This window comes from Nannocystis sp. (genome assembly GCF_016714285.1).
GTDB lineage: Bacteria > Myxococcota_A > Polyangia > Nannocystales > Nannocystaceae > Nannocystis.
Genome location: NZ_JADJNN010000003.1, coordinates 114,521 through 170,958 on the forward strand (window position 1 = coordinate 114,521; position 56,438 = coordinate 170,958).

The following is a 56,438-nucleotide window of genomic DNA, read 5'->3' on the forward strand; positions in this document are numbered from 1 at the left end:
TGTGGCGGATCGGCGCGCCGAGGACGTTCTGGCGGACGATGAGGTGGATCCGTCGCCAGGCGGCGATGCGCGTGAGGGCGGGGAGCTCGCTGGCCAGCAGCTGCGGGTCGGCGTCGGTCTCGACGGCGAGGATGAAGCTGGTGCAGCGTTGCAGGCGATCGTCGCGGAGCTCGCCGATCCACAGGCCGTCGGGGCGGGGCTCGAGCGGGACGCGGAGACAGCGGTCGGGCAGGGTGTCGAGGACTCGCTGGCGCAGCTCGGTGAGCAGCGGGCCGAGGCTGGCGCGGAGGTCGGTGAAGCAGTAGGGCGGAGGAGGTGGCGGGTCGGCGGCGGCGAAGCTGCGCAGCTCGCCGAGCAGGCGCAGGAGGTCGCGGTAGAGCGGGTGGGGGGCGCACTCGGGGGCGTCGGCGAGGTGGCGCAGGAGCGGGAGGGCGCCGCAGAGGCTGTGGAAGAGCAGGGCGCGGGGGAGCTCGTGCTGGCGGCGGCGGTCGTCGGCGAGGCTGCGTTGGCGGGTCGCGACGAGGGCGCAGAGGGCCTGGAGTTCGCCGCGCAGGTTGGGGGCGGCGGCGAGGCAGGCGATCGGTGGGATGTAGCTCTCGTCGAGGCTGAAGCCGCCGCTGCTGTCGCGAACCAGCTCGGCGAGCTGGAGCGAGACCTGGTCGTCGCGGGGCTCGTCGCCGAGCTTGAGGGTGATGTGGAGCTCGTCGAGGTCGATGTCGCGGGCGCTGCGGGTGAGGGTGAGATCGAAGATGGCGCGGGTGACGGTGCGGAAGCGGTGCTGGTCGGGTTCGCGGGCGCTGTTGGCGGCGCCGGGGCGCAGGCTGGCGGCGGCGACGTAGACCGGGACGCGGGTGATGCCGGCGGGGAAGTGCGGGGCGACCGGGCGGTTCGCGGGGCGCTGCGGGCTGGTGTCGTCGAGGTCGAGGGCGGCGCCGTCGGGCAGCACGGCGCGCAGGTGCGTGAGCGCGAGCTGGCCGGCTTGCAGGGCGGCGAGGTCGAAGCGCAGGGCCAGCACGCCCCACGCGTGCGGGGTGACGACGGCGAGGCGCGCTGCCAGCTGCTGCTCGTGGTAGCGGTCCTGCTGCTGCATGTGCTGGGGGCAGAGCAGGGTGCCCTCGGTCCACACGGGGCGGCTCATGGTTGGCTCCGCGGGAGGGCGGCGGGGACCGGAGCGGTGGTGGGGCTGGCCTTGGGGACAGGTGGCTTGGGAGCGGTGGTGGGGCTGGCCTTGGGGACAGGTGCGGAGTGAGCGGTGGTGGGGCTGGTCTTGGGGACAGATGGTCTTGGGCTGGCCTCGGGGACAGGTGGGGTGAGGGCGGCGGGTGGCGGGCAGGTGGTGGCGAAGGCGGCGGGGTCGAAGCCGGGGGGCGGGAATTCGCCGCCGTCGAGCTCGCTGCGTTCGAGGCCAAGGTAGAGGCAGGCGTCCGGGGTGCTCGGGACGGGGTAGCGGAGGAGGGCGGCGTCGCCGAGTGGTTCGCGGAAGTGGGCGACGGCGACGAGGTGGGTCGTCTCGGGGCCGAGGGGGAGGACGACGCGGGCGCGTGTGTCGGGGAAGGCGGTGAACTCGCGCTTGTCGAGGAGGAGGTCGCCGAAGGCAGCGTCGCCGCGGGTGAGCACGGCGAGGGCGTCGATGGGCTCGCGCTCGCTGGCGTCGGGGTCGCCGCGCAGCTGGTAGAGCGTGAGCGTGGTGGGCCAGGGCTGGCCGTCGTCACCAGGGTTGGTGGTGGGGCCGGCCTGGATGAGCAGCTGCACCGCGCTGCGCTTCGCGGATGTCGCCAGGGGCGGCGCGTGGCGGCAGGCGGCGAACAAAAAGCCTACCCCGCTCACCAGCCACACCATCATGGCGAGGGCTGCGTGAGCGGGGGAGGTGCGTCCGACCCCGAAGGGTATTGGGGGAGATCGTCGCCGCACGTCCCTGTGCGCCGTTACCTCATCGTGAGGCTGCGATCGATTCGCAACATAGCGAAGGAGAGCCGGCGCTGGCAATGGGGCTTGCGAATGTAGTTTTGGTGATGTGAATCGCGTTAATTTCATTGCCTGGTCCTGCCTACAATCAGGGCGTTGTTTGCTGGGCGAGGAGCTGTTGCCAGGGGTCCTCGGCGGTGACGAAGGTGAGGCCGGAGAGCTCGAGCGGGCGGGCGTCGACGAGGGTGAGGTGGTCGTCGCAGGCGGCGGCGGGGGAGCAATCGCGGATGCGGATCGCGGCGTGCAAGGCGGGTGCGGCGCGGAGGTCGATGCGGCGGCGGACCTCGATGCGGCGGACGCCGCCGCCGGGGCGCGGGAGCTCGCGGCGATCGTCGAGGCGCAGGCGGGCGGGGCGGGGCGGCTCGCGACCCTCGATGATGTCGGCGGCGAGGAAGCGCTGGTCGACGAGCGGGAGCAGGACGGCCTCGCGGGCGCAGGAGGTGGCCTGTCCTGAAGGCCAGGTGGTTGATGACGGACAGGACTCGCCCTCGGCGATGAGGAGGGGGTGGCCGTCGGCGAGGCGCTCGAGGTGGAGGCGGACGCGGCGGGCGGGGGCGCGGAGGCTGCCGACGCCGCGGATCTCGAGGCCCTGGGCGACCCAGCGGGCGAGGACGACGGGGCCGCGGGCGCTGCCGTCGGGGTAGTCGACGAGGCGGGCCCAGACGAGCAGGGCGCCGTCGCTGGATGTCCCGAAGGACAGGTCGTCGGGGGTGCGGGAGCGGGCCGGGAGGGTGGGCTCGTCGGCTGCGAGGAGCGGGCGCTGGCTGCAGTCGCGGGGGTCGCTGGCGGGGGTGCCGGTGCTGCGCTCGAAGCCGGGGGCGAGCAGGGCGAACCACAGGTCAGGCGGGAGGACCCGGCTGTCGGCCTCGGTCGCGCGGGCGGCGGTCACGAGCACCGGGCAGATCGGCAGGTCGTGCGCGGGGGCCGGGTGACAGGCGGCGAGGGCGAGGAGGAGGGGGGCGGGGCGGTGCATGGTGGGGCGTGTTGAGGTCGGCCAGAGCTCGCCGGGTGTTGCAGGGGCGGGTCAGGCGGGTGGGATGTGGGTGTCGAGCTCGGCGAGGTAGGCGGCGCGGAAGCTGGTGCGCAGGCTGCCGGGGCTGTGCTGGTCGCCGAGGCAGGCGGCGTGGCGGTCGAGGTAGCTGCGCCAGCGGGCGCGGGTGCGGAGCAGGCCGGGCGCGGCGTGGCGGATGACGACGGGCGGGGCGAGCTCGGCGGCGAGGTGGCGGGCGGCGGCGAGGGCCGCGGTGGTGTGGGCGCGGGCGTGGGCGGTGAGGACGGCGAAGCAGTCGAGGAGCTCGGCGTGGCGCTCGGGGTGGAGTTCGGCGCGGCGTTCGGGGTGGAGTTCGGCGTGGCGCTCGGGGTGGGCGAGGAGTTCGGCGAGGAGCTCGTCGGCGCTGGTGATGCCGAGCAGCGGGTTGATGTCGGCGGTGGCGCTGAGGCCGAGCTCCGAGATCTGCAGGCGGCGCAGGTGCTGGAGGGCGGTGAGGCCGGTGGCGAGGTCGCGGGTGGTGTCGACCAGGCGAGCGAGGAAGCGGCGGGCCTCGTCGAGGCTGGCGGGCGGGCGGGCGAGCGGGAGCAGGTCGCGGGCGGCGGCGGCGATCAGCTGGAGGCCGGGGGGCGTGGAGGCTGGTCTTTGGGACAGGTTTTGAGGCAGGGCAGGGGCTTGCGCCGGGCTTGTGTCGGCTGGTCTTTGGTACAGGTTTGGAGGCTCGGGGTCGGGCGGCCGGGGCGTGTAAGCTGGTCCTTGGGCCAGGTTGTTGGTGGCTGGTCCTTGGGACAGGTTCTGTGGTGGGGCGTGGGGCGTGGGGCGCGGGGTGCTGAGGTCGGGGAGGACCAGGTGGGCGTGGTCCTCGGGCGGGAATTCGCTGAGCAGGCGGCGAGCGCTGGCGGGGTCGTCGGTGGTGTGGAGGGCGTCGGCGAGGGCGGCCTCGAAGGCCTGGCGGGCGGCGACGAAGGGGGTGTGGAGGGCGCGGAGCTGGCGGAGTCGGGCGTGGAGCTGGTCGAGCTTGTCGGGGCCGATGTCGTCGAGGGCGCCGTGGGCGACGCGACGGTCGCGGCCTTGGGTGTGGACGATGTCGAGGTCGAAGGGGCCGAGGCTGACGCGCAGGCGGGCGTCGAAGGGGACGGCGGTGTGCGGGCTGAGGCGGCGACCGGCGACGCGCAGGCCGTTGGTGCCGCCGAGGTCGCGCAGGCGGACTCCCTGTTCATCGGCCTCGAGCAGGGCGTGCTGGGCCGAGACGAAGGGGTCGGCGAGCTGGAGCTCGCAGGCGGGGTCGCGGCCGATGCGGACGCAGGTGGCGGTGAAGCGGTGCTCGCTGGTCACGCCGCTGCGGCGGTCGTGGACGCGGATCTGGTGGCAGGGTTGGGGCATGGGGTCCTCGCGGGGGTGAGCGGGAGCTGGACGCGGACGGGGGCGGTGGCGTGGGCGGAGCGGCGCAGCCAGAGGTCGCGGCCGAGCGCGCGCTGGCCGAGTCGGGCTGGCGGAAGGGACATGTCCTCGAGTTCGAGGTGGAGCTCGAGCGCGAGGGGCTCGGGGATGAAGGCAGTGAGGAGCTCGCAGAGGCGGGCGTGTGTCGGGCTGGCGGGGTCGAGGGTTGTTCGCGCGGCGGCGGGCACGGGGCCGAGGACGAGGCGGGCGGCTGTGCCGGGGAGGAGGACGCCGAGGCCGAGAGCGGCGGTGTCGCCGAGGCGCGCCGTGGCGGCGCCGAGTCGTGTGTGTTGATCGTTGGTGAGCGGGGTGGGGCGCTCGGGGAGGGGTTCGACGCGGAGGTGAAGGTTGGGGCCGAGCTCGGGGAGGAGGCGGCGGAGGGCGACGGTCAGGGCCCGCGGGGAGCGGGCGGTGGCGGCGAAGATCGGGGCGAGGCGCAGCGCGCTCGCTGGCTCGTGTCTGCCGAGGCCGATCAGCGCGACGATCCGCCGCGACCATGGGTCGTGACCGTCGAGGTTGGCGGCGAGGTCGGCGGCGAGCAGGCCGTGGCAGAGGAGCAAGGTGCGGCGGTGGTGGAAGCGGTCCAGTAGGGCGTGCGGGAGCGGGCGGTCGAGCGCGTCGGCGAGGGCGAGCGGGAGCGGGGTGTCGTGGCCGAGCGGGCCGGCGATCGCGGTGGTGACGAGCTGGCGGGCGGGGCCCGTGGGGTCGCTGGCGACGGCCTGCAGCTCGCCGAGGGGGAGGCCGAGCGAGGCGCTGTGGGTGAAGCGGATCGGGGGGTCTGGGGGTGGTCGAAGGGACAGGTGGTCGGTGGTTGGTCGAAGGGACAGGTTGTTTGTGGCTGTACTTTGGGACAGGTGGTTCAGGCGGGTGAGGAGGTCGAAGGCGGCGAGGAGGCTGTGGCGGGTGGGGTGGGCTTGCAGCTCGGCGAGCCAGCGGGCGGGGGTGGGCATGCGGGGGTTCTAGGCGGCGAGGTGGGGCGGCCAGCGGAGCTCGGCGGCGGAGGGGTGGAGGACGGCGTGGAGCTCGCTGGCGGTGAGGAAGGGGGCGGCGCCGGCGAGGAGCTGGTCGAGGAGGGCGGTGAACAGGAAGGCGTGGCCGCTGCTGGCGAAGCCGGCCTCGTCGAGGGCGACCTTGCTGCGGATCGTTCGCACGGGGGCGCCGCGGTGGACGCGGGTGACGAGGTCGCGCTCGATGCCGCGGACGGCGTCGATCTGGCGGGCGTTGCTGCGGCCGAGGGGGGTGTGCAGGCGGGCCGGGGCGTTGTGCAGGGCGAGCAGGTCGCGCAGGGCGGCGGGCTCGTGCAGGCCGCGGGCGGCGAGGCCGAGGTGGGCGAGCAGGTGCCACTGGGCGTCGTCGCCGAGCGGGGCGCGGATCGGCGGCGTGATCGGGGTGAGGTTCTGGTAGCCGCGGAACAGGGCGCCGGGCGGGGCGCCGTGGAGGTCGCCGACGCCGAGCTGCAGCGGGAGGTCGCGGTTGCTGCACACGAGGTCGACGCTGAGCAGCTCGTCGGGGAGGGTGGGGTGGTTCGGGGCGTCGCGCGGGAGCAGGTAGGTGTCGACGCCGCCGTCGACGGCGGCGACGCGGCGCAGGGCGTAGCGCGGCGCACCTGGCTCGAAGGACAGGTCGTGGAGGGGGCTGTAGACGCGACGCTGACCGCGGGCGCGGTCGTTGCCGACGACGCGGGTGACGGCGTGGACCTCGGCGTGGCGCGGGTCGTGGTCGTCGGGGCGCAGGAGGTGCTCGCGGGTGAGGGGGGTGTGCGCGAGCGGGGCGGCGGTGGTGTCGAAGAGGTTGACGGCAGGGGGTGCAGTGGAGGCGAAAGCTGCTGGCGTCGATCGCCGCGGGGAGGGGCGGCGGGCGGTCGAAGGAGAAGACGAGGGTGAGCTCCGTGGTGGCCGGGGCGACGGTGTGGAGGCCGAGGATGTCGAGGAAGTGGGCGCGCTCGGGGAGGGTGAAGCGCTCGAGCAGGAGGCGGTGGGCGGGCGGCGCGGTGTCGGGCCAGGGGTAGACGGGCGGGTCGCCGCGCAGGCCGACGGGGTCGATCGCGGTGGCGGGGAGGCGGGCGAGCTCGCGGTCGTCGACGACGAGGGCGAGGCCGTCGCAGTGGCGGCAGAACCACTGCATGAGGGTGGCGGGCTGGGCGGGGAGGCTGTGGTGGAGGTAGAGGCGGAGGCGCTCGAGCTCGGCGAAGACGCCGCGACAGGCGTCGCGGGTGCGCAGGGTGAGGCGGATCTGCGGGCGGGCGGCGAGGCGGTCGTCGAGGGTCGCGTCGATGAGCTCGAGCGGGTAGAGGTCGAGCTCGAAGCAGGTGCGGAAGCGGCAGACGGCGCCGTCGACGGGGCGGGCGAGCAGCGGGCGATGACGGGCGATCCGCTGGCGTGTGCGCAGAGCGCTGAGGTTGGGCGTGAACTCGACGATCGTGGCGGCCGGGATGGCGCGGAGGATCTGCGGGAGGAGCAGGTCGCCGAGGGCGTCGATGAAGGCCGGGGCGGCGGCGTCGAGGCGGGCGTGCACGCCGGCGGTGAGGAAGGCGTGGGCCTCGATCAGGCGCTCAAGGTCGGGGTCGTCGGTCGCGAGCGTGCCGGCGAGGCCGGGGTGGAGGTCGGCGAAGCTGCGGGCGGCGCCGCGGAAGTGCTGGAGCTCGCGCTTGTAGAGGTCGAGGTGGTTCATATTTTTTTGCTAGCCGAGGTCGATGCGGCCGCTGGGGGTGAGGAGGGCGCGCAGGCGCAGGGGGACGCCGGCGAGCTGGGCGTCGATCTCGAGGCTGTGCGGGCCGCCGGAGCGGACCTGGACGCCGCGCAGGCGCGGCTCGTGGCGGGCGATCGCGGCGCGCAGGCCGTGCTGCAGGGCGGTGCTGGCGGCGGGGAATTGGTGCAGCAGATCGGCGAGGTCGGGGACGCCGAAGTCGGGGGCGGCCGGGCTGTCACCGGGGCGGGTGTTGAAGAGGAGGCGCAGGTTGGCGAGCACCGAGCTGAGCTCGTCGTCGCCGGGGAGGCCCTGCAGGCGGGTGAGGAGGCCGCGCGGTGCGGTGCGATCGGTGATCGGCATGACAGCGGCGATGGCCTGTCACGCGATGCGAGTGGTCGCCAGCGGTTTGGCTGCGGATTTTTGTGGGCTCGCAGATCGTGCGAGCGGGGTCACCGAGATTGCTGGGCGTGGGGAGGAGTGTCGGATCGCGAACGCGGGTGGTGAGCCTCACCGATCACAGGGTCGGTGAAGTGGCGCATGCGATCTGGCGAGGGTTCGTCGCGGTCGAGCGCGGGCTGTTTGTCGCGCAGGACGCGCTCAGGACCTCGGCGGAGCCGCGACTGGCTTCGCGGCGGTGGGAGCCCGGGGGGCGATGCGGGCGCGGGCGACGATGCCGCTGAGCCACGCGTCCTGGGCGGGGTCCGGCATGGCGTTCTGGCGGGCGCGGGCGATGAGGCTGTCGAGGTCGGGCGGGCGCGCGGGGTCGTCGGTGTCGTTGTGCTGGATCGTCTGCAGGACGCTGAGCAGCATGTGCTCGCTGCGGGCGCGCTCCTTCTCGAGGCTGCGACGGTCGTAGATCGTTCGCCCGAGCCAGATCAGGAGGATGGCGACGACGAGGCTGAGGATGATGGTCAACCAGTTGAACAGGCTGAGGCCGTCCTTGGGGGCGAGCGAGATGCCGAGCTCGCTCATGCCGTCGTTGGCGCCGAGGACGGCGTCCTTGGTGATCTGGCGGACGAGGCCGCCGATCGCCTGGTTGGTCTGGGCGCCGAGGAGGTCGTGCACGGCGGGCTTGATGTCGTCGCGGATCGCGTGGCCGAGGGCGGGGCCGAGGTCCTCGGCGATCATCTTCTTGAGCGCGGGGCTCAGGTCCTCGGCGATCACCTTGTGGAGGGCCGGGCCGAGGTCGTCGCGCAGGCCGCGGGCGGTCGACTGGGTGAGCGCCGTCATGCCGGTGCGGATGACGCCGTCGACGAAGCTGCTGGTGAGGCGCTTGTTCTCGGGGCTGACGGCCGAGGCGATCGCGCCGCCGACGATCGCCTCGACCGCGCGCGTGGCGGCTGGCGATATCTCCTCGCCCAGGGCCCGCGAGAGGGCGGTGGAGACGGTGCGGATGTAGGCCTCGCTGAGCTCGCGGATCTTCTGGTGGCGGGCCTCCTCGGTGAGGCCGTCGAGGGCGCCGCCGGTGATCGCGGCCGTGAAGTCGTGGGCGGCCTGGCGCAGCTCCGGGTCGTTGACCAGGCGCCGCATGAGCTCCTGGTTCTCGGGGTCGTTGAGGGCGCGCAGGGTCTCCTCGATGCCGGCCGGGACCGCGGTGCGGACGATGCGGTTGGTGCCCGGACCGAGACAGGCGGCCTGCGTGGCGACCAGGCCGAGAGCGAGGCCGAACGCGAGGCGGCTGGCGCGGCGCCGGGGTCGAGGGCGAGGCATTCGCGGCCAGCATAACCGATGGCGGCGGGGCCGCGATTTTCACGGGTTTGGGCGGGTCGACTGGCCCGGCGGAGCGCGTCAGGGCCAGGTGCCGGCGACGATCCGCTCGATGCCGGCGAGGTCGCGGCGGGTGGCGATGTCGATGAAGCCGCGCTGTGCGAGGGCTGCGCGGGTGGCCTCGGCCTGACCGACGCCGATCTCGAGGTAGAGGTGAGCGCCGGGGGCGAGGAGGGGCGGCGCGTCGTGGATCAGGCGGCGGACGAGGTCGAGGCCGTCGGGGCCGCCGTCGAGGGCGAGGTGAGGCTCGAAGCGGACGACCTCGGGCTGCAAGCCGGCGATGTCGGCGGTGGGGATGTAGGGGAGGTTGGCGGCGATGGCGTCGAAGCCGGCCTCGGGGCGCGGGACGCTGGCGAGCAGATCCGAGCGGAGCAGCTCGAGCTCGAGGCCGAGGCGGGTGGCGTTGTCGCGGGCGACGGCGAGGGCATCGTCGGAGTGGTCGCAGGCGACGACGTGGACGTCGCGGCGGTTGTGCTTGACGGCGAGGGCGATGGCGCCGGAGCCGGTGCCGACGTCGAGGACGTGCACGGGGCTCTGGGCGAAGGGGAGGCCGCTGAGGAGCCAGTCGACGAGGTGTTCGGTCTCGGGGCGGGGGATGAGGACGCGGGGGTCGACGTGGAGGTCGAGGCCGAGGGCGTGGAAGCCCCGCTTGCCGGCGATGTAGGCGACGGGTTCGCGGGCGAGGCGACGGCGGATGAGGTCGCGGAGGGTGGCGCGGGCGGGCTCGTCGACCTGCTGATCGAAGCGGAGGTAGATCTGCATGCGCTCGCAGCCGAGGGCCTGGGAGAGCAGGTGGAGGGCGTCGGTGCGGGGCTCGTCGAGGCCCTCGCGGGTGAAGCGGTCGCAGGTCCACTGCAGCAGCTCGGCGACGGTCCAGAGCTTCTCGCGCGCGGGCCGGGTGTTGGCGTCGGCGGGCATGGGCGCGGGAGGATAGCGGTTGTCAGCCGGGGGTGTTGGCGCCGTAGCGGCGGGGCGGGCCGATCAGGGAGGGGCCGGTCTGGGCGAGGACGTGGGCGACCTGGGTGGCGGCGGCTTGGGGGGTGGTGCTCGCGGGCGACGGGCCGAGGTGCGGGGTCGTGGCGGCGGGCTGCGCGTCGCTGAGGGTTGCGAGCAGCTGGGCGGGCATGTCCTTGATGTACAGGTCGTGCTTGGAGAAGGGGATCTCGATGTTGGCGGATGCGAAGGCCTTGTAGATGCGGGTGTTGAGGTTGTCGATGACATCCTCCTTGTGGGCGGGCTGCTGGATCCACACGCAGAGGGAGAACTCGAGGCCGGAGCCGCCGAACAGGCGGAACAGGACGTGCGGGCGCGGCTCCTCGCAGACCCAGCGTTGACCCTTGGGGCACTCGAGGAGGACGTTGCGGACGACGTCGACGTCGGAGCCGTAGGCGACGGAGACGTTGATGAGGACGCGCTCCTTCTCGTGCGGGCCGGCGGACTCGTTGACGACGCGCGAGTTGCCGATGATCTGGTTGGGGATGTTGATCTCGATGTCGTCGCGGGTGAGGATCCGGGTGGCGCGCAGGCCGATCTCGGTGACCCGGCCGCGCAGGCCGTCCTCGAACATGATGAAGTCGCCGAGCTTGTAGGGGGCGTCGGCGATGATGAAGATGCCGGCGAAGAGGTTGGCGAGCGAGTCCTTGGCGGCGAAGCCGACGGCGATGCCGACGATGCCGGCGGAGGCGAGCCAGCCGGTGAGGTCGAGCTGCCAGGCGACCATGATCATGTAGATGCCGGCGCTGGCCAGCAGGATCTTGGCCAGCATGTCGAACAGCGGGAGGGTGCGCGCCTGGAGGACGCCTCTGGCGTCGGGGCGCTCGCAGAGGTGGTGCAGGACGGCCCCGGAGATGCGGATCAGGGCGCCGATCCACAGGAGGATGGCGACGCTGACGAGGCATGCGGTGACGACGAAGTCGAGCCAGCTGCCGGGCCCGAGCAGGTCGACGGCGATGTCGAGGCCGGTGAAGACGACGCTCAGGAAGATCGGTCGCCGCAGGTTGGCGACGATGACGTCGTCGAGGTGGGTCTTCGTGTTCTGGACGAAGATCTGGAGGACGCCGCGGAACAGGACCTCGACGAGGAAGGCGACGAAGAAGGAGACCAGCAGGACGATCAAGGCCTGCAAGGTCGGGTCAGCGGTGAGCGCAGCGAGGCGTTCGACGAGCATGGGGTGGCGCGGGGTCCCGAGGATGCTCCCGGCGTCGGCAGCCGACAAGGGCTGGGCTTCGGGGCCTGGTTTCAGGGGGCGGCGAGGGCCTGGCGGATGCCGTCCTCGATCGCTTGGGTGGCGCCGGGGGGTGAGCCGCCCTGGACGAAGACGATGTGGCCAGCGCGGTCGAGGACGACGACTGTCGGGAGCGCGGCGACCTGCAGGCGGGCCGCGAGCGCGCCCTGCGGGTCCCATCCGAGGTCGAAGCCGCGGGTGCGCAGGCCGGGTTCGGGGCTCAGGGTCGCGCGCTCGCTGTCCATGGCGATGACGACGACGGCGAGGCGCTCGGGGGTGTGGAGCTGGACGAGGCGGTTGTAGAAGGCGAAGGACTCGGACCAGCGGTCGGCCCAGGTGGCGCTGAGCTCGAGGACGACGACGCGGCCGCGGAGTTCGTCGAGCGGGAGGCCGGCGCCGTCGACGAGCGGGACGGTGGCCTCGAGGAGCTCGCCGGGTTCGCGGTTGACGGGGGCGTGGACGGGGTCCGGGAGGGGCGCGGGTGGCTCGGGGGCTTGCGTGGGGCCGGGCTTGTGCGGGGTGGTTTGGCAGGCGCCGGCGACGATCGTCGCGAGCGCGACGAGGGCGAGGAGGCGGGCGCGCGAGGTGGCGGGCGTCATGCGCTGTGGACGACCTCGACGAGGTGGCGGGCGAGGGCGGGGTCGGTGTGGCGGGAGATGCCGTGGCCGAGGTTGAAGATGTGGGCCTTGGCGTGGCGGGCGGCGGCGACGACCTCGCGGGCCTTGCGTTCGACGAGGGCGGCGGGGCCGAGGAGGAGCATGGGGTCGAGGTTGCCCTGGACCACGCGGTTGGGGCCGGTGATGGCGACGGCCTGGTCCATGTCGATCGACCAGTCGACGCCGATGACCTCGGCGGGGAGCTCGGCGGCGAGGGCGAGGAGGTTGGCGTTGCCGCGGACGAACAGGATGAGGGGGACGCCGAGGTTGCGGGTGAAGTCGACGAGGCGGGCGAGGTGGGGGAGGACGTGTTCGCGGTAGTCGGCGGGGGCGAGGGCGCCGGCCCAGCTGTCGAACACCTGGAGGGCGTCGACGCCGGCGAGGACCTGACCGCGGAGGTACTCGCAGAGGAGGGTGGTCATGTTCTCCATGAGTCCGGCGAACACGGCGGGGGCGGAGAAGATCATGCCCTTGATGTGTTCGAACTCGCGGCTGGTCTGGCCCTCGACGAGGTAGCTGAGGGTGGTGAAGGGGGCGCCGCAGAAGCCGATGAGGGGGACGCGGTCGGCGAGGGCGCGCTTGCAGGCGCGCACGGCGTTGTAGACGTAGCTGAGCTCGGTGTGGGGGTCGCCCCACTGCAGGGCGTTGACGTCGGCGGCGGTGCGCACCGGGGTAGCGATCACGGGCGAGGGCTCGAAGCGGACGTCGATGCCGAGGGCGTCGAAGACGACGAGGATGTCGGAGAAGAGGATGGCCGCGTCGACGCCGAGGTAGTCGACCGGCTGGAGGGTGACCTCGGCGCAGAGGTCGGGGCTGCGGCACAGCTCGGTGAAGCTGACCTTGGCCCGGATGGCCCGGTACTCCGGCATGTAGCGGCCGGCCTGGCGCATGAGCCAGATCGGTGTGCGCGCGGGTCGTTCGCCGCGGCACGCTTGCAGGAAGGTCTGGTTTCGCGGGGGCATCGGCGCGGGACTATACCTGCGCGCAGTAACTGGTGAAACCGGGGGCCCGGGCTGTGCAGCCGTTTGAGATCATCAAGGCGGGCACAACCGACAACGGCCACAGTGGCCAATGAACCGGGGGTCCGGGGCTGTGCTGGGTCGCGCTGGGGGGCTGGTGGAGGGGCGTGCTGCGTGCGATGGTGGGGTCGCAGTGTCCTGGATCTTCACGGCATGTTTGCTCGGGTATCTGGGTCTTCGCGTGGCGCTGTGGCTGCGTGGGCAGGTCCGGCTGGCGGCGGCGAAGGATCGTCTGCCGGTGGCGCCGCGGACGTGGTCGCGGCCGGCGGATGTGAGCCCGGGGCTGGCGCTGCTGCTCGAGCGGAACTTTGTCGGTCGGGTCGCGCTGGTCGAGAGCGTGCGGGCGATCGCCGTCGTGTTGATCACCGACCCGGACGCGCCGCTGGGCTTTGTCCGCGACTTTCGTTACCGGGTGGCGGTAGCCAGGGCGTGGTCGGCGGCGTGCGTGTGGCTGGAGCAGCTGGCGGGGGTCGTGGAAGATGACCGGGTCCGGCTGGAGGGGGTGGGTTACACGGACGGTGGGTTTCGTGACCTGCACGCGGGGCTGCATCGCGTGGTGCGGACGACGGTCCGGGCGCGGGCGCTCGAGGCCTTCCCGGTGGACGAGGTGGCGGCGACCCAGGCGCGGCTGACGGCGATGGTGGAGGAGCTAGAGCGGCTGGAGCTGGCCCTGGGTCGCGGGGCGGAAGATCCGTATCGTTGAGAGAGCGTCGCGAGGTGGTCGGCGAGCGGTAACGTGACTGTCACCCTGCGCCGGTAGGGTTGCGAGGTGTTTCGCGCGGCGTCACTGGTCAGCCTGGCTCTCGGGGGCCTGCTCGCGGCCTGTGATGCCCCGCCTGACGCGCGGGCGGCGTGGCTGCAGACCACGCTGGTGCTCGACAATCAGGTGTTCCTCGACACCGATATGGCGCAGGCGCAGGCGAAGTTCGCCCGGATGAGCATGAGCTTGTACCCGTTCTTTCGCGGGACGATGCCGCAGTTCGCCCGCGACCTGGCGGAGGGCGGCGGTGCGGGCCGTGGCGCGAGCCGCTACGCGACGGCGGAGACGGCCGACGTGGCGCTGGTGGGTGACCCGCACCCGGAGAACATCGGCAGCTTTCGCGGGGCGGACGGGACGCTCGTGATCGACTTCAACGACTTCGACGCGGCGACCTACGGGCCCTACCACTTCGACGTGCGGCGGCTGGCGCTCGGGTTTTATGTGGCGGCGGTGGAGCTGGATGCGGGCGAGCCGCTGGCGATGGCCGAGGCGGCGGCGCGGGGCTACGTGGCCGAGGTCGGGGCGATGGCGCAGGGGCGGGCGGCGGACACGGCGATGGCCGCGGGCGAGGACCACGGCGAGATCTTGAACTACACGCTGCGCAAGGCGGCGGAGGACGGGGCGGCGCGCGAGGAGTTGGACGACTACACGCGGGTGCTGGGCGAGCGGCGCGAGATGTTCTTCGGGGATGTCGAGCCGCCGGTGGCGTGGGAGGTCGGCGAGTACGCGATGCCGGTGGCGCGCGACGCGGTGGCGGTGGCGAGCGCGGCGGAGCTGCAAGATGTTGCGCGGCTGATCTCGGCGTGGCCGGCGACGTTGCACGACGCGGACGTGATGTCGGCGCCGGCGATGACGATCAAGGGGACCTCGCGGCGGCTGGGGGCGGGGGTGGCGAGCTTCGCGGCGCCGCGCTTCTACGTGCTGCTCGAGGGGCCGACGCCGGCGCTGGACGACGACGTGCTGCTGGAGATCAAGCGGGTCTACGATCCGCCGCCGCTGCCGGGGCTGCAGCGCTTGCCGAGCCGGCCCTTCGCGGACAACGGGGCGCGGGTGGTGGCGATGCAGCGGGCGCTGCAGACGACGGCCACCGACGACCCGCTGCTGGGGTACGCGAACCTCGGCGGGGCGAGCTATCGGGTGCGCGACCGCAGCAAGTTCCAGCGCGGGGTGGACCTGGCGAAGCTCGCGGAGAAGCTGGACGAGGGCGACTTCACGGCCGCGGACCTCGAGGTGCTGGCGGAGCGCTCGGGTCATCTGCTGGCCCGCAGTCACGCGCGGGCGGCCCGGCAGAGCGGCGAGCCCGGGCTGCCGGCGATCGCGGCGGCGCTGGCGAGCGAGCCCGAGGGGTTCGTGGCGGAGACGGTGGCGTTCGTCGGCGACTACGCGCCGGTGCTCGCGGCGGACTACGAGCGCTTCGTCGCCGCGATCGCGGCGGACGGGCCCGCGCTCGGGTACTCGCCGCGAGGCTGACGCGGGGCGTGAGGCATGACGATCGCGCTGGCCCTCGCTGTGACCCTCCAGGCCCCGGGCGTGCCCGTGGGTATCCCGGGGTCGGGGTCGGCGGTGACGGAGACCGTGGCGGCTCCGAGCTCGCCAGCGGTGGCGACGACGGCGGCGACGACGACGCGCCAAGTCGGCTCCGGCGGCGACGACGACGGGGGCGGCGGCCCCGGGGCGACGACGACGACGCGGAGGCCCGGTGGCGGCGACGACGACGACGACGGGCCCGGGGCGACGACAGCGAGGCCGGTTGGCGCGGGCGACGGTGACGACGGCGAGTGAGCCGGGGTTGACGGTGGGCGAGCGGGCGGCGCTGCGGCGGGCGGCCCGGCGCGAGCTGCTGCTCGACCCGGGCGAGGTGCTGCAGAACCAGTGGCCGTCGGCGCCGTACTGCAACCTCGACCCGAAGGGGAAGGACGTGTGCATGACGCTCGACAGCGAGGTGTTCACGGGCTTTCGCCACAGCGCGCTGGCGGGTGGGCGCAAGCTCTCGGAGTTCGCGCTGGACCGTGGCGAGTTGGGGACGCAGCTGTGGTGGCGGCCGCACTGGCGGGTCGACACGGGGGTGGCGCTGCGGGTGGAGGCGGTGCGCTCGGCGGGTCCGCAGAGCCTGATCGGTGTCGACGGCAACTCGCTGATCTTGCGCCTGGCGCAGGCGTACGGGCACGCGGCGGTGCACCTCGGGCCGATCGACATCGGCGCCCGCTTCGGTCAGGTGCCGGAGCGGTGGATCGAGCAGCTCGAGAAGGGCTACGACACCCGCGGCGCGGACCCGCTGGCCTCAGACCGCGTGGTGATGTTCGACCGCGCCGACCTCGGGGCGACGCTGACGCTGAGCGGGTGGAAGGGTCGCTTCGACGTCGACGCGAGCTTCACGAACGGTGAGGGTCGGGCCCAGCTCGAGCTGAACCAGGGCAAGAACACGACGCTCATCGCCACCGTGCGACCGTGGCGGACCCGGCACGCGCGCGGGCCGATCGCGCTGGCGGTGCACGGGATGTACCGCGACGGGTCGTACGGGGTGCCGGTCGCCGGGTCGCCGGGTCGCAATCACCGGGCCGGCGCGGCGCTGACCTTCCAGAGTCCGTGGGCCTTCGCGGGGATCGAGTATGTGCGGGCCTTCGGCTTCAACGTGCGGCCCGATCTGGTCAGCGATGTCATCGGCGCGTGGGCCAGCGCGTACGCGTATCAGCCGTGGGTCGGGCTCATGGCGAAGTACGATCACGTGCGCCAGGACGTGGCGACGGCGGGCACGCAGGTGCACGTGGTCAGCGCGGCGCTGTTCTCGGACGTGTTCGGCTACAGCTTTCGCAACCGTCGTCGGGTCCGCCTGTACGCCGGTTATCAGTACGAGGGCTACGGCCCCGACGCCGGGCCGGTGCCCGGCGCGCCCGAGGCGGCGAACACCCACCGCTTCATGCTGCAGCTGACGGCGCAGGGGCTGTTCCGGGTGCTGTGAGGTCGACCATGCGTATCACCACTGGTTCGTTGCTGTCCTTGTTGTTGCTGGCCGCGTGCAGCGGGGCTGCGGGTCCGGGTGCGGACGACGGCGGGAGCGGGGGCTCTGGCGGGGGAGAGGCGTCGACGGGGGACTCGCCGACGACGGCGGCGCCGACGAGCGGAGGGCCGTCGGGGACGGGGACGGGGACGGCGGAGGGCGGACAGGGCAGCTGTGGCGACGGCAAGGTCGACGACGGGGAGCTGTGCGACGGGGCCGATCTGGACGGCAAGCAGTGCGGCGACCTGGACCCGGGCTACATCGGCGGGACGCTGGCCTGCGCGGCCAACTGCGGCTCCTTCGACGCGTCGGGCTGCGAGCTGGACCCGCAGGCGGCCGTGGTGGCGCTCAACGAGCTGACGGCGAAGGGGGCGAGCGAGGGGCCCTACGCCGACAAGGGGGACGCGATCGAGCTGTACAACGCGGGCGGGGCGGCGGCGGAGCTCGGCGGGTGGAAGCTGTCGGACGACCCGCGCTTCCCGGTCGACAAGACCTACGTGTTCCCGGCCGGGACCATGCTGGCGCCGGGGGAGTTCATGGTGCTGGTGGCCTTCGACGAGCTGGCGATGACGGGCGAGCTGCCGTTCGGGATCGCCGATGACAAGGAGGAGACGATCACGCTGGTGGACGCGGGGGACGGGGCGGTCGACCAGGTGATCGTGAACGGGGCCGACGCGGTCGGTTCGTACTGCCGGCTGCCCGATGGGACCGGCGGGTGGTCGGTGTGTGCGCAGACCTTCGGGGCCGCCAACGCGGCCGTGAGCGAGCTGTGCGGCGACGGGGTCGTCGGCGCGGGCGAGGACTGCGACGGGGTCGAGCTCGCCGGGCAGACCTGCGAGGGGCTCGGTCTCGGCTTCACCGGGGGCACGCTGGCGTGCGCTCCGACCTGCATGTTCGACGCGTCGATGTGCGAGTCGGAGAGCATGGCGATCAACGAGCTCGAGGCGACCGACGATCAGATCGAGCTGTACAACGCGGGCAACCAGGCGATCGACGTCTCGGGGTGGATCTTGACCGACGATGTCGTCGACCAGGACTACGACCCCGCCGCGGATCCCGAGAAGCTGGTGTTCCCGCCGCAGAGCTCGCTCGCGGCCAAGCAGTTCCTCGTGGTCGCCAAGGGCATGAAGGTCGGTGAGCACCCGTTCGGCCTCGGCGCTGCCGGGGACACGGTGACGCTGCTGCGCCCGAACCTCGCGGTGGTCGACCAGGTGTCGTACGGCCCGGACGAGGCGGCGCTGTCGTACTGCCGCCTGCCCGACGGGCCCGGCGGGGCCTGGACGGTCGACTGCAAGCCGAGCTTCGGGGCGGCCAACAAGGGGCCGTGAATTGCGGCGAGCCGCCCGATGGGGATCGGGCGGCTCGAGCGTGGCCGCGAGGGCGGGGATGCCGGGCTACTTGATGCAGCCGGAGCAGACCGTGATGTGGCCGCGGGTCTCGGTGGTGGGCTTGCTGTCGGCCTCGACCTCGCTCCAGTCGTCGGCGCTCTTGAAGTAGGTGACGGGGTTGCAGCCGGCGGACTTGACGGTGAGGTTGAAGCCGGCGCCGGAGGCCGCGGCCTTGCTCGGGTAGTTGAATTCGCCGGAGATGGTGTAGTCGTCGGCGGAGACGGGGGAGCAGATCTTGCCGGCGCAGGCGGGGAGCTCGGGCTTGCACTCGTGGGGCTTGTCGGTCTCTTCGTTGGCGAGGTTGGCGTTGAGCCAGGTGGTCGTGGGGATGTCGACGGTGATGTTGCCGGCCCACGGCTTGAGCGCCTCGATCTTGAGCTGGCCGAAGTTCTCGGCCGGGCAGGGGCAGAGGTTGGACCAGGCGGCGGGCATCATGGTGTCCGGGTCGACGAAGTCCTCGCAGCCCTTGATCTGCTCGGCGCTGCAGGCGGGCGCGGGGGTGAGCTCGCGGCACATCTTGATGTTGGCGTTGCCCTGGGCGAGGTAGATGCTGCCGCTGCCGCAGATACCGTCGACGGTGATGTTGCCGACGCGCGGGAAGGTGGACTCGGCGACGTTGTCCTCGGTGGTGATGTTGAGCTCGCCGCGGTAGGCCTTGGGCAGATGGACGCGGATGTGGGCGCCGGCGCGGGCTGGCTGGCTCTGGCCGTCGTAGTACACGTAGATGGTGCAGCCGCTCTTCCAGGTGTCGACGGTGCAGTTGTCCTCGGGCGGCATCGAGTCGGGCTTGGCGGGGTTGCCGGAGTTGACGAAGGCCCACAGCGACATGCGATCGAAGGTGCCGACGACGCCCTGAGCCTCGTCGCCGAGGGTGGTGATGTCGTCCGAGAAGTCGTAGTACTGCATCTCGACGCTGATGACCTCGGCGTCCTGGTCGAGGAAGACCTCGACGTCGCCGCGGTTGGCGAAGTTGTTGTTGTAGTCGAGGCGGCCGACCGAGATCGAGTAGATCTGGCCGTCACCGGAGAGCGGGAAGGGCAGGTTGTCGACGACCTTCTTCCACTTGGTCTCCTGCGGGTGCTTTTCTACCGAGCTGTCGTCGCTGCTGCCGTTGTCGCCGCAGCCGGCAGTGAACAGGGACAGACCGAGCGTCAAACCGAGGGAGAGTGCCAGGGAAGGGTTTTTCATCGCGAATTCCGGGGAGAATCTGGAGTGCCGTGCTGGACCCTGCGGGTCGATCGGTTCGGACAGGATATCCGGGGCCGGTCCCGGCGACAATGTCGGCGAGCTCGCCGCGAGCGACGGGTCTGATCGGCGTCGGGTTTCGTGGCGGCGGGTGGCGCGGAGGATTGGCCTTGACCCCAGGGCTGCGGGCGGGCCATGCACGTCGGGCCCCATGCCACGCTCCACCTTCGCCGCGCCCCCGGCTCAGCTCGACTTGCCTGCCCTGGAGATGGCGACCCTCGACCTCTGGCGGGCCAGGGACATCGAGGGTCGCAGCCTGCGGACCACCACCCGGGCGGACGGGTCGGCGCGGCCGGCGTTCGTGTTTTACGACGGCCCGCCCTTCGCCACCGGTCTGCCGCACTACGGGCACCTGCTGGCCGGGACGATCAAGGACATCGTGCCGCGCTACTGGTTCATGCGCGGCTACCAGGTGGAGCGGCGCTTCGGCTGGGACTGCCACGGGCTGCCGATCGAGAGCCTGGTGGAGGCCGAGCTGGGGCTGCACGGCAAGGCCGACATCGAGGCCCACGGGGTGCCTCGCTTCAACGCGGCCTGTCGCGCCGGGGTGCTGCGCTTCACGGCGGAGTGGGAGCGGGTCGTGCAGCGAATGGGCCGCTGGGTAGATTTTCGCAACGACTACAAGACCATGGACTTCTCGTTCATGGAGAGCGTGTGGTGGGTGTTCGGGCGGCTGTGGGACGGGGGACGCATCTACGAGGGGTACCGGGTGCAGCCGGTGTCGCCGGCGCTGGGGACCCCGCTGTCCAACTTTGAGGTCGCCCAGGGGCCGCAGGAGCGCGACCCGGTGACGCGCAAGGAGGGGCACAAGCGGCGTCAGGACCCGAGTTTGACGGTGCGCTTCAAGCTCGAGGACGAGGACGCCTGGCTGTGGGCGTGGACCACCACGCCGTGGACCTTGCCGAGCAACCTGGCGCTGGCGGTGCATCCGGAGGTCGAGTACGTGAAGATCCGCGTGCTCGCGACCGGGGAGATCGCCTACCTCGAGCCCGGGCGCCTCGCGGATTACCAGGCGCGTGAGCGGGTGGGGGCGACGGAGGAGCTGGCGCGGCTGAAGGGGCGGGAGCTGGTGGGGCGGCCCTACGCGCCGCTGCTGCCGTTCTTCGCCCAGTACCGGCTGCGTCCGGACGGCAGCCGCTGGGCGTTCCGGGTGGTCGCGGCGAGCTACGTGTCGACCGACAGCGGCACCGGCATCGTCCACCAGGCGCCGGCCTTCGGCGAGGACGACTTCCAGGTCGGTCAGGCCGAGGGGCTGCCGCTGGTGTGCCCGATCAACCTCAGCGGGATCTTCGACGCGCGGGTCGGCGAGTTCGCGGGGATGTTCGTCAAGGACGCCGACAAGGCGATCGTGGAGCGGCTCAAGCGGGAGCACGCGCTGGTCGACCAGGACACGATCGTGCACGCCTACCCGCACTGCTACCGCACCGAGCAGCCGCTGATCTACATGGCGCTGGCGACGTGGTTCATGCGCGTCGAGGCGATCCGCGACGAGCTGGTGGCCAACAACCACAAGATCCGCTGGGTCCCGGAGCACGTCGGCAGCGGGCGCTTCGGCAACTGGCTGGAGAGCGCGCGCGACTGGAACCTGAGCCGCAACCGCTACTGGGGCACGCCGCTGCCGATCTGGCGCTGTGACAGGGACCCGGGCGACATGGTCTGCGTGCGCTCGGTGGCCGAGCTCGAGGGTCTCGCGGGGCTGCCCGCGGGCAGCTTGACGGACCTGCACCGCGAGAGCATCGACGGGCTGACCTGGCCCTCGAAGGCGGGCGGGACGATGCGGCGGATCGCCGAGGTGTTCGACTGCTGGTTCGAGTCGGGCAGCATGCCCTACGCGCAGAACCACTACCCCTTCGACGCGGCGCGCAAGCAGTACGTGGAGGACAACCTGCCGGCGGACTTCATCGCCGAGGGGCTCGACCAGACGCGCGGCTGGTTCTACACGCTGCACGTGCTGTCGACGGCGCTGTTCGGGCGGCCGGCGTTCAAGAACGTGATCGTCAACGGGCTGATCCTGGCGGCCGACGGCAAGAAGATGTCGAAGCGGCTGAAGAACTACCCCGACCCGGCGAAGGTGATCGACAGCTACGGGGCCGACGCGCTGCGGGCCTATCTGATCAACAGCGCGGTGGTCCGCGGCGAGCCGATGAAGTTCGGCAAGAACGCGCAGGACCTGACCGGCGAGTGCGTGAAGGAGACGGTTCGCGTGGCGATCCTGCCGCTGTGGAACGCGTTCAACTTCCTCGTCACCTACGCGCGGGCGGACGGGTGGTCGCCGACCCGGGCCGACCTGTCGGCGCAGGCGCTGGACAACCCGCAGGACCGCTGGATCTCGTCGCGGGTCGGCGGCTTCGTGGCGGAGCTCGCGAGCGAGTACGAGACCTACGAGCTGTCGAACCTGGTGCCGGCGTTCCTGCGGGTCTGCGACGACCTGAACAACTGGTACATCCGCCGCGGGCGTCGCCGCTACTGGCGGGCCAAGGGGGCCGGCAGCGACCTCGACAAGCAGCAGGCCTACGCGACGCTGCTGCGGGCGATCGTCACGATCTCGCGGGCGATGGCGCCGGTGCTGCCGTTCCTCGCGGAGGTGCTGCATCAGCGGCTGGTCGTCGAGGCGGGGCTGGCGGGGCCGGGCGAGGACAGCGTGCACCTCTGCGAGTTCCCCCGCGCCGAGGACTTCGCCCGCGACCTGGCGCTCGAGACGGAGGTGGAGCTGGCGCGGGCGGTGGTCGCCCTCGGGTTGACGCTGCGCGAGCGGGAGCACATCGGCGCCCGTCGCCCGCTGGCCGCGGTCGCGGTGGTGAGCCATGACCCGGCGGTGGTCCTGCGCCTGCAGGGGCGCGACCACGCGGACATCCTCGGCGAGCTGAACGTGCGCCGGATCGAGGTCTCGAGCGACGACACGGCGCTGGTCGACCTCGCGGCCAAGCCGAACCTGAAGCTGCTCGGCAAGCGCCTGGGGGCCAAATTGAAGGAGGTCGCTGCGGGCCTGCAGGGGCTCGCGCAGGTGGAGCTGCGGGCCTTCGCCGCGGGCGGGCCGCTGACGATCGCGGGCGAGGCGCTGCGGGCCGAGGAGGTGCTGCTGGTGCGGGCGCCGAAGCCGGGCCTGGTGGTGGCCAGCGAGGGGGCGCTGACGGTGGCGCTCGACACGGTGGTGAGCGAGGACCTGCGCCTCGAGGGGCTGGCGCGGGAGATCGTCAATCGCGTGCAGAGCCTGCGCAAGGCCGCCGACCTCGACGTGAGCCAGCGGATCGGCCTGACCCTGCGCTGCGGCGGGGCGCTGGCGGCGGCGGCGAGTCAGTGGGAGGAGCTGATCCGCGGCGAGACGCTGGCGACGACGCTCGAGCTGCTGCCGGGCGAGGCGCCCCGGGGGGCCAGCGAGGATCATCCAGACCCGGTGCATCGCGCGGCGGAGCAGCTCGGCGGCTCGGTACGCGACCCCACGTCGGGGGCGTGGTCGTTCACCGATACGGTCGATGACGAGGCGCTGAGCATCACGATCAGGGCGAGGGAGGCAGCGTGAACAGTCCGAAGATCTCCACCAAGCCGCCGAGCGGCATGCGCGACTTCTTGCCGGCCGAGCTGGCGCGGCGCAACCACGTGATCGCGATCGTGCGCGAGGTCTACGGGCGCCACGGCTTCCTGCCGCTCGAGACGCCGACGATCGAGAACCTGTCGACGCTGCTCGGCAAGTACGGCGAGGAGGGCGACCAGCTGCTGTATCGCCTGCTCGAGCGGCGCGACGCGCTGAAGACGGCGCTCGAGAAGATCGGGCCGCCGTCGGACGCGTGGCGCACGCCGCAGCTGGCCCAGGCCGCGCTGGCGGAGGAGGGCCTGCGCTACGACCTGACGGTGCCGCTGGCCCGCGTGGTCGCGCAGTACGAGCTGCCCAAGTTCTTCAAGCGCTACCAGATCCAGCCGGTGTGGCGGGCCGATCGCCCGGGCAAGGGGAGGTTTCGCGAGTTCTATCAGTGCGACGTCGACATCACGGGCACGCGCTCGCTGATCGCGGAGGCGGAGGTGTGCGCGGCGGTCTGCGAGGTGCTGCACGCGCTCGGCTTCCAAGGGTTCAAGCTGCGGATCAACCACCGCCAGCTGCTGCGCAGCATGATGCACGCGGCGGGCATCGACCTCGCGCACGAGGCGGCGGCGCTGATCGCCGTCGACAAGCTCGACAAGATCGGCGACGGCGGCGTGCGCGAGGAGCTGGCGGCGCGCGGGATCCCTGGCGACTCGGCGAATCGCTTGATGGAGCTGATCCTGTTCGCCGAGGCGGACGCGATCTTCGGCATCCCGCTGACGCGCGGGCCGCAGGGGCCGCGCGCGGGGCTGGCGGCGATCCGCAAGCACATCGCGGACCCGGCGGGGCTGCAGGCGTTGACCGAGCTGGAGCAGCTGGTCGGGCTGCTGGAGGCGAGCCCCGCGGGGCCGCACGTGCAGCTCAGCCTCGATCTGGCGCGCGGGCTCGGCTACTACACCGGCGCGATCTTCGAGATCGCGGTGCCGGACCTGGCGGGCAGCCTCGGCGGCGGCGGCCGCTATGACGACCTGGTCGGGATGTTCGGCAAGAAGCAGGTGCCGGCGGTCGGCTTCTCGATCGGGCTCGAGCGCATCCTCGTGGTGATGGAGGAGCGCGGGATGTTCCCGGCGTTGTCCGTGGGGCCGGAGCTGCTGCTGTGTTGGATGGGCGTGGCGCCGGAGAAGGTGATCGCGGTGGCGCATCAGCTGCGCGCGCAGGGGCTGCGGGTCGAGGTGTTCCCGGAAGAGGCGAAGCTCGGCAAGCAGCTGCAGTACGCCGACGCGCCGGGCGTGAAGGCCCCGCTGGCGGCGATCCTCGGCGAGACGGAGCTGGCGGCGGGGGAGATCACGCTCAAGCACCTCGGCAGCGGTGAGCAGACGCGGGTCGCGATCGCGGACGCGGGCGGCGCGGCGCGGGTGCTACTCAAGGGCGGCCACGTGTAGCTGCAACGGCGAGGGCCGCGGTGGCGACCTCGCGGCGTGCCGTCGTCGCTGCACCAGACCCTGGTCGACTTGCTCCGCCACTCGCCTGGGCTGGTGCCGGAGCTGCTGAGGGCTGCGGGCGCTGCGGCGGCGGTGGAGTCGGTGCGTCCGCTCGACGCGGTGCTCGACCAGCTCGAGCGCCGCGTCGACCTGGCGATGGAGGTGCAGGTGCCCGGGCTGGGTCCGGTGGCGATCGGCTTCGAGGTGCAGCTGGCGATCGACGCCGACAAGCTGCGCAGCTGGCCGGTCTACCTGACCTCGCTGCGCCGGGGCGCGTGTCAGCGGGCGCTGCTCGTGGTCCTGACGCCGGACTCGCGGGTGGCCCGCTGGGCGGCCCGTCCGATCGACCTCGGGCCCGGGAACGAGGGCTTTCGCGTGCACGTCCTCGGGCCCGCGCAGATCCCTCGCGTCACCGAGGCGAAGGCGGCTCGCCGCCAGCCCGAGCTGGCCGTGCTCTCGGCGCTCACCCACGCGGCCGCCGACGGTGACCCCGCGCTCGTGTACGTCGCGCTCGCCGGCCTCGAGGGCTTGGACAGCGCGCGGGCGCGGAGTTATGGTTCCGTGCTCATCAGGTCCCTCGATATGGCGCTGCAGGCCACACTCAAGGTCAACATGCTGGATACCGAAGCCCCAATTGCCGAAGCTGACGATCCCGAGATTACCCCCGAGTTCGTCGAGCGCGCCCTGCGGTTCGGGCGAAGGATTTGGGAGGAGGAGCTGCGCCGCGAGGCGGTGCGGGAGCAGGCGCGTGCGCAGGGGCTTGAGCAGGGGCTTGAGCAGGGGCTTGAGCAGGGGCTAGCTCAGGGGCGGCGTGAGGCGTTGCTCCGTTTTCTCGCGCGTGCGGGGCTGCGGCCCACGCCCGAGGAGGCGCAGCGGATCGCTACCTGCACGGAGCTCGGAATGCTCGATCGCTGGATCGATCAATCCGTCGGCGCTACCACGGTGGCCGCAGCGCTCGCCGAGTGGTGATTGCGTGAGGGACAGTCTGCGGGGAGCCGGCTAGGATGCGGGCTTCATGGTGGACGACGCGAACACGGGGCTCGCAGGGACGATCCTCGTCATCGACGACGAGCGCAACATCCGGCGGACCCTGCGGATGGTGCTGGAGGGCGAGGGGGCGACGGTGCTTGACGCGGAGACGGCCGAGGCCGGGCTCAAGCTGATCGAGCAGTCGCTGGCCGACAGCGCCGCCGGGTTGCCGGGGATCGAGGTGGTGATGGCCGACGTGCTGCTGCCAGGCATGTCGGGCCTGCAGCTGCTCGAGAAGCTCAGCGCGATCGGTGAGGGGGTGCCGCCCTTGCCGGTGATCCTCATCAGCGGTCACGCGACCGTCTCCGACGCGGTGCGGGCGACGCGGCTCGGCGCGTTCGACTTCTTCGAGAAGCCGCTGGCGCGCGACCGGGTGGTCGTCAGCGTGCGCAACGCGCTGCGGCACCATGCGTCGGAGGCGGAGCTGCGCAGCCTGCGGGCGCGGGCGCGGCGTGAGCTGATCGGCGAGTCGAAGCCGATGCTCGAGCTGCAGCGACAGATTACGAAGGTGGGCGCGACGCGGGCGCGGGTGCTGATCGAGGGCGAGAGCGGGACCGGCAAGGAGCTGGTGGCGCGGGCGATCCATGAGGCGAGCGAGCGGCGGGCAAACGCGTTCATCAAGGTCAACTGCGCGGCGATCCCCCGCGAGCTCATCGAGAGCGAGCTGTTCGGCCACGAGCGCGGGGCCTTCACCGGCGCGACCGGGCAGAAGCGCGGCCTGTTCGAGCTGGCCCACGACGGCACCCTGTTCCTCGACGAGATCGGCGACATGGATCTGAACGCTCAGGCCAAGGTGCTGCGGGTGCTGCAGAGCGGCGAGCTGATGCGGGTCGGCGGCGAGAAGCCGATCAAGGTCGACGTGCGCGTGCTGGCGGCGACCCACCGCAACCTCAAGGAGCAGGTGCAGGCCGGCGAGTTTCGCGAGGACCTGTACTTTCGCCTGGCGGTGGTGCCGATCGTGGTGCCGGCGCTGCGCGAGCGCGAGGGGGACGTCGCGCTGCTGTGCCGCCACTACCTCGACATCGGCTGCCGCGAGAACGGCATCAGCCCCAAGCGCATCGCCCCGGCGGCCCAGGCGGCGCTCGACGCCCACGCCTGGCCGGGCAACGTCCGCGAGCTGCGCAACGTGATGGAGCGGATGGCGATCCTCTCGGACGGTGACATCGAGCTCGACGACGTCCCGCAAGACATCCGCGGCGACGCGGGCGAGGAGTCGGGCACGGGCGACGCGCTGGTCCAGTTCGGGGAGGGCGCGGTGCCGCCGGGGATGTCGCTCAAGGCCTTCCGCGACTCGGTCGAGCGGGCGTTCATCCTGCAGCGCCTGGGCGAGCACGGCTGGAACGTGTCGAAGACGTCGGAGGCGCTCGACGTGGAGCGCACGCACTTGCACAAGAAGATGAAGCTCCTCGGTATCGCTCGCGGCGGCGGGTGATCGACGCGTTGATGCGCTTGTTGCTCACGAGGCGATGGCAACGGGTGATCGACGCGTGCATCTCTTCGCTCGCGGCGGCGGTTGATCGACGCGTGCTTACTTTGCGATGGCGACGCGGAGGGTGCGGCCGGCGAGCTGGAGACCGTCGATCTGGCGGCGGGCGCGGTCGGCGTCGGTGTCGCGTTCGAAGGTGACGTAGGCGACGCTGGCATCGCCGCGCTCGACGAGGCGAAGTTGGTCGATGGTGCCGTGACGGGAGAACAGGGCGCGGAGCTCGTGGGCATCGAGGGCGGAGCCGAAGCCGCCGACGTAGAGGGTGCGAGAGGTGGAGCTCATGACCCGGCGTGGCGCTTGCGTTCAGCGGCGATGCGGGCGATCTCCCGCAGGTTGCCGCGGTGGCGGATCCAGATGATCACGGCCATCGCCAGCGCGAGCAGGCGGTAGGCGACGGGTGCACCGGAGATCCACAGGTGGAGGGTGAGCGCGTTGATGGCGGTGAGCGAGCCGATCGCCGAGACGCGGGTGAGGGCCAGAGTTTGCACGTACACGAGGGCCGTGAACAGGCCGCCGACGGGCATCAGCGCCGCGAACACGCCGAGGGCGCAGGCGACCCCCTTGCCGCCGCGAAACCGGAGGTACACCGGGAAGATGTGCCCGAGGGTGGCGGCGAGGCCGACGATCGCCAGGCCGGCCTCGGGTGCCGGGAGGCCGCCGAGCGCGGCGTCGGCCATGGCCAGGCGCATGGGCAGATAGGCCTTGAGCAGGTCGAGGAGGAACACGACGACGCCCCACTTCGCCCCGAGCACGCGCACTGCGTTGGTGGCTCCGATGTTGCCGGAGCCGAGCTGGCGGATGTCGACGCCGCGGGCCAGGCCGACGAGCACGCCCATGGGGATCGCCGCGACGAGGTAGGCGAGGAGGCTCCAGGCGAGGACGCTTTGGCCGAGCAGTGCCACGCTCGGAGGATAACCGCTCGCTGCGCTGGCTGACCAGATCTCAGGTGGGGCCGGGCGACGGGGCTCGGCTCGCCTTCTCGTCGACGCCGCTGCGACCCAGGCGACGCGCGAGGACCTCGAGGACTGCGGTCCATTCGACGTCGCGATGGGCGAGGCCGACGAGGGTGTGGAAGAGGAGGTCGGCGGCCTCGCGTGCGATGTGCTCGCGGTCGTCGCTGGCGAGGGCCTCGGCGAGCTCGGCGGCCTCCTCGTGCAGCTTGGCGGCGATCGCCGGGACGCCGCCGTCCATGAGGCCGCGGACGTAGCTCTTGCCGGTGGCGCTGGTGATCCCGCGGCCGGCCTTGCGGGCGAGGATCTCGGCCGACAGGCGCGCGAGCACCGGGGCCGCGGAGGCGTCGTCGGTGCCGGGCACCGGCGTGGAGAAGCAGCTCACGGCGCCGGTGTGGCAGGTCGGGCCGCGCGGCTCGGCGTGGACCAGCAGCGCGTCGGCGTCGCAGTCGACCCACACGCCGCGCAGCTCCAGGGTGTGGCCTGAACTCTCGCCCTTCTGCCACAGGCGGGCGCGGCTGCGGCTCCAGAAGGTGACGCGGCCGCTGGTGAGGGTGGCTGCGAGGGCGTCGGCGTTCATGTGGCCGACCATGAGCACCTGACCGCCGAGGGCGTGTTGGACGACGGCGGCGACGAGGCCAGCGGCGTCGGGCTTGAGGGTGGCCCACAGGGCCCGTGCGTCGCTGTGGGGCGCGGCGGTCAGGGGGACCTCGCGGGGCTCAGCCGAAGCTGTTGGAGGAGATCGTGACGCCGCGGGGGGACTCTTGCTGGCGGACGGGGATGCCGTGCTCGTGCAGGTATTGTTTGGCCTGGGAGATGGTGTAGAGGCCGAAGTGGAAGATGGAGGCGGCGAGCGCCGCATCGGCGCCGCCCTGGTCGACGGCGAGGCCCTCGCGGAGGTGCTCGAGCTGGCCGACGCCGCCGGAGGCGATCACCGGGATCGGCACGCGGTGGGAGACTTCGCGGGTGATCCACAGGTCGTAGCCGTCGCGGGTGCCGTCCTTGTCCATGCTGGTCAGGAGGATCTCGCCGGCGCCGAGTTTGGCGACGTGGTCGCACCAGGCGAGCGCGTCGAGGCCGGTGGAGCGGGTGCCGCCGTGGATGACGACCTCGTAGAGCGGGGTGGTGTCGCCGGGCATCGGCTTCATCTGCTTCACGTCGATGGCGACGACGATGCACTGGCTGCCGTACTTGTCGGCGAGCTGGCGGATGAGCAGCGGGTTGGCGACGGCGGCCGAGTTGATCGCGACCTTGTCGGCGCCGGCGGTGAGCAGGCGGCGGACGTCGGCCTCGCGGCGGACACCGCCGCCGACGGTGAGCGGGGTGAAGATCTGGTCGGCGACGCGGTGGACCACGTCGATGAAGGTCTCTCGGCCCTCGACCGTGGCGGTGATGTCGAGCAGGCAGATCTCGTCGGCGCCCTGGAGGTCGTAGGCGCGGGCGGCCTCGACGGGGTCGCCGGTGTCGCGCAGGCCGGCGAAGTGGACGCCTTTGACGACCCGGCCGTTCTTGATATCGAGGCAGGGGATGATGCGGCGCTTTAACATCGGGCGATGGCCTCCTGCAGGGTGAAGCTGCCCTCGTAGAGCGCACGGCCCAGGATCACGGCCTGGATGTGCTGCTTGCGGAGGGCATCGAGGTCGGCGAGGCTGCCGACCCCGCCGCTGGCGATCACGGGGATCTCGAGGCCGCGTTGCAGCGCGGCGGTCGACTCGACGGCGACGCCGACCTGCAGGCCGTCGCGGGCGATGTCGGTGTAGAGCAGGGCCACGGCGCCCCAGCTGGCGGCGGCGCGGGCGAGCGCGGCCGCGGGCACGCGCGAGGTCTCCTGCCAGCCGGAGATCGCCACCCAGCCGTCGCGGGCGTCGATCGCCACGATGACGCGGCCGGGGTGGGCGCGGCACAGGGCGTGGGCGATGTCTGGTTCGCGGACCGCGAGCGTGCCGATCACGACGTAGTCGGCGCCGGTAGCCAGGGCCACCTCGACGGCGGCGCGGTCGCGCAGGCCGCCGCCGACCTCGACCTCGACGCCGAGGCTGTGGGCTGCTTCGACCAGGGTCTGGATCAGCGCGGTCTGGACGGGGTGGCCAGCGAAGGCGCCGTCGAGGTCGACGACGTGGATGCGGGTGGCGCCGGCGCGGATGAACTCGCGGAGCTTGGCGAGTGGGTCGGCGGCGTAGACGGTGGCGCGCGCGGGGTCGCCCTCGGCGAGGCGGACAGCCTGACCGCCGAGCAGGTCGATCGCGGGGATCGCCAGCAGGGCGGGGAGGGGCGGGGTGTCTCGCATGTCCCGCAGCCCCTGGGCGACCGACCCGGTCCGGGTGGCGCTCATCCCCGGCCCCCGAGGATGAAGCTGCGGAGGAAGCGGAGCCCCGACCACTGCGACTTCTCCGGGTGGAACTGGCAGCCGAACACGTTGCCGCGGCACACGGTTGCCGGAAATTCGATGCGGCCGTAGCGGCACGACCACATCACGTCCTCGGCCTGGCCGGGGATCACATAGTAGCTGTGGGTGAAGTAGAAGTGCTCGTTGGTTGGCTGGACATCGTTCCAGCCGACATGCGGGATCTTCAGCATGCGTGCGCCGGGCATCTCGCCGGCCGGCATGTCGGCGGGGAAGCGCCGGACATAGCCGGGGAGCACGCCGAGGCCCGCGTGACCGCCGTTCTCCTCGGAGCTGTCGAACAGCATTTGCATGCCGAGGCAGATGCCGAGGAAGGGGTCGCCGCGCTCGACGACCATGCGCAGGGCCGCCCCCATCGCGCCGTCGACGATCGCCTGGGTGGTGGGGCCGAACGAGCCCTGGCCGGGAAATACCACCATTCGGGCCGTAGCGACCCGATCTGGGTCGTTCGTGATATGCACCGAGGCGCCGACCTGGATGAGCGCGTGTTCGACGCTGTCCAGGTTCCCGAGCTGACTGTCCACGAGGATGACTTCGCGCGGCATCGGAACGAGGGCCGTTTTACCACAGGTCCGCGGCCGGACGGCGGCCGATTTTTCGCCATTGGCCTCGTCGTGGCTTGCGGGGCCGGTTCGCTCGCAGAGGGCCACGGAGCGGGCATTCTGGCGGTTTTGGGTGTCTGGGGCCGAGGCTTGGGGCGGGCGTGTTGCCGCAAGGGGGCCTGGCGTCGTGGTAAACCTTCAAGCCGCCGCGGGAGTTTCTGAGGGGGTCATGATGCGTGTTTCATCGATGTTGGCGGTGTGGGCTCTGGCGATGGGCTTGGCGGGGACCGGGTGCGACGCGGCGGCGACGGCCCCGAGCGAGCCCGCGGCGGGCCGTCCTGCGGGGGCCTCGGAGGGGCTGCGAGCCGCGGTCGTGGTGGCGGTCAACGGTCGCGCCACGATCACGCCGAGTCAGGGGACGCCGTTCGCGGCGGATCCCGACCAGGAGCTGCTCGCCGACGACACGATCACCACCGAGGCCGACGGCTTCATCATGCTCGAGCTGCACAACGGCCACGTCATTCGCGTGCGCTCGGGTGACGGGCTGCGGGTCGACCGGACGGCGGCGTTTGCCGAGCCCGCGGCCGCGGGGGAGCTCGCGGACCGCCTCGCCGTCGCGCTGAGCCCGGATGAGAGCCGCGACCCGCGGCTGCAGGTCGCGGCGCGGGTCGCCGGCTGGAACATGCGCATGAGCTCGGCGCAGACCTTCGGCGTGCAGCCGGTGTCCGCGCCCGTCTCGATCGAGGAGTCCAAGTCGCGGGGCAACGAGGGGCAACTCGAGCGGGATGACGAGCCGGTTGCAGAGTCGCCGCCGCCGCTCCAGCCCGCCAGCGATCCGATCAGCGAGGCGAAGAAGTCCGACCAGCTGGGCTCGGCGAAGAACAAGAGCAGCGGAAAGCACGGTCATCTCGAGAACACCAGGCTCCCTGGTGGCGGTGGTGAGCCGGAGCCGCAGCCGGCGCCCAAGCCCCCGCCCAGGCCCGACACCAAGTCCGAGCCGAGCAAGCCCCCCAAGGACCCCGGCCCACCCGAGTCGGAGGATCCCTCTGCGGGCGATCCGGGCGGCGCACCGGTGCCGCTGCCGAAAGATCTGGCGCTCGATCTGCCGGACAGCGTCGATTTCGTGGCGGAGGGCGGCGCGAAGCGGCGTGTCGGTCTGCCCGGGCCGCTGATCGCCGAGCGCAAGGCCCTGGCGACCTGCGCTGGCGCGGGCGCCAAGATCCGGGCGCAGGTCAAGGCTGGCAAGCTGAGCAAGCTCGAGGTCGGCGGCGCGGCCAGCAAGTGTGTGCCGGCGCTGGTCGGCAAGACGGTCGCGCTCGAGGACGGCTGGCTCGAGTTGCGCGTGAAGTCGTGAACCAGCTGCTGCGCCGGATCTTCCGCTCGCCGGCGCTGGTCGGGGCGCTGCTCGCGTGTCTGTGCGCCGGGTTGTGCGCGCTGCACCGCGTCGGTCATGAGCTGCGCTTCCTTGAGCGTCTCGAGCGGGACACCCTCGATCTCCGCTTCCAGTGGCGTGGCCCGCTGCCGACTCGCGACGCGACCGTGATCGTCGCGCTCGACGACAAGACGCTGGCGGAGATGCCGGCGCTGGCCGAGCGGCGCGAGGGCACCGCCCGGCTGATCCGCGCGGTGGCCGGCTATGGGCCGGTGGCGATCGGCATCGACGGCTTCTACACCAGCCCGGAGCAGCTGCTCTCGGAGGCGCTCGTCGCCGATGTGTCCACTTACCTGTCCGAAAGGCCAGATGCGACCGACCCGGCGAGCGCGCTGCTGCGGCGAGTCGAGGCCGAGACCGCTGGCGACGCCGCGCTGGTCGCCGCGATCGCCGACGCCGGCAACGTGGTGCTGTCGATGCACCTCGCGGACGACCGCGATCCGCTGCCGAACGACCCCGCGCTGGCCCGCGGTCGCTACGGTCAGGAATTGCTCGGGCGGCATCAGCCGAGCGCGACCCAGCGCGGCGCCCTGTCGCTGCCGCAGTTCAACGCGGCCGCGCGGGCGCTCGGGGTGGTCACGATCTACGAGGATGACGACCACACCGTGCGCGAGATGTTGTTCGCGCGGCGGGTCGGCGACGCGGTCTACGGGCCGCTCGTGGTCCCGCTGCTGGCGCTGCAGCAAGGCGTCAGCCAGGCCGAGACCGCGTACCTCCCGGACGCGCGGCGGGTCCAGATCGGGCCGCTGCGGGTGCCGCTGACCCGCTGGGACGGCCTCCTGCTCAACTTCCGCGGGCCGGTGCGCAGCTTCCCGCAGGTCTCGGCGGTCGACGTGGTCAACGGGCGCATCGACCCCGCGGCGCTGCGCGGCAAGATCGTCCTCGTCGGCGTCACGTACTTCGGTCACGACACCGTCCGCACGCCCTTCGGCGGCGATGTGTCGGGCGTCGAGCTGCACGCCACCGCGATCGACACGATCCTCGCCGGCGACGCGCTCGTGCGCTCGTCGCCGCCGCTCGACGCGCTCACCTGTCTGCTCTCCGGGCTGCTGGTCGCGCTGCTGTTCGCCGGTCGCCTGCGCCTCGGGCCCGGCCTGCGCGTCGGCGGCGTGCTCGTCGTCGCCGCCGCTGACCTCGCCCTCGCGTGGGGCCTCTTCCTCGGCTTCCAGCGCTGGCACGGCCTGGTCTGGCCGCTGCTCACGGTGGCCCTCGTCGGCGGCGTCGGGCTCGCGCTGGCCTACGTCGGCGAGGCGGTACAGCGCGTCCGCCTGCGCCGCACCTTCGCCCACTACCTCGGCGCCGAGGTGCTCGAGGAGTTGCTCGCCGACCCCCGCCTGCTCGACCTCGGCGGGGCGCGGCGCGAGCTCACCGTGCTGTTCTCCGACATCCGCGACTTCACCGGCCTGGCCGAGCGCCTCACGCCGGAGGAACTGGTCGCGCTGCTCAACGTGTACCTCACGCCGATGACCGAGGAGGTGCTGGTGCGCGGCGGCTACCTCGACAAGTACATCGGCGACGCGGTGATGGCGGTCTACGGCGCGCCGGTGCCGAAGCCTGACCACGCCGCGCGGGCGCTGGCCACGGCGGCGGCGATGCGGGTCGCGCTGACGCGTCTGGAGCCGAGCCTGCGGGCGCGGGGCATCGCGCTGAAGATCGGTGTCGGGGTGAACACCGGCGAGATGGTCGTCGGCAACATGGGCTCGCGCGAGCGCTTCGACTATACGGTGGTCGGTGACGCGGTGAACCTCGCGTCGCGGCTCGAGGGCCTGACCAAGGTGTACGGCGTGTTCTGCGTGCTCGGCCCGCAGACCCGCGACGCCGCGCCAGCGGGCTACCAGTTTCGCGAGCTTGACCTCGTGCGCGTCAAGGGCAAGGCGCAGCCGGTTGCGATCCACGAGCTGCTCGCCGGGCCGGATGTCGTGGTCGCCGAGTACCGCGAGCTCGGGCTGTGGCAACCGGCGCTCGCGGCCTACCGCGCCGGCGACTTCGCGGCGGCGCGGGCCGGCTTCGCGGCCTTCGCCGCCGCCAACCCGCACGACCTCGTCGTCGGTCTCTATCACGAGCGCCTCGCAGACCTCGGCGAGGTCGCGCCGCCCGAGTGGGACGGCGTGATCACCTACCAGCGCAAGTGAGGCCCGCAGCACCCGGCAGCGGCGCGCGGACATGACACGCGTGGCTTCACCGACGCGCAGCGCCGCGATCTGTGCGACAACAAGGTTCGCACCGGCAACCCGGAGGACAGCGATGACGCAGCGGACTCGGAGATCGCAGTGGAGGGCGGCCGCCCTGGTGGCTGCTCTGTGCGCGTACGGCGAGGTCCAGGCAGCACCGGCGAGGCCGCCGGTCCCCGCTGCCAGGCTCGCCGCGCGCGATCCGGTGGGCGCGGCCAAGTCGCTGGCCGCCCTCGCGCGCTTCGCCAACGGGACCTTGGGAGATTCCAGCTACGACCGCCGCGTCGCCGCGGCGCTGGCGAGGTTTGGCCACGGCAAGGCGATCGCCCGCCGCATCGTCGCCCCTTACGAGGCCATGAGCGTGGCCGATCGCGCCGTCCTGTTCACCGAGGTCGCGGGCCTCAACGTGGGGCTCGACGCGCTCACGACTCGCCCCTTCGATCGCCCCGCCTTCGACCGCTGGCGCAGCGGCCTCGCCGAGGCAGCGGCCGCGCGCTCGTTGCTCGTCACCAAGACCGTGCTCGCGCCCGACCCCGTCGACCCGCGGGAGAAGAGCCAGTACGAGCTCATCTACCGCGGCATGAAGGTCAGCAAGGGCGCCGACGCCGACGGCACCGACGAGCCGGTCGTGTTCACCGCCGTGTTCTGGCCGGGTGGTCCCGCCGACCCCTACCGCTCGACGACGCGGAGCCTGCCGGAGACCGGCACCCTCGGCGTGGCCAACGGCGCCAGCTCGGGTGCCAGCGCCGGCGAGCTGTGGTCGAGCGGCTACTGGCCGGGCGCGTGGAACAGCGGGATCGTGTTCGTCTCGGCCGTGATCGAGGACAACGGCGACCTCGAGGCCCGCAAGGAGGAGCTCGCCCTGTTGCTCGCGCTCGCCGAGTCCGAGGCCAGCGAGGACAACAACCCCGACCGCATGGCGGTGCTGCGGCGCGAGCTCGACGACGCCCTTGACCTGCTGCACCTCGCCGACCCCCAGCACTGGGACGCACGGGCGATCCAGGTGCGAACGATCAGCGCCGCCGAGTACGACGCGCTGTACGTCGCGCCGACCCAGCCGAGCCCCTTCCCGCACAAGCTGGCGCTCAGCCACAGCCCGCGCGGCGGCGACTACACGCTGTACTTCGACGTCCCCTCGCCGCGCGTCCCGCTCAAGACCGTCGTCGTCACGATCAAGCAGATCGAGGCGCTGGGGGCCGAGCGCGACCGGGCCGAGAATCGCCAGGCCGACTTCGGCATCGACGTCAGCATCGACGCCACCACCCCCGCCAGCAGCTCGCGCCTGTTCCCCCGCAACAAGAACCTCTACAAACCCGGCTGGACGGTCGAGCGCCAGGTCCAGGCCGGCAGCAACGTGGCCATCTCGGTGCGCCTGTGGGACCGCGACCCGCCGGCCGAGTACGCCTGCACCGCGCTCGCGGCCTGGAACTCGCCGCTGTGCACCACCTACTGCGCCGCCGCCCCGGTGAGCTGCACGCCCGGCCTGCAGAACGGCAACCACTGCCCGACCTTCGGCGGCGCCTGCCCCGACATCCAGTTCGACTACGACATCAACGTGCTACCCGAGAGCGGCCCGGCCTGGACCAGCTACCTGCAGCGCAGCGTCGGCGCCGTGTTCGACCTCGGCAGCAACACCCTCAGCGGCGACATCAACGGCCCGGCTGGCACTTACACCCTGACCGGCACGCCCGGCGGCGGGCAGGCGCGCATCGTCCTTGAGGTCTCGCAGAAGTGATCTCGCCGAAGCGATGCAGCGAGTGAGTCAGGGGACCACGGGGGCCAGCTCGGGCGCCAGCTCGGCGGTCTTCTTCGCGGCCGGGTCGCGCTCGAGCTTCACGCTCGGGTCGTGCTCGAGGTGCAGCAGCATGTACGTCACCGCGACGACGAGGATCATCACGACGCTCAGCACCTGGAACGGCAGCGCCAGCATCCACAGCACCTCGCCGCGGCCACGGCGACGTCGCAGCTTCTTGGCCACCTTCTCGTAGAAGTCCGGCGGCGCCTCGACCTCCGGCAGCCCCTTCACCAGCTTCAACATGTTCTGCAGGCCGTCGAGCTCCTCGCGCGCCTCCGGCGACGCCGCGAGCAGCTGCTCGACCTTCGCCGCCTCCTCGGGCGCGAGCTGCTTGTCGAGGTAGGCGCTCATCAGCGCGTCGGCATCGGTGGTGCTTGGCTCGGCCATGGCGCTCGTTCGAGGGTAAAGGGTGGACGGGTGGTTCGCACGCTGCCCTAGCGCAGGTACGGCTGGAGGCGCTCTTTGAGCGCGAGGCGGGCCCGGTGCAGGCGCGACTTGAGCGTGCCCTCCTGCAGTCCGGTGATGCGGATGATGTCCTGGTAGCTGAGGCCCTGGATGTCGCGGAGGACGATCAGCAGGCGGTGCTCCGGGTCGAGCGCCGCCAGCTCGCGCTGGATCACCTGCTCCATCCGCGAGCCCTCGACCGTCGCCTCGGGCCCCGGCACCTGGCTCTGGAAGGTGACCACCGCGCCGCCCTCGGAGGCCGGCAGCTGCGCCTGCGGCGAGTCCTCGATCTCCACGCTGCGGTGGAAGTTGCGGCCCTTGAGGTACTTGATGCGGTTCTTACAGGTGTTGCTGGCGATGCGATACAGCCACGTGTAGAAGCGCCCCTCGCCGCGGTAGCTGCCGATCGCCCGATACACGATGATGAAGACCTCCTGCGCGAGGTCCTCGGCCTCCTGACGGTTGCCGATCATCCGCAGCATCAGGCCGAAGATGCGGTTCTGGTAGGTGGTAACCAGCTCCTGGAAGGCCCGCTCGTCGCCCTCCTTCAGCTTGCGTACGAGCCGGCGATCGCGGCGATCCTGCTCCGCCCGACGGGCCGCCTCCTCGCGGGCCTGCGGGCTGAGACTCGCGTCGTCCGGCGGCGGCGGCTCCGGCTCGTCGGGCTCGACCACCGTGCCGAGGTCGACGACGCGGGGCGTCGCGGCGCTGGGGTCAGGGTCGGTCACGCGACTCACTTTCGACCAGACCACCCCGCGCGCACAAGGTTCCAGGGCAGACAAAGCGCGTCCGGGATCGCGCCAGCACGCCGGCCCGGCCTCAGCGGTTTGGGTTCAGCAGGACCCCAAGCGTCAGCGCGAGCACAGTATCCGGGCTCGGACCGGTGATCTGGCGCGAGAAGCCGAGCCCGAAGTTGAGGCCGACCTGACCCTTGCCCGGGCTAGCGAAGTAACCCCCGCCGAACGCGATGTAGCCGCGGTCGTCGTCCGTGCCCCGCCCGTGGCTGTCCCAGTAGCCGCCGATCCGCAGCGGCACCGCGTCGCGAATCGTGTACTCCGCCCCGCCCGAGAACACCATGCGCGTGTACTTGTTGTCGGCGCGGTACGACGTGAAGTCGTACATGCCGTCGAAGTTGATCGAGAAGCCGGGCTTGCGGGTCGGGAACACGGCCAGGCCGTGGGCCACGCTGCGCGGGTAGTCGGAGAGCGCACTGACCCGCGCACGATTCAGGCTGCCGTCCGCGATCACGTAGGGCGCAAGGTTCAGGTCGGTCGCCGGGATGGCCGGTCCGACCAGGTTCTGACCGACGACCGAGAGCGTCACATAACGGCGAGCGCTGAAGCTGAGCGCCAGGTCGAGCCCGAACGCGAGCTGCTCCTTGCGGGCGTCCTGCCGCTGCCCGTCGGTGTCGCGGAAGCGCAGCACCGAGGACTGAAACTTGGGCCGGACACCGAAGGCCAGCCACCCGCGGACCACGTTGATCGCCAGCGCCAGGCCGACCTCGTGGCCGCCGTGGGCCATCGTCAGCTTCTGCGCGTCACCCTTGCCGTCGACGTACGCGACCTTGGGCGCGCCGATCGTCGAGATGTAGCCGAGGCCGAGCGCGACCCGCTCGTTGAGCAGCGAGTCCATCGCCAGCAGGCCGATCCCGTGGGTGTTGCTCTCGATGTTCACCTGGTACGCCGGCTGGATCTCCAGCTGGCGGGTGAAGCCCATGTTCGCCGGATTGAGGAGCATCGCCTCGGCGCCGCTCGTCGAGGCCCGCGAGGCCCCACCCATCCCGAGGTTGCGCGTGCCACCGAGTCCCGGGCTCGCGTCCGCCGCTGACGGAATGGCAAGCCCGAGCCCCGCCAGCAGACAGGCGAGGCGGGCAGGGCGGGCGCGTGGACAAAGAGCGGGCATGAGAGGGCGGCCCGAGCAAGTTCCGGACCAGCGCGCCCGAGGAGTTATCACGAGCCCCGCGAAGGAGCCAGCGCCCGGCCGCCCCCGCGGGCAGCAGCGAGGCCCGCGAGCGCGAGCAGCAGCACGCCCATGCCGAGCAACAGCCACTCCTGATGCTGCGTCCAGCGCTGGGCCTCGGCGAGGGTGTCGACCGGGCGCCCGGCGATCAGATCGACGCGGGCCCACAGGCGCCCGAGGTGTGGCAGCAGCAACAGGCGATGGGCCAGCGCGGCGCCGGTCAGCAGCAAGGCGATGCAGCTCGCCGCCCGCGACGCGAGCCAGCCCGGCACGGTCATCACCAGCACGACCCCCGCACCGACCAGGATCTCCGCCAGCCGCAGGCCCAGCGGGCCGGCGAGCGCCTTGCCGAGGTTGGCGTCGATCAGCGGCGAACTCGCCAGCCCCGGCAGCGCCACCCAGTAGCCGATCACCAGCGCGCCGAGGAAGGTCGCAAAGGCGAGGAGTCCGAGGCACGCAGCGATCCGCACCCCCCGAGTGTATGTCAGCTGCGCGTCGCCAGCAAAATTGCGGCGAACTTGCCGGGTCCCCTGGACTGTGCCGAGCGCCCCGCCAGACTCGTCAGGGTTCGGCGGCACGTGCCAACAGCTCGCCATCATGAAGCCCTCGCCGGGCCTTCCGACCTTCGCTAGATTCTCCCGGTGCACCAGCCAGGCCCGACCCGCCGGACCCTGCTGCGCGCGGCCGGTGCCGGCCTGCTCGCCTACCTGTCCCCGGGGACAGCTCTCAGCGACCCCGGCGAGCGCGTGCTCGGCGAGGGCCGCTCGCGCTACAACCACGTGCGAGTGACCGAGCGCGGGAGCGTCCGCACGATGTACTTCGTCGGCGACGACGGCACCCAGTACATCGAGACCCGGGTCGACCGCGCCTACCCGGCCAGCCTCGACCTCGACGTATTCCGCACGATGATGGCCGGCTTCCTGCTCGCCCCGCGGCCGACCAGCGCCCTGATCCTCGGCCTCGGCGGCGGGGCGATCGCCAACTACCTGCACGCGCGGGTCGCCGGCCTCGAGCTCGACGCCGTCGACATCGACCCCGAGGTCGTGCGTCTGGCCAAGGCCCACTTCGACGTCCCGCGCGAGCACCCGCGCTACCGCTGCCACATCGCCGACGCCCGCCTCTTCCTCGAGCGCGCCCCCGCCGACCGCCGCTGGGACATGATCTTCCTCGACGCCTTCCGCGGCGTCACCGTGCCCTACCACCTCAAGACCGCCGAGTTCCACGCCGCCGTGCTCGCCCGCCTGAGCCCGCAGGGGGTGGTCGTCGCCAACCTGCACAACGCCACCCGCATGTACCCGCACGACCGCGCCACCTTCGCGGCCGTCTACCCCGCCCGCTACGCCTTCCTCAGCGAGGCCGGCAACCAGACCACCCTCGTCGCCGCCGCCGACCCGCAGCGCCTCGGCCCCTACGCCGTCCGCGACAACGCCCGCGCTGCCCAGCCGAGCTTCGACTTCGACCTCCTCGGCCTCGCCGCCCGCCTCTACCTCCGCCGCGACTGGCCCGCCGACACCCCCGTCCTGCGCGACGACTTCCGCCCCGACGCCCTCGACACCGCCGTCCTCCGCCACAACGAGACCTGCATCCACGGCTGCCGCTACCAGCGCTGAGTCTCTACATGCTAAGCAGGGCCATGCCCGCAGCCGACAACCAGTGGTCACGCCGCGGCCTGCTTCGCTCCGGATTGGGCTGCGGATTGGGGGCCGGATTGGGCCTCGGATTGGGCGCCAGCGTCGGCCTCGCCTGCGGGCGCTCGGCCGCCGCCGCCGCGCCCGAGCAGGTGCTCGCCGAGGCCCGCTCGCAGTACAACCACGTGCGGGTCGCCGAGCGCGGCAGCGTGCGGACGATGTACTTCGTCGGCGACAACGGCATGCAGTACATCGAGTCGCGGGTCGACCGCGCCTACCCGGCCAGCCTCGACCTCGACTACACGCGCACGATGATGGCCGGCTTCCTGCTGCAGCCGAAGCCGAGGCGCCTGCTGATGCTCGGCCTCGGCGGCGGCGGTATGAGCAACTACCTCAGCGGTCGCATGCCCGGGCTCGAGATCGACGCCGTCGACATCGACCCCGAGGTCGTGCGCCTGGCCCAGACCTACTTCGACGTCCCCGCCGCCGACCCGCGCTACCGCTGCCACGTCGATGACGCCCGCCTGTTCGTCGAGCGCTCCACCGCGCAGTGGGACATGATCATGCTCGACGCCTTCCGCGGCGTGTTCGTCCCCTACCACCTCAAGACCGTCGAGTTCTACCGCGCCGTGCTCGCCCGCCTCGCCCCCCAGGGCGTCGTCGTCGCCAACCTGCACAACGCCACTCGCATGTACCCGCACGACCGCGAGACCCTCGCCGCCGCGTTCCCCGCCCGCTACAGCTTCGTCAGCGAGGGCGGCAACCAGACCACCCTCGTCGCCTCCGCCGAGCCGCAGCGCCGCGGCGTCTATCACGTCCGCGACAACGCCCGCGCCGCCCAGCCCAGCTTCGACTTCGACCTCATGGGCCTCGCCGCCCGCCTCTACCTCCGCCGCGACTGGGACGCCGCCGACATCCTGCGCGACGACTTCAAGCCCGACGAGCTGCGCGCCGCCAGCGAGCGCCACAACGAAACCTGCGTGAAGGGCTGTCGCTACGGCCTCTAGTCAGGGACCAGTCAGGGCTCAGTCGTCAGGGCTCCCCCGGCGACGAGTAGCGCAGCTCGATCGCGTGGATCTGCCGCTTCGCGTCCAGCATCTCCGGCTCGACCGCCAGCGCGCTGGTGAACGACGCCAGCGCCGTCTCGTCGTCGCGCGCCTGCACGTACAACAGACCGAGGTAGTAGTGGGCCCGGGCGCAGCGCGGCTGGCGGGCCAACACGCCGCGCAGCGTCGCCTCCGTGGCCCCGCGCAGCGCCGTCTTGTCGGGGCTGCGCTGATACTCGCACCAGGCGATCGCCGCCTGCAGCTCGACCTCGTCGGGGCTCCGCGCGGCCGCCTGACGGTAGCGCTCGAGCGCCCGATCGAAGTGCCCGGCCCGCAGCGAACGATCGCCCTCCCGCGCCAGCATCTCGCTCTCGAGGATCTCCTTGGTGGTGGGCGCCGGCGTGCTCGGCCCGCCCCCGCCGCCCGGGCGGCCCCCGGCCCGCAGCAGCGAGGACAGCTCCTCGCGCTGCCGCGTGTCGTTGAGGATCTGATAGGCCTCGTTCAGGCTGGCGAACACCGCCGCCGACCGCTCGCGCAGGTGGCCGAGCTCCTGGTGCGCCAGCGCGTCCGGGTGGAAGCGCCGACTGAGCCCGTGCCACGCCGCCTTCACCTCGGCTCGCCCCGCTGACAGCGGCACCCCCATCAGCTCGAAGGCGTGCGCCCCGGCCCGCACCCCCGCCTCGAGGCGCTCGAGCTCCGCCGTGAAGCTGGCCAGGCGCGCCGGATCCGTGGTGCCCGCGCCGATGCTGGCCTTGCGGACAGGTGGCTCCGCGCCGACCACCGCGTGCCCGCCCGTGGTGGTGTCGCGCGCCGAGTCGGCGCCCTTGAGCATCTGACAGGCCCACAGCGTGTACGCGATCTGGGCCACACGCAGGCGGCTCTGCCCGCAGCGCAGCGCGGCCTCGGCGATCGTCGCGCTCGGTTCGAACGCAGCGAGCACCGCCTCGTCCGCCGGCGAGAAGTGGAAGTGGGCCCGGTAGCGCAGCAGCGACGAGCGCACCCGCAGCGGCGCCTCGAACAGCCGGCCCATCTCCGCGGCCACGCGGGCCAGGTCGTAGTGGGCCGAGACCCCGGCGAAGATCAGCTCGAGCGCGTTGACCTGCGCCCCGAGCGTGTGCTCGTCGACCGGCGCCGACGACTCGCCGCCCGTCACGTGCGCCTCGCCGCTGCGGACCGCGAAGCTGTGGACCAGCTTGCGTGCGCACTGGATCCGCAGCGCCTTGCGCAGCTGCGCGGTGGTCAGCAGACGCCGCCGGACCAGGTAGTGCCCGAGCCGCTCGCGGGTCGCCGGAACGTCCGCCAGCTCGGTCTGCGGCGACTGCAGGGCGAGCGTGGCGCGATCTCGCTCATCGGGCGTGAGTTGCCCGGTCTCGACCAGGATCTGCCCGAGCGAGTCGGTCGCGCTGACCCAGTCGGTGAAGATCGGCATCCCACCCTGAAACCACACCGACCGCTCCCCCGCGTCGGGCCCCGGTTGTTGCAGCGCGACCAGCCCGCTGAAGCGCTGGCGCAGCAGCGCGAACACGAGCCGGGGCAGGCCGATCGCCTGCAGATCGACGACCTCCGCGGTCGCTGCGCCTGGCGTCCCCATCCGTCCGAGATGCTAGCACTCGGGGACGCGGGCCTGCTACGGTCGCTGCGCATGAGCATCAGCTTCATGGTCGGCCCGCATCGCGTCCGCTTCGCCGGCAAGACAGACATCGGCCGCGTCCGGGCTCAAAACGAAGACAACGTGCTGGTCCCGAAGGAGATGGCCCTGGCGGTCGTTTCGGACGGCATGGGCGGCCACGCGAGCGGCGAGGTGGCCAGCCGCATCACCGTCGAGACCATCGACCAGTACTACCGCGACACCGCCCGCAGCGGCCCCAACACCTGGCCGATGAAGCTGCCCAACCTCGAGGTCGAGCGCCAGCGCATGGCCGTGGCCATCCAGCTCGCCAACTCCAACATCTTCGAGACGGCCGCCGCCGACGGCTCCAAGAAGGGCATGGGCTGCACCGTCGACGCCATGTACTTCAGCCAGGGCCGCTTCTACATCGGCCACGTCGGCGACAGCCGCGTCTACCGCATCCGCGGCAGCCAGATCCAGGCGCTCACCGAGGACCACTCCTTCCTCAACGACTTCCTGCGCATGAAGGAGATGTCGAGCGACGAGGGCATCAACCTCCCGCACAAGAACGTGGTCGTCCGCGCCCTCGGCCTCAACGAGCAGGTCCACGTCGACGTCATCCACGACGAGTTCAAGGTCGGCGACCTCTTCCTCATCTGCTCCGACGGCCTCTCCGGCATGCTCACGGACCCACAGATGCGCGAGATCTCGACCGCCACCAACAGCCTCGACAACGCCTGCAACGAGCTCATCAAGTCGGCCAACGACGCCGGCGGCAACGACAACATCTCTGCGATCCTGATCCGCGTCGAGAAGCCCTGAGCCTCACAGCAACCCGACGACCCGCTCTGCCAGCGCCAGCGCGGCGGTCAGGCCCGGCGACTCGACGCCGATCAGGTGCACGCAGCCGGGCGGGCCCTCGCACAGCATGAAGTCCCGCTCCTCCCGCTCGTCGGGGGCCCGCAGCTTCGGGCGGATCCCGCAGCCGTCGTAGCGCAGCAGCAGCGGCGCGATCGGCCCGAGCAGGGCCTGCGCCGCCGCCAGGAAGTCCGCGTGCTTGTGCTCGGCCGGCCCGAAGTCGTCGCGCGAGGCGACGTACTCCGCGTCGGGCCCGAGCCGCACCCCGCCGTCCAGCTCGAGCGTGAGGTGCACGCCGAGCCCCGCAGCGTCGCGGCGGCGCACCGGGTACACGAGGTGTTGGTAGCGCCCTGGCGCGTGCAGACGAAAGTAGTCGCCGCGGCACGGGTAGATCTTCGCCGGGTCAACGAGGCCCATCAGCGCCGCGACCCGGTCCGACTCCAGCCCCGCCGCGTTGACCAGCGACCCGGCCTCGAGCTCGCCGCGCGTGGTCTCGACGCGAAACCCCGTCGCCGTCGCATTCACCGCCAGCAGCTCGGCCTGCAACACGAAGCTCGCGCCGTGCCGCTCCGCGTCGGCGCGCAGTGAGGCGGTCAGCGCCATCGCGTCGATGATCCCCGTGCGCTCGCACCACAGCGCCGCGCGCATCGGCGGCAGACTCGGCGCGCGTCGGGCGAGCTCCGCCGCGTCGAGCCACGCGAGCCCACCGGCCCCGGACGCCGCCGCGTTCGCGTGCAGCTCGGCGAGCGCCGCGACCTCGAGCTCGTCGCGCGCGACCACCAGCTTGCCGGTGCATGCGTGCGCGACCCCGTGTGTGCTGGCCCACGCGTAGAGCAGCGCCTGTCCGCGGACACAGGTCTCGGCCTTCAGCGAGCCCGGCGGATAGTAGAGCCCGCTGTGGATCACCCCGCTGTTGCGGCTGGTGATGCCGGTGCCGACGCGGGCCGCTCGCTCGAGCACCACGACATCGCGACCGCGACGCGCGAGCGCCGAGGCGATCGCACAGCCGACGATCCCCGCGCCAACGACCGCGACCTCCATCCGCGACAGTTTAGCGCGCCACCCATCGCTTGCCTGAGCCGCAGGCCCGGCGTAAAACCCCCGGCGAGCGGCCATGGAACTGCACATCACGACCCACACCTTCAAGGCCGACAACCAGTGGGAGACCATCGACACCCGCTGGCACAGCCCCTTCTTTTACTGGAAGAAGGACGGCCTGCGCGTCACCCCGCCGGTGCCGCTGCGCATCGTCGTGTGGGGCGCCGTGGTCGCGGAGTCCGACGAGGGCTGGATCAACACCGGGGGCTTCAGCGCCGTGTTCCTGCAGCGCGTGCAGGCCCGCGGCACCCGCGGCGAGATGATCCGTGTCGAGGTCGGTGAGGAGATCTCCGAGACCTCGGAGAGCTCCGACGACAACGCTGGCGGCTGACCACTCGACGCGGGGCGCTCGAGCACAAAGGGCCCCGCGACCTCGCGGAGCCCTGCTCAGTGGTTCAGAGCAACACCTGTCCATCAGGACAGGTAGACGGCCTAGTTCACCTTCTTGTCGGGCTCCTGATACCAGGTCAGGGACTCGGTCATCTTCTCCAGCTCCGACAGCTCGACCTTCACGCCCTTGTCGCTGAAGAACAGGTCGTTGCTGACCAGCGGGCTGCGCCGCTGGGCGATGAAGAGGATCGGGTCGCCGCCGCGGGTGTAGCCGAGCTGCACGATCGCGTTCTTCAGCCAGCGACCGGTGTCGCCGAAGCTGAACTCGCGGGTGAGCCGGTAAAAGCCCTCGTGCGGCAGCTTGATCAGCGAGTCACCCCAGCCGAACGACGACGACGGAATCTTCACGCCCGGCATCTGGAAGCGCCACTGGTTCTGCACGTTGTTCACGGGCAGGAGGACCGAGGCCGGCGCGAATTCGGCGTCGGTGCGGATGAGGATCAACATGTTGGGGGCGACGGTCGCTTCATGCCCGGGCAGAAACTTCGTCGTCTTGTAGATCCCCGCTTGGTACTGGAAGGCCATACGGCGACGAACAGTACAGAAAGCCGTGTCTCCGGGGAAGGCCAAAGCGCCACGTTCCGACAGTCGGCGACGAATCCATCGGCCCTCATTCCCTCGCCGATGAGGTGGCATTCGCCATCACGCCCGTTGTCTCGCTTCAGGCCCCTCGCTCCTTGTCACGGCCCCGCCCGATTGTGCTAGGAAGGCACGGCCGCCGTGTCTGATTCCGTCATTGTAGTCAACGCCGATGGCCCGGAGACCCGGGTCGCCCTCATTGAGAGCGGGATCTTGTCCGAGTTCTACGTCGAGCGCGAGCGCGAGCGTGGCACCGTCGGCAATGTCTACAAGGGGAAGGTGCTGCGCGTGCTCCCAGGCATGCAGGCCGCCTTCGTCGACATCGGCGAGGAGAAGGCCGCGTTCCTCTACGCGGGCGACATCGTCAGCCCCAACGCCAACGCTGCCGCTGCCCCGCCCATCGAGGACGACGACGGCGAGACCATCCCGCGTCGCACAGGCAAGCACGCGGACATCACCGAGCTGGTCCGCCCCGGCCAGGAGATCCTCGTCCAGGTCGTGAAGGACCCGATCTCCAGCAAGGGCGCCCGCATCACCACGTACATCTCGCTGCCGGGCCGCAACGTCGTGTTCATGCCGACGGTCAGTCACATCGGCATCTCGCGCCGCATCTCCAGCGAGCGCGAGCGTCGGCGCCTCCGCCGTCTGGTCGACCAGATGCGCCCGCCCGGCGGCGGCTTCATCGTCCGCACCGTCGCCGAGTCGGCCACCAACGGCCAGATCCGCGGCGACATGGACTACCTGCTGCGCCTGTGGGCCAACATCAAGGTCAACGAGCGGGTCCACCGCGCGCCCGTGCTGCTCTACCGCGACCTCAACCTGATGCTCCGGGTCGTGCGCGACAACCTCACCCCCGAGCTCAGCAAGGTCATCGTCGACGACCGCGTCGCCCACGAGAAGCTGGCCAAGTTCGTCTCGGCCTTCATGCCGGACTGCGCCCAGAAGATCGAGCAGTACAGCGGTCGCGAGCCGATCTTCGACGGCTACGGCATCGAGCTCGAGCTCAACCGCGCGCTCGAGCGCAAGGTCCCGCTCAAGAGCGGCGGCTCGCTGGTGTTCGACCAGGGCGAGGCGCTCACCGCCATCGACGTCAACACCGGCAAGTTCGTCGGCGCCAAGGGCAAGACCCTCGAGGAGACGATCACCCAGACCAACCTCGAGGCGGCCGAAGAGATCGCCGAGCAGCTGCGCCTGCGCAACCTCGGCGGCCTGGTCATCATCGACTTCATCGACATGGACAAGGAGTCCAACCGCCGCAAGGTCTACCGCAAGCTGCAAGACGTCCTGCGAAAAGACCGCGCTAAGGCCCATATCACCAAGATCTCGGAGATGGGCCTCGTCGAGATGAGCCGCAAGCGCACGCGCGAGAGCCTCGGCCGCCTGCTCACCGCCCCCTGCGAGTCCTGCAACGGCAAGGGCTACACCAAGTCCGCCAGCACCGTCTGCTACGAGATCCTGCGCGAGATCCGGCGCGAAGCCCCGCACATGACCGGCGACAGCGTCCTCGTTCAGGCCGCAGCGCCCGTCGCCGAGCTCATGAACGGCCCCGAGACCGCCGCCATCGACAACATGGTCAAGCGCATCCAGCGGGGCATCGAGGTCCAGAGCCGCAAGGATTTCCACATCGAGAAGTTCGAGATACGTTCGAAGAACAAGGGTCGCGGCAACGACTGACCCCGCGACCGCGAGCCGAGGGGAGGACCGGGCCATGGCAGTGCAGAGCCGAGCAAACGACGACCGCCGTCGCGGCGAACGCCACAGCATCAACCCCGAGTTCGCCGCCCTCGACGCCGGAACCCTGACCTACGTCAGCAACCTCAGCGAGTACGGCGTCTTCATCCACACCCGCGTGCGCCTGCCCGTCGGCGCCGCGGTCGACCTGCGCTTCACCGTGCTGCTCGACGACCCGGTCGTGATCCACGGCCCGGGCCGCGTGGTCCATCACCAGGATGAGCCGCGCGGCATGGGCGTGAACTTCGTCAAGCTCAGCGCGGAAATGCAGCTGCGGGTCATCGACGCGATCAACTGGTACCGCGCGCGTGCGCTCGCCGGTGTCGAGGTCGACCGGGCCTTCCGCACCCGCGAGCTCAGCCCCGAAGAGCTGGCCCAGATCGACGAGGAGGGCGACGAGGGCGACGAGGTCGAGGCCGACCCGGCCACCGAGTCGGTGACCACCCTCAGCACCAGCGACCTGGTCGTTGAGAGCGGCTCCCTCCACGCCAGCGTCGAGGAGCTGAGCCCCGCGGACATCGAGGCCGCCACCTCCGCGGCTGCGATGCGCCGCGCCGCGCCGAAGGGACCGCCGCCGAAGCCGGCGGCCTCGCAGCGCCCGCTCGCTCCCATCAAGGACGACGAGTACGAGGACTTCTGAGCCCCTTTGCAGCGCTGCGAAGAAGCGCCATAGTCAGCGCGTGAGCCTCGGTAAGCGCCTCTGGGACATCGCCCGATCGAACATCACGGACTTCCGCGAGGCCCTCAAGCCCGACGCGCTCGACGGCCTCAGCGAGCAGGAGCGCCGCACCCTCGAGGACGAGACCAGCGACACCGTCGGCGCCAAGGCTGGACGCAAGGCCCGGCAGTTTCGCGACGCCGCCGAGGAGGCGTGGGACAAGGCCTACGACGCCGCCCAGGCCCGCGGCGGCCAGCCCGGCGGGCGCCCGTCCCCGGAGGCCGATCGCATCCGCTGGTACCGCACCCTCGAGCTCGAGCCCGGCGCCGACCTCCCCGCCGTCCGCAAGGCCTACCGCCGCCTGCTCAAGCAGTACCACCCCGACAAGTTCGCCAAGGACCCCGACAAGTACAAGGCCGCCACCGAGGTGACCCGCAACATCACCGAGGCATACGACGGCCTGACCACCCTCCTCGGCGCCTGACAGTTGCAGTGGACCGCGCCCGCGGTCCTCGCGTATTTTGCCGCGCGTAGGTCCCCGTGCCCCGCAGCAGCGCCGCCTCGAAACCCAAGCCCGCCCGAACCCTCGCCCAACAGGCTGACCGCCACGCCCTCTACGAGCGCGCGGTCCAGGACCCGGAGGGCGACGTCAAGTTCTTCGCCCGCACCTACCGCAAGATCCGCGGCCACGACCCGATCAGCATGCGCGAGGATTTCTGCGGCACCGCGGCCCTGTGCTGCGAGTGGGCCCGCAGCGCCCCCGATCGCACGGCCCTCGGCGTCGACCTCTCGCAGGACACCATGAACTGGGGCCTCGAGCACCACATCGTCCCCGCCGGCCGCGACGTCGCCAGCCGCGTCACCCTCATCTGCGACGACGTGCGCGCCGTCAAGCGCCCCAAGGTCGACCTCACCTGCGCGCTCAACTTCTCCTACTACTGCTTCAAGCAGCGCGCCGAGCTGCTCGAGTACTTCACCAGCGTGCACGCCGGCCTCAACCGCGACGGCGTGTTCCTGCTCGACATGCTCGGCGGCACCGAGGCGATCCTCGAGGGCAACACCGACAACGACCACGGCGACTTCATCTACCGCTGGGAGCAGGCCAAGTTCGACGCCTTCTCGCACGACTTCCAGTGCTTCATCCACTTCCTGTTCCCCGACGGCTCGAAGATCTACCGCGCCTTCAGCTACGACTGGCGCCTGTGGATGGCCCCCGAGCTGCGCGACCTCCTGCTCGAGGCCGGCTTCTCGAAGGTCCACTTCTACTGGGAGAAGACCGACGCCAAGGGCGAGGGCACCGGCGTCTTCTACGAGCCGGACTACGTCGAGAACCAGGAGATCTGGTGGACCTACCTCGCCGCTGAACGGTGAATCCATATGCCCAAAAAGCCAGCCAAGCCCACCCCCGCGAAGAAGACCAGCAAGCAGCCCGCCGCGAAGAAGCAGCCCGCCGCGAAGAAGGCCGCGAGGCCCACCCTGGCCGCGCGCGCCGACAAGCACGCGCTCTACCAGGTCAGCGTCCAGTCGCCCGGCGTCGACATCGAGTTCTTCGAGGAGCAGTTCGCCAAGTACCGCGGTCGCAAGCCGCTGCGCATGCGCGAGGACTTCTGTGGCACCGCCCTGCTGTCCACCGAGTGGTGCAAGTCGGACCCCCAGCGCACCGCGCTCGGCGTCGACCTCGACGCCGCCACCCTCGCCTGGGGCCGCGAACACAACCTCGAGCCCGCCGGCCCCGACGTCGCGCGCCGCGTCAAGCTCGCCCAGGCCGACGTCCGTGAGACCCGCTTCGCCAAGGTTGACCTGACCCTGGCGATGAACTTCAGCTACTGCGTGTTCCACACCCGCGAGCAGCTCGGCGAGTACTTCACCGCCGCCTGCAAGGGCCTGGTCCGCGACGGCGTGCTCGCGCTCGAGGTCTACGGCGGCACCGAGAGCATGGCCGTCCTCGAGGAGGAGCGCCCGGTCCGCGGCGCGACTTATGTCTGGGAGCAGGAGAAATTCTGCCCGATCGACCACCGGACGATGTGCCACATCAGCTGGCGGTTCAAAGATCGCAGCCAGATGACGCGCGCCTTCACCTACGACTGGCGCCTCTGGACCCTCCCCGAGCTGCACGAGCTGCTGCTCGCCGCCGGCTTCAAGGCGGTCAAATTCTACTTCGAGCGCGTCGACGGCGACGAGGGCGACGAATTCCTCACCGGCACCGGCGACTTCGTCGAGCACACCGAGATCGAGAACCAGGAAGCCTGGCTGGCCTACGTCATCGCCCTCAAGTAAGGGCGCAGCGCTCGCAGAAGATCGCCGAGGTCGCCGCCCTCGCCAACTCGGTCGACGACGTCAGAGCTCGAGCGAGGCCACCAGGTCGACCGCCTCGGCCTGGGTCACGCGCGCGCGCACGAAGCTGCCCGGCTCGGCGCTGCCATCGGTGAGGATGACCTTGCCGTCGATGCCCGGCGCCTGGCCCTCGTGGCGGCCGTCGAGCAAGAACTCGCTCTCGTCGCTCACGCCCTCGACCAGCACCTCGATCTCCTCGCCGATCAGCGCCTCCTGCCGCGCCAGACGCAGCTCCTCCTGCAGCTCCATCAGCGCCAGACGGCGCTCCTCGGCCAGCTCCGGGTCGACGCGACCGGGCAGCAACGCCGAGGGCGTGCCGTCCTCGCGCGACCACGGGAACACGCCGAGGTGGTCGACGTGGCCCTCCTCGATGAAGTCGTAGAGCCGCTGGAACGCCGCCTCGCTCTCGCCCGGGTGACCGACCAGCATGGTCGTGCGCAGGTAGATGTACTTCGACTGCGCCCGCAGCCGCTCCACCATGCCGCGCACGACCTTCTCCGTGTAGCCCCGACGCATGCGCTTCAGGACCTCGCTGTCGATGTGCTGCAGCGGCACGTCGATGTACGTGGCGATCTTGGGCTCGCTCGCGATCTGGCGGATGAGGCCGTCCGTGACCGTAGTGGGGAAGGCGTAGTGCAGGCGGATCCACCGCAGCTCGGGGACCTGGCACAGCCGATCGAGCAGGCGCTCGAGATCCGGGCGATCGTCGAGGTCGCTGCCGTAGGTCGTGAGGTCCTGGGCGATCAGGCACAGCTCGCGCGCCCCGCTGGCGACCAGCGCCTCGGCCTCGGCGGCGATGCTGGCGATCGAGCGGCTGCGCTGCGGCCCGCGGAGCTTCGGGATGATGCAGAAGGCGCACGGCCGATCGCAGCCCTCCGCGATCTTCACGTACGCGCTGTGCGTGCGGCCGCTGACCTGCCGCGGCGTGTTGTGATCGTAAAGGTAGGCGCGTCGGCTCAGCGGCGTCACGCCCATGCGCTGCGCCCCGCCCGAGAGCACCTGCGCCAGCCCGAGCATGTCGGCCGAGCCGAGGAAGTTGTCGACCTCGGGCATCTCCTTGGCCAGCTCGTCGGGGTAGCGCTGGCTCAGGCAGCCGGCCACCACCAAGCGCTTGCCCTGACCCGCCGCCTTGGCCTGTGCGAGCTCGAGGATCGTCTCGACCGACTCCTGCTTGGCCTCCTCGATGAAGCCGCAGGTATTCACCACCAGCGTGTCGGCCTCCTCCGCGGTGTCGACCAGCTGGTGCCCCTGCTGGCGCACCACCCCGAGCATGATCTCGGTGTCGACCTGGTTCTTGGGACAGCCAAGCGAGACGAAGTAGACCTTCTTGGCGGTCGGGTTCTGCGGGGTCGTGGCGGTCATGCGGGCCGGGGGAGGGGAGCACGTTCGACCAGCGAGGTCAACGACGCGTACCCCATGACCTTGCGCACTGGTCTACATCTTCTTGCAACCACCGCCGGCCGCAGCGAGCCCCGCGGCGCGCAGCTCACGTCCCGTCGGCCCCTCACCGAGCGCCGCACGCCGCTCCGGGCCGTGCGTCGGACCCAGCACGTCGCGCAAGTACGCCGCGTAGTCGAAGGTGTCCGAGTGCTCCGGCGAGTGGCACTGCTGACACAGCTCCACTGGCGCATCCGTGCGGATCGCGTTGGCCTTGCCGCGCTTCTCGGGCACCGCGACGTGCAGGCTCCCCGGGCCGTGGCACTGCTCGCACTGGATGTTCTGCAGCGCCGCGTTCTCCACCACCTCGGACCCGCCCGGCGCGCGGAAGCCGGTCACGTGGCAGCCGACGCAGCTGAGGTCGAACTGCTTGTTCACGTCGACCAGGGTCTTGTACGCGTCCGCGTGCCGCGTCTTCGCCCAGTGCTCCGCCTCGTCCGCGTGACACGCGGCGCACTGCTCCGCGCCGACATAGCTGGCCTCGCCCTTCGCCGGCGCTGGCGCGCGCACACCAGCGAATCGCCTTCTGGTTCTGGGTCGCGACCCAGTCGTCGTACTTGCGCAGCGCCGCCGCGGCGTCGGCGTCCGAGGCCCCGAGGTGACAGGAGATCTTGCTCTGCTCGACGGTGACAGCGACGGCGCCAGTGACCGGCGCCGGCTGCTCGATGCTCGCCGTCAGCGTCGTCCGCTCCTGCTCGAGGCGGGCGATGAAGTCGGGGTCGGCGCTCGGGTCGGCCCGGAACTTGGTGAGGCGCGCGTCGAGGCGCGCGAGCTCCTGCCGCTGCGCCGCCGCTGTCGGCACCAGCGTCCACGTCGCCGGTGCGGGCAACTGCTGCACCGCGGCCGCCGCGATCTCGAGGCGCATGTGCGTGATCGTCTGCGCCTGCTCGCCAGGCTCGACCACCCAGGTCCCGCCGAGACGCGCCGGCGGACCGCCGAGCCGCGTGCGATCGAGGCCCACCGGCATGCCGACCACGATCAGGTCGATGCCCGCGACCTCCTTCGCCAGCGCCTCGGCGGTGGCGCGCGAGCCCTGCAGCAGCACGACCGTGAGGTCGACGCCGGCCTCGCGCATCGCCGCGATCTCCCGGCGCAGCGCCTCGGCGGGCGGCTCCGCGTGCAGGCCCGGCGCCAGCCCCGGCTCGATCACCGCCGTCACGCCGGCGTCGATCGCCCAGGTCGCGTCGCCGAGGCGCACGACCCGGTGCGCCTGCACCCCGCGCCCATCGAGGCTGCGGCAGTTCGCCAGCACTCGCGGCAGCGGCCATGTCTCGAGGGCCAGGTCAGACTTCGGCGAGCTCAGGTCGGTGGGCCCGAGCCCCGACACCAGATGCTCCGCGAGCCCGCTGAAGCGGGTCTGCAGCGCCGCAGCACGCTGCTCCGCCTGGGCCCACGTCGCCTCGTCCTTCGGCGCCTCCGGCCCGGCTGGGTCCGGGAACAGGAACGACCCCGGCTCGAGCACGAGACGCGACTGCGCCTGCGAGTTGGCCTCGATGTAGCCGAACGCGTACTGCAGGCCGCCGAGCGACTCGGTGGTGCAGCCACACGGCGCGACCGTGCCGAGCACACGAGCGAACGCGAAGATGTCGATCACCAGACGCGGGGCCTCGGCCGGGGCGATCGCCTCACCCTTCTCGCCGGCGCTCGCGTTGATGGGCCCCGGGTCCGACGGGCCGCAGGTGGCACAGGCGAGCACGGCGGAGGCGGCGAGGCCGACCGCCGCGAGTAGGGGCGATCTCCCCCGGTGGGTACGGAGAGGGGTGCGTCGGGAGGGCAGGGGCGTGAGCATGGTCCGCGCGGGCGACGATCTCAGTCGTCGGCCGCCGTGTCGACCTCCGCTGCGACGCGACCAAGCGCACGGCCCTCCCGTGGCTCGAGACGATCGTCTCGAGGCCTCTGGCCTTATAAGACCTGTCCCGCGGCGTCATGGTCGCGGTGGCCGCGCAGGCCAGCGCTCCCCCGACTTGACCGTCGGGACCCCGGCAGTTAGCCTTCGCACCCTTTCGCCCCCGCTCTCTCGAGTTACGCAGGACAGCAAGCAATCATGGCCGTCAAGATCAGGCTCGCCCGGATGGGCTCCAAGAAGCGCCCCTACTACCGCATCGTCGCCGCCGACGCCCGCAGCCCCCGCGACGGTCGTTTCCTCGAGCGCATCGGTACCTACGATCCGCACGCCGAGTCGGTCGTCGTCGACGAGGCCCGTATCAGCTACTGGGAAGGCGTGGGCGCGCATCCGACAATCACCGTCGCCCGCCTGCTTCGTCGCGCCCGCAAGGGCACGGCCGGCAGCGCCAAGGCCTGAGACCTCCACCAAACACGAGCCTGCGAGCGCCGCGGAGGCGCTCGCGGCCCGTTTTGCCGAGCCGCATCGGGTGTGAAATGCTCTCCGGGTCGTGATGCCGCGACCCCCTTCCCGCGCCCGTGATCTCGCGCCCGCTCGCTCCCCTGGAGGCATCCATGTCACCTTCCGCCGCCCAAATCTCCCTCAAGGACCTCATCGAGTACCTCGCGCGTGCCCTCGTCGATCACCCCGATGAGGTCGTCGTCACCGAGATCTCCGGCGAGCAGACCATCGTCCTCGAGCTGAAGGTCGCCAAGGACGACCTCGGCAAGGTCATCGGCAAGCAAGGCCGGACGGTCAAGGCGATGCGCGCCCTCCTCAGCGCCGCCTCGGCCAAGCTCCGCAAGCGCGCCGACCTCGAGATCCTCGAGTAACCCCCCGTGCGCCCCGCCGCATCGCCGTCACAACCCGCGGACGCGCTCGCGGTCGCCGTCATCGTCGGCCCGCACGGCGTCCGTGGCTGGGTCCGTGTCCACCTGCACTCCCCAAGCTCGAGCGCCCTGCGCCCGGGTCTCGTCGTCAACCTCCGCGCCGCCGGCCGCGACGACCTGAGCCTCAAGCTCGTCGCCGTCGACCCGATCCCCGGCAAGCCGATGCTCCGCGTCCAGCTCGCCGGCGTCACCGACCGCGACCAGGCCGAGGCCCTCCGCGGCCGCGAGCTGTGGCTCGCCCGCAGCGACCTCCCGGCGCTCAAGCCCGACGAGTTCTACCTGGCTGACCTCATCGGCCTCGCCGTCGAGCGCCTGCGCCCAGGTGGCCGTGTCCAGCCGCTCGGCAAGGTCGTCGGCCTGACCAGCAACGGCGCCCAGGACCTCCTCGAGGTCGAGTACGAGATCCCCGGTCGGCGCCCCGACACCTGGCTGCTGCCCGTGCTGCCGCACTTCATCGCCGAGGTCGAGGGCCGCCTGCGCGTCGAACTCCCGCTCGGCATGCTCCCCGACGCGCTCGCTGACGGCGACGACATTGAGGACGACCAGGGGTCCCGGTCGTGAGCGGCCCGACCTTCGAGGTCTTCACCCTCTTCCCCGACGCGATCTCCGGCTTCTTGCGCGGCGGCCTGATCGGCAAGGCAGCCGAACAAGGCCTCGTCACGGTGCACTGCACCGACTACCGCGACTACACCCACGACCGTCACCGCACCGTCGACGACGCCCCCTACGGCGGCGGCCCCGGCATGGTCATGAAGATCGAACCCGTCGCCGCCGCGCTCGAGGCGGTCACCGCCGCCCGGGGCCCGATGCACCGCATCCTCCTCACGCCCTCGGCCCCGCGCTTCGACCAACGCGCCGCCCGCAGGCTCGCCGCCCTCCCGCGCATCGCCCTCCTTTGCGGCCGCTATGAGGGCATCGACGATCGCGTCCGCGAGGCCCACGTCGACGAGTGCCTCTCCCTCGGCGACTTCGTGTTGAACGGCGGCGAGGTGGCCGCGCTGGCGATCGTCGAGGCCGTCGCTCGCCTCTGCGAAGGCGTGCTCGGCAACCCGGAGTCCGCTGCCCGCGACAGCTTCATGGCCACCACGGACCTGTCTGAAGGGACAGGCACCTGGCTCGAGGGCCCCCAGTACACCCGCCCGCCTGTGTTTCGCGGCGTCGCCGTGCCCCCCGTCCTGCTCGCCGGAGATCACGACGCCGCCGGCCGCTGGCGGGCCACACAGGCCTGGCGACGGACCTGGGCCCTGCGCCCGGACCTCCGCCCGCGGCGGGTCCTGCCCGCCACAACCCCGATCTACCTCGCCCGCGAACCTGGCCTCGGAGACCTGCCCGAAGGCGCAGCTGCGTTGCCGGGCGTCAGCGGCCTCCTCACGCACGCCAGGACCGCCGACCTCCGGACCTTGCGCCGCACCCTGAAGCGCCGCCACGGCGTCGCCCCGGAGCTTGTCGCCGTGGTCGTGGGTCCGATCGAGACCTCGCTGCCGCAGGCCCACAGCGGCGCGGCGCTCCTCGATCTGCTCGCCCTCTCCGGAGATCTCTCCGCACCCCTCGTCCTGCTGTTGTGCCCGACACCGACAGCTCTGGGAGATCTCACACCTGCGAGCCCCAGTGCCCGCGAGGAGCCCCAGGACGCCTCAAGCTGGCCCTCAGCGCTGCGAGCGGTGTTCGCGCTGGATCCTCTCTCAGTCGAGGCAGCTGCTTTAGAGCTTGCGCGATGGGCCCCAATGATTGACTCTTCGCCCCCCCAGCCGGTATGTGGGTCGGCAATCACCATTGCCGCCGCGGCGCTCAGCGAGCTCCGTACGCCCGCCGCTCGCTAGCCTGCGCCCACCCGGCCCCGACCTTCAGAGCCCTGTCATGAGCAACAGCAGCCCGTTCATCGAGAAGATTGAGAGCACCTACAAGCGCAGCGACCTCCCGGAGTTTCGCCCCGGCGACACGATCCGTGTC

Annotated in this window: 51 protein-coding genes and 3 pseudogenes (2 of these 54 running past the window's edge); 26 read left to right on the forward strand and 28 right to left on the reverse strand. The window is 71.6% G+C overall.

The window, feature by feature from the left end; translation table 11 throughout:
* From tssK to hemE, 12 genes and pseudogenes are all read right to left on the reverse strand, one after another.
* Positions 1 to 1,138, reverse strand: the 5' portion of a protein-coding gene (gene tssK, locus IPJ59_RS08135) for a type VI secretion system baseplate subunit TssK (protein ID WP_293270668.1). 182 nt of this gene lie to the left of the window's left edge; 1,138 of the gene's 1,320 nt are visible here — the first part of the coding sequence; it begins with the start codon at positions 1,136 to 1,138; the stop codon falls past the left edge of the window.
* A complete protein-coding gene (tssJ, locus tag IPJ59_RS08140; RefSeq protein ID WP_293270670.1) occupies positions 1,135 to 1,827 on the reverse strand; it encodes a type VI secretion system lipoprotein TssJ in 693 nt (230 codons plus the stop codon). The genes tssK and tssJ overlap by 4 nt, the downstream gene beginning before the upstream one ends.
* A 226-nt stretch (positions 1,828 to 2,053) precedes the next feature.
* Positions 2,054 to 2,938 (reverse strand): hypothetical protein, encoded by an 885-nt coding sequence (locus tag IPJ59_RS08145; RefSeq protein WP_293270672.1) that lies wholly within the window; start codon positions 2,936 to 2,938, stop codon positions 2,054 to 2,056.
* 51 nt (positions 2,939 to 2,989) lie between these two features.
* Positions 2,990 to 4,336, reverse strand: a complete 1,347-nt coding sequence (locus IPJ59_RS08150; protein WP_293270673.1) for an FHA domain-containing protein — start codon at positions 4,334 to 4,336, stop codon at positions 2,990 to 2,992.
* A complete protein-coding gene (locus IPJ59_RS08155; RefSeq protein ID WP_293270675.1) occupies positions 4,285 to 5,343 on the reverse strand; it encodes a type VI secretion system baseplate subunit TssG in 1,059 nt (352 codons plus the stop codon). The genes IPJ59_RS08150 and IPJ59_RS08155 overlap by 52 nt, the downstream gene beginning before the upstream one ends.
* A gap of 9 nt (positions 5,344 to 5,352) precedes the next feature.
* Positions 5,353 to 6,132 (reverse strand): annotated as a pseudogene (locus IPJ59_RS08160) (type VI secretion system baseplate subunit TssF); the annotation flags it as partial.
* A gap of 121 nt (positions 6,133 to 6,253) precedes the next feature.
* Positions 6,254 to 7,063, reverse strand: a pseudogene (locus IPJ59_RS37650) (type VI secretion system baseplate subunit TssF); the annotation flags it as partial.
* Positions 7,064 to 7,678: 615 nt separating this feature from the next.
* A complete protein-coding gene (locus tag IPJ59_RS08170; protein ID WP_293270677.1) occupies positions 7,679 to 8,791 on the reverse strand; it encodes a hypothetical protein in 1,113 nt (370 codons plus the stop codon).
* Between the two features lie 78 nt (positions 8,792 to 8,869).
* The gene (gene prmC / locus IPJ59_RS08175) at positions 8,870 to 9,766 is read right to left on the reverse strand and encodes a peptide chain release factor N(5)-glutamine methyltransferase (protein WP_293270678.1); all 897 of its coding nucleotides are present in this window, start codon (positions 9,764 to 9,766) and stop codon (positions 8,870 to 8,872) included.
* Positions 9,767 to 9,788: 22 nt separating this feature from the next.
* A complete protein-coding gene (locus IPJ59_RS08180; protein ID WP_293259567.1) occupies positions 9,789 to 11,063 on the reverse strand; it encodes a mechanosensitive ion channel family protein in 1,275 nt (424 codons plus the stop codon).
* A gap of 23 nt (positions 11,064 to 11,086) precedes the next feature.
* Positions 11,087 to 11,671: a TlpA family protein disulfide reductase gene (locus IPJ59_RS08185; RefSeq protein WP_293259564.1), complete on the reverse strand. Its 585-nt coding sequence runs from the start codon at positions 11,669 to 11,671 to the stop codon at positions 11,087 to 11,089.
* Positions 11,668 to 12,690 carry a uroporphyrinogen decarboxylase gene (gene hemE / locus IPJ59_RS08190; protein WP_293259561.1) on the reverse strand — a complete coding sequence of 341 codons (1,023 nt, stop codon included), beginning with the start codon at positions 12,688 to 12,690 and terminating at the stop codon, positions 11,668 to 11,670. Before hemE ends, IPJ59_RS08185 begins: the two co-directional genes overlap by 4 nt.
* 190 nt (positions 12,691 to 12,880) lie before the next feature.
* On the opposite strand from hemE, the gene IPJ59_RS08195 reads away from it, so the two are divergent.
* The 5 genes from IPJ59_RS08195 to IPJ59_RS08215 all read left to right on the forward strand — a co-directional run bounded on the left by IPJ59_RS08195 (position 12,881) and on the right by IPJ59_RS08215 (position 17,833).
* A complete protein-coding gene (locus IPJ59_RS08195; RefSeq protein ID WP_293259558.1) occupies positions 12,881 to 13,450 on the forward strand; it encodes a hypothetical protein in 570 nt (189 codons plus the stop codon).
* A 66-nt stretch (positions 13,451 to 13,516) separates the two neighbouring features.
* Positions 13,517 to 14,977 carry a DUF2252 family protein gene (locus IPJ59_RS08200; RefSeq protein ID WP_293270679.1) on the forward strand — a complete coding sequence of 487 codons (1,461 nt, stop codon included), beginning with the start codon at positions 13,517 to 13,519 and terminating at the stop codon, positions 14,975 to 14,977.
* A 15-nt stretch (positions 14,978 to 14,992) separates the two neighbouring features.
* Positions 14,993 to 15,289: a hypothetical protein gene (locus IPJ59_RS08205; protein ID WP_293270680.1), complete on the forward strand. Its 297-nt coding sequence runs from the start codon at positions 14,993 to 14,995 to the stop codon at positions 15,287 to 15,289.
* Positions 15,273 to 16,466, forward strand: coding sequence for a hypothetical protein (locus tag IPJ59_RS08210; RefSeq protein WP_293270681.1), 1,194 nt, complete (start codon positions 15,273 to 15,275; stop codon positions 16,464 to 16,466). Before IPJ59_RS08205 ends, IPJ59_RS08210 begins: the two co-directional genes overlap by 17 nt.
* A gap of 8 nt (positions 16,467 to 16,474) precedes the next feature.
* Entirely contained in the window at positions 16,475 to 17,833 is a 1,359-nt protein-coding gene (locus IPJ59_RS08215; protein WP_293270683.1) for a lamin tail domain-containing protein, read from the forward strand.
* 66 nt (positions 17,834 to 17,899) lie between these two features.
* Here the strand turns inward: IPJ59_RS08215 and IPJ59_RS08220 are convergent, their stop codons facing one another.
* Entirely contained in the window at positions 17,900 to 19,081 is a 1,182-nt protein-coding gene (locus IPJ59_RS08220; RefSeq protein ID WP_293270684.1) for a hypothetical protein, read from the reverse strand.
* 208 nt (positions 19,082 to 19,289) lie between these two features.
* Here IPJ59_RS08220 and ileS point away from each other — a divergent pair, with 208 nt between their 5' ends.
* Genes ileS through IPJ59_RS08240 form a run of 4 tightly spaced genes read left to right on the forward strand, consistent with a single transcriptional unit; the run spans position 19,290 to position 26,597 of the window.
* Positions 19,290 to 22,658, forward strand: a complete 3,369-nt coding sequence (gene ileS / locus IPJ59_RS08225; protein WP_293270685.1) for an isoleucine--tRNA ligase — start codon at positions 19,290 to 19,292, stop codon at positions 22,656 to 22,658.
* Entirely contained in the window at positions 22,655 to 24,097 is a 1,443-nt protein-coding gene (gene hisS / locus IPJ59_RS08230) for a histidine--tRNA ligase (protein WP_293259534.1), read from the forward strand. Before ileS ends, hisS begins: the two co-directional genes overlap by 4 nt.
* Before the next feature lie 36 nt (positions 24,098 to 24,133).
* Entirely contained in the window at positions 24,134 to 25,105 is a 972-nt protein-coding gene (locus IPJ59_RS08235; protein ID WP_293270686.1) for a FliH/SctL family protein, read from the forward strand.
* Positions 25,106 to 25,151: 46 nt separating this feature from the next.
* Positions 25,152 to 26,597 carry a sigma-54-dependent transcriptional regulator gene (locus tag IPJ59_RS08240; RefSeq protein ID WP_293270687.1) on the forward strand — a complete coding sequence of 482 codons (1,446 nt, stop codon included), beginning with the start codon at positions 25,152 to 25,154 and terminating at the stop codon, positions 26,595 to 26,597.
* A gap of 96 nt (positions 26,598 to 26,693) precedes the next feature.
* Here the strand turns inward: IPJ59_RS08240 and IPJ59_RS08245 are convergent, their stop codons facing one another.
* The 6 genes from IPJ59_RS08245 to hisH form a co-directional block, all read right to left on the reverse strand.
* The gene (locus IPJ59_RS08245) at positions 26,694 to 26,933 is read right to left on the reverse strand and encodes an RNA recognition motif domain-containing protein (protein ID WP_293270688.1); all 240 of its coding nucleotides are present in this window, start codon (positions 26,931 to 26,933) and stop codon (positions 26,694 to 26,696) included.
* Positions 26,930 to 27,553 (reverse strand): glycerol-3-phosphate acyltransferase, encoded by a 624-nt coding sequence (locus IPJ59_RS08250; protein WP_293259525.1) that lies wholly within the window; start codon positions 27,551 to 27,553, stop codon positions 26,930 to 26,932. The genes IPJ59_RS08245 and IPJ59_RS08250 overlap by 4 nt, the downstream gene beginning before the upstream one ends.
* A gap of 40 nt (positions 27,554 to 27,593) precedes the next feature.
* On the reverse strand, positions 27,594 to 28,304 hold the full coding sequence (hisIE, locus tag IPJ59_RS08255) for a bifunctional phosphoribosyl-AMP cyclohydrolase/phosphoribosyl-ATP diphosphatase HisIE (protein WP_293271337.1): 711 nt from the start codon (positions 28,302 to 28,304) through the stop codon (positions 27,594 to 27,596).
* A gap of 16 nt (positions 28,305 to 28,320) precedes the next feature.
* Positions 28,321 to 29,148, reverse strand: coding sequence for an imidazole glycerol phosphate synthase subunit HisF (hisF, locus tag IPJ59_RS08260; RefSeq protein ID WP_293270689.1), 828 nt, complete (start codon positions 29,146 to 29,148; stop codon positions 28,321 to 28,323).
* Positions 29,142 to 29,861 carry a 1-(5-phosphoribosyl)-5-[(5-phosphoribosylamino)methylideneamino]imidazole-4-carboxamide isomerase gene (hisA, locus tag IPJ59_RS08265; protein ID WP_366524571.1) on the reverse strand — a complete coding sequence of 240 codons (720 nt, stop codon included), beginning with the start codon at positions 29,859 to 29,861 and terminating at the stop codon, positions 29,142 to 29,144. Before hisA ends, hisF begins: the two co-directional genes overlap by 7 nt.
* 68 nt (positions 29,862 to 29,929) lie before the next feature.
* Positions 29,930 to 30,550 (reverse strand): imidazole glycerol phosphate synthase subunit HisH, encoded by a 621-nt coding sequence (gene hisH, locus IPJ59_RS08270; protein WP_293259516.1) that lies wholly within the window; start codon positions 30,548 to 30,550, stop codon positions 29,930 to 29,932.
* A 226-nt stretch (positions 30,551 to 30,776) separates the two neighbouring features.
* Here hisH and IPJ59_RS08275 point away from each other — a divergent pair, with 226 nt between their 5' ends.
* The 3 genes from IPJ59_RS08275 (at position 30,777) to IPJ59_RS08285 (ending at position 35,885) form a co-directional block, all read left to right on the forward strand.
* Positions 30,777 to 31,901: a FecR family protein gene (locus IPJ59_RS08275; protein WP_293270691.1), complete on the forward strand. Its 1,125-nt coding sequence runs from the start codon at positions 30,777 to 30,779 to the stop codon at positions 31,899 to 31,901.
* A complete protein-coding gene (locus tag IPJ59_RS08280) occupies positions 31,898 to 34,111 on the forward strand; it encodes a CHASE2 domain-containing protein (protein ID WP_293270692.1) in 2,214 nt (737 codons plus the stop codon). The genes IPJ59_RS08275 and IPJ59_RS08280 overlap by 4 nt, the downstream gene beginning before the upstream one ends.
* Positions 34,112 to 34,223: 112 nt before the next feature.
* The gene (locus IPJ59_RS08285; protein WP_293270693.1) at positions 34,224 to 35,885 is read left to right on the forward strand and encodes a hypothetical protein; all 1,662 of its coding nucleotides are present in this window, start codon (positions 34,224 to 34,226) and stop codon (positions 35,883 to 35,885) included.
* 27 nt (positions 35,886 to 35,912) lie between these two features.
* Here IPJ59_RS08285 and IPJ59_RS08290 read toward each other — a convergent pair whose 3' ends face one another.
* From IPJ59_RS08290 to IPJ59_RS08305, 4 genes are all read right to left on the reverse strand, one after another.
* Positions 35,913 to 36,332 carry an anti-sigma factor family protein gene (locus tag IPJ59_RS08290; RefSeq protein ID WP_293270694.1) on the reverse strand — a complete coding sequence of 140 codons (420 nt, stop codon included), beginning with the start codon at positions 36,330 to 36,332 and terminating at the stop codon, positions 35,913 to 35,915.
* 47 nt (positions 36,333 to 36,379) lie between these two features.
* The gene (locus IPJ59_RS08295; protein ID WP_293259501.1) at positions 36,380 to 37,117 is read right to left on the reverse strand and encodes a sigma-70 family RNA polymerase sigma factor; all 738 of its coding nucleotides are present in this window, start codon (positions 37,115 to 37,117) and stop codon (positions 36,380 to 36,382) included.
* 91 nt (positions 37,118 to 37,208) lie between these two features.
* Complete coding sequence (locus IPJ59_RS08300) at positions 37,209 to 38,168, reverse strand: hypothetical protein (protein ID WP_293259498.1); 960 nt, start codon at positions 38,166 to 38,168, stop codon at positions 37,209 to 37,211.
* A gap of 170 nt (positions 38,169 to 38,338) precedes the next feature.
* A complete protein-coding gene (locus tag IPJ59_RS08305) occupies positions 38,339 to 38,818 on the reverse strand; it encodes a hypothetical protein (protein ID WP_293259495.1) in 480 nt (159 codons plus the stop codon).
* A gap of 171 nt (positions 38,819 to 38,989) precedes the next feature.
* Between IPJ59_RS08305 and IPJ59_RS08310 the strand changes: the two genes are divergently transcribed.
* Both IPJ59_RS08310 and IPJ59_RS08315 read left to right on the forward strand, forming a co-directional pair.
* The gene (locus IPJ59_RS08310; protein WP_293259492.1) at positions 38,990 to 39,958 is read left to right on the forward strand and encodes a spermidine synthase; all 969 of its coding nucleotides are present in this window, start codon (positions 38,990 to 38,992) and stop codon (positions 39,956 to 39,958) included.
* A 98-nt stretch (positions 39,959 to 40,056) separates the two neighbouring features.
* The gene (locus tag IPJ59_RS08315; RefSeq protein ID WP_293259489.1) at positions 40,057 to 40,983 is read left to right on the forward strand and encodes a spermidine synthase; all 927 of its coding nucleotides are present in this window, start codon (positions 40,057 to 40,059) and stop codon (positions 40,981 to 40,983) included.
* Positions 40,984 to 41,008: 25 nt separating this feature from the next.
* On the opposite strand, the gene IPJ59_RS08320 is transcribed toward IPJ59_RS08315, so the two are convergent.
* Entirely contained in the window at positions 41,009 to 42,613 is a 1,605-nt protein-coding gene (locus IPJ59_RS08320; protein ID WP_293259486.1) for a DUF4388 domain-containing protein, read from the reverse strand.
* 51 nt (positions 42,614 to 42,664) lie between these two features.
* Between IPJ59_RS08320 and IPJ59_RS08325 the strand changes: the two genes are divergently transcribed.
* Positions 42,665 to 43,453, forward strand: a complete 789-nt coding sequence (locus IPJ59_RS08325; protein ID WP_293270695.1) for a Stp1/IreP family PP2C-type Ser/Thr phosphatase — start codon at positions 42,665 to 42,667, stop codon at positions 43,451 to 43,453.
* Positions 43,454 to 43,456: 3 nt separating this feature from the next.
* Here IPJ59_RS08325 and IPJ59_RS08330 read toward each other — a convergent pair whose 3' ends face one another.
* Positions 43,457 to 44,659, reverse strand: coding sequence for an NAD(P)/FAD-dependent oxidoreductase (locus IPJ59_RS08330; protein ID WP_366524566.1), 1,203 nt, complete (start codon positions 44,657 to 44,659; stop codon positions 43,457 to 43,459).
* Here IPJ59_RS08330 and IPJ59_RS08335 point away from each other — a divergent pair.
* Positions 44,604 to 44,918, forward strand: coding sequence for a hypothetical protein (locus IPJ59_RS08335; protein WP_293259477.1), 315 nt, complete (start codon positions 44,604 to 44,606; stop codon positions 44,916 to 44,918). The genes IPJ59_RS08330 and IPJ59_RS08335 overlap by 56 nt on opposite strands.
* A gap of 101 nt (positions 44,919 to 45,019) precedes the next feature.
* Here IPJ59_RS08335 and IPJ59_RS08340 read toward each other — a convergent pair whose 3' ends face one another.
* Positions 45,020 to 45,502 (reverse strand): hypothetical protein, encoded by a 483-nt coding sequence (locus IPJ59_RS08340; RefSeq protein ID WP_293259475.1) that lies wholly within the window; start codon positions 45,500 to 45,502, stop codon positions 45,020 to 45,022.
* A 195-nt stretch (positions 45,503 to 45,697) separates the two neighbouring features.
* Between IPJ59_RS08340 and IPJ59_RS08345 the strand changes: the two genes are divergently transcribed.
* From IPJ59_RS08345 to IPJ59_RS08365, 5 genes are read left to right on the forward strand one after another with little or no spacing between them, the layout of a single operon-like run.
* Entirely contained in the window at positions 45,698 to 47,230 is a 1,533-nt protein-coding gene (locus tag IPJ59_RS08345) for an Rne/Rng family ribonuclease (RefSeq protein WP_293259472.1), read from the forward strand.
* A 34-nt stretch (positions 47,231 to 47,264) separates the two neighbouring features.
* Positions 47,265 to 47,927, forward strand: coding sequence for a PilZ domain-containing protein (locus tag IPJ59_RS08350; protein ID WP_293270696.1), 663 nt, complete (start codon positions 47,265 to 47,267; stop codon positions 47,925 to 47,927).
* Positions 47,928 to 47,967: 40 nt separating this feature from the next.
* A complete protein-coding gene (locus IPJ59_RS08355; protein WP_293259466.1) occupies positions 47,968 to 48,429 on the forward strand; it encodes a J domain-containing protein in 462 nt (153 codons plus the stop codon).
* A gap of 56 nt (positions 48,430 to 48,485) precedes the next feature.
* The gene (locus IPJ59_RS08360) at positions 48,486 to 49,316 is read left to right on the forward strand and encodes a class I SAM-dependent methyltransferase (protein WP_293270697.1); all 831 of its coding nucleotides are present in this window, start codon (positions 48,486 to 48,488) and stop codon (positions 49,314 to 49,316) included.
* Between the two features lie 6 nt (positions 49,317 to 49,322).
* A complete protein-coding gene (locus tag IPJ59_RS08365) occupies positions 49,323 to 50,222 on the forward strand; it encodes a class I SAM-dependent methyltransferase (RefSeq protein WP_293270698.1) in 900 nt (299 codons plus the stop codon).
* 60 nt (positions 50,223 to 50,282) lie between these two features.
* Here the strand turns inward: IPJ59_RS08365 and rimO are convergent, their stop codons facing one another.
* Together rimO and IPJ59_RS37660 are read right to left on the reverse strand one after the other, a co-directional pair.
* Positions 50,283 to 51,641, reverse strand: coding sequence for a 30S ribosomal protein S12 methylthiotransferase RimO (rimO, locus tag IPJ59_RS08370; RefSeq protein ID WP_293270699.1), 1,359 nt, complete (start codon positions 51,639 to 51,641; stop codon positions 50,283 to 50,285).
* A gap of 72 nt (positions 51,642 to 51,713) precedes the next feature.
* A complete protein-coding gene (locus IPJ59_RS37660; protein WP_366524567.1) occupies positions 51,714 to 52,226 on the reverse strand; it encodes a cytochrome c family protein in 513 nt (170 codons plus the stop codon).
* Between the two features lie 1,534 nt (positions 52,227 to 53,760).
* Between IPJ59_RS37660 and rpsP the strand changes: the two genes are divergently transcribed.
* The 5 genes and pseudogenes from rpsP to rplS all read left to right on the forward strand — a co-directional run.
* Positions 53,761 to 54,018, forward strand: a complete 258-nt coding sequence (rpsP, locus tag IPJ59_RS08380; protein WP_293259451.1) for a 30S ribosomal protein S16 — start codon at positions 53,761 to 53,763, stop codon at positions 54,016 to 54,018.
* A 155-nt stretch (positions 54,019 to 54,173) separates the two neighbouring features.
* Positions 54,174 to 54,431, forward strand: coding sequence for a KH domain-containing protein (locus IPJ59_RS08385; RefSeq protein ID WP_293259448.1), 258 nt, complete (start codon positions 54,174 to 54,176; stop codon positions 54,429 to 54,431).
* Between the two features lie 6 nt (positions 54,432 to 54,437).
* A complete protein-coding gene (rimM, locus tag IPJ59_RS08390) occupies positions 54,438 to 55,049 on the forward strand; it encodes a ribosome maturation factor RimM (RefSeq protein WP_293259445.1) in 612 nt (203 codons plus the stop codon).
* A pseudogene (gene trmD / locus IPJ59_RS38665) lies at positions 55,046 to 55,834 on the forward strand (tRNA (guanosine(37)-N1)-methyltransferase TrmD); the annotation flags it as partial. The gene rimM and the pseudogene trmD, both read left to right, overlap by 4 nt.
* Positions 55,835 to 56,345: 511 nt before the next feature.
* Positions 56,346 to 56,438: the beginning of a 50S ribosomal protein L19 gene (gene rplS, locus IPJ59_RS08400; protein ID WP_366524568.1), read on the forward strand. Its footprint extends 324 nt past the window's final position; 93 of the gene's 417 nt are visible here — the first part of the coding sequence; it begins with the start codon at positions 56,346 to 56,348; its stop codon lies off the right edge, out of view.

Bases quoted from the DNA above. Each gene is read 5' to 3' on its own strand.
- IPJ59_RS08320 (WP_293259486.1), bottom strand. From the start codon at position 42,613: ATGGGGACGCCAGGCGCAGCGACCGCGGAGGTCGTCGATCTGCAGGCG.
- IPJ59_RS08220 (WP_293270684.1), bottom strand. From the start codon at position 19,081: ATGAAAAACCCTTCCCTGGCACTCTCCCTCGGTTTGACGCTCGGTCTG.
- IPJ59_RS08335 (WP_293259477.1), top strand. From the start codon at position 44,604: ATGGAACTGCACATCACGACCCACACCTTCAAGGCCGACAACCAGTGG.
- IPJ59_RS08170 (WP_293270677.1), bottom strand. From the start codon at position 8,791: ATGCCTCGCCCTCGACCCCGGCGCCGCGCCAGCCGCCTCGCGTTCGGC.
- hisF (WP_293270689.1), bottom strand. From the start codon at position 29,148: ATGTTAAAGCGCCGCATCATCCCCTGCCTCGATATCAAGAACGGCCGG.
- hemE (WP_293259561.1), bottom strand. From the start codon at position 12,690: ATGCCCCCGCGAAACCAGACCTTCCTGCAAGCGTGCCGCGGCGAACGA.
- IPJ59_RS08240 (WP_293270687.1), top strand. From the start codon at position 25,152: ATGGTGGACGACGCGAACACGGGGCTCGCAGGGACGATCCTCGTCATC.
- IPJ59_RS08275 (WP_293270691.1), top strand. From the start codon at position 30,777: ATGATGCGTGTTTCATCGATGTTGGCGGTGTGGGCTCTGGCGATGGGC.
- IPJ59_RS08365 (WP_293270698.1), top strand. From the start codon at position 49,323: ATGCCCAAAAAGCCAGCCAAGCCCACCCCCGCGAAGAAGACCAGCAAG.
- IPJ59_RS08155 (WP_293270675.1), bottom strand. From the start codon at position 5,343: ATGCCCACCCCCGCCCGCTGGCTCGCCGAGCTGCAAGCCCACCCCACC.
- IPJ59_RS08290 (WP_293270694.1), bottom strand. From the start codon at position 36,332: ATGGCCGAGCCAAGCACCACCGATGCCGACGCGCTGATGAGCGCCTAC.
- IPJ59_RS08145 (WP_293270672.1), bottom strand. From the start codon at position 2,938: ATGCACCGCCCCGCCCCCCTCCTCCTCGCCCTCGCCGCCTGTCACCCG.
- rpsP (WP_293259451.1), top strand. From the start codon at position 53,761: ATGGCCGTCAAGATCAGGCTCGCCCGGATGGGCTCCAAGAAGCGCCCC.
- IPJ59_RS08350 (WP_293270696.1), top strand. From the start codon at position 47,265: ATGGCAGTGCAGAGCCGAGCAAACGACGACCGCCGTCGCGGCGAACGC.
- prmC (WP_293270678.1), bottom strand. From the start codon at position 9,766: ATGCCCGCCGACGCCAACACCCGGCCCGCGCGCGAGAAGCTCTGGACC.
- hisH (WP_293259516.1), bottom strand. From the start codon at position 30,550: ATGCCGCGCGAAGTCATCCTCGTGGACAGTCAGCTCGGGAACCTGGAC.
- IPJ59_RS08330 (WP_366524566.1), bottom strand. From the start codon at position 44,659: ATGGTCTCCCACTGGTTGTCGGCCTTGAAGGTGTGGGTCGTGATGTGC.
- IPJ59_RS08325 (WP_293270695.1), top strand. From the start codon at position 42,665: ATGAGCATCAGCTTCATGGTCGGCCCGCATCGCGTCCGCTTCGCCGGC.
- IPJ59_RS08340 (WP_293259475.1), bottom strand. From the start codon at position 45,502: ATGGCCTTCCAGTACCAAGCGGGGATCTACAAGACGACGAAGTTTCTG.
- IPJ59_RS08215 (WP_293270683.1), top strand. From the start codon at position 16,475: ATGCGTATCACCACTGGTTCGTTGCTGTCCTTGTTGTTGCTGGCCGCG.
- IPJ59_RS08245 (WP_293270688.1), bottom strand. From the start codon at position 26,933: ATGAGCTCCACCTCTCGCACCCTCTACGTCGGCGGCTTCGGCTCCGCC.
- rimO (WP_293270699.1), bottom strand. From the start codon at position 51,641: ATGACCGCCACGACCCCGCAGAACCCGACCGCCAAGAAGGTCTACTTC.
- ileS (WP_293270685.1), top strand. From the start codon at position 19,290: ATGCCACGCTCCACCTTCGCCGCGCCCCCGGCTCAGCTCGACTTGCCT.
- IPJ59_RS08185 (WP_293259564.1), bottom strand. From the start codon at position 11,671: ATGACGCCCGCCACCTCGCGCGCCCGCCTCCTCGCCCTCGTCGCGCTC.
- IPJ59_RS08285 (WP_293270693.1), top strand. From the start codon at position 34,224: ATGACGCAGCGGACTCGGAGATCGCAGTGGAGGGCGGCCGCCCTGGTG.
- IPJ59_RS08300 (WP_293259498.1), bottom strand. From the start codon at position 38,168: ATGGGTGGGGCCTCGCGGGCCTCGACGAGCGGCGCCGAGGCGATGCTC.
- IPJ59_RS08385 (WP_293259448.1), top strand. From the start codon at position 54,174: ATGTCACCTTCCGCCGCCCAAATCTCCCTCAAGGACCTCATCGAGTAC.
- IPJ59_RS08150 (WP_293270673.1), bottom strand. From the start codon at position 4,336: ATGCCCCAACCCTGCCACCAGATCCGCGTCCACGACCGCCGCAGCGGC.
- IPJ59_RS08205 (WP_293270680.1), top strand. From the start codon at position 14,993: ATGACGATCGCGCTGGCCCTCGCTGTGACCCTCCAGGCCCCGGGCGTG.